Consider the following 57,671-nt stretch of genomic DNA (forward strand, 5'->3'; position numbering starts at 1 on the left):
ACCGGCACCTGCGCCACCTGCCACCAGCCCCTGCCCCACACCCGAACCAGACACCGATCAGCCAGAACCACACCGACCTAACGGAGCCCTACTAGGAGCGGACGAGGCTCTGTGGGATGACCGGTTTGTGGGCTATCTCTATGACGATCCGGGCGAACGCGGCACGGTGTGGCTGCGTTTGACGCCCGTCTCGCTCACGGCCCAGGACCTCAGCTATACCGTCGTTCCGTCCTGAGGCCGGCGCCACCGGCTGGGGTGGGAGATTTGCTCCCGCCCCGGTCCCGTTCCGGTGTCGGCTTACTCGATGGCAGGTTCAGCGGGCTTGTCCGCGAGGTTCCTGGGTCGCTTGCGGGGGCGGTGGCTGGGGCCGTTCATGATGACCTGGTGGCCGGCGTTGATCAGTCGGTCCAGGAGGGACTCGGCGACGACAGGCGATGATCCTGCCGCCGCCGTGCATGTAGTAAAAGACGGGCACCCCTGCCGGCAAGCCCACCGGTCTGAGGACGAGCAGCGAGATCTCGGGAGCGCCTGCCGGACCGGGTACGGACAGGTTCTGCAGTCGGACGGTCCCGTTGCGCGTCAGGTCCTCGTCGGGGACCGCGAACATGGGGTTGGCCCGCAGTTCCGCAATGTCCTCGGCGGTGATGGTCGGTGACAGGTGTTCGTGTACGACCGTCAGCACTGCGGCGAGTTCCGGGTCGAGCGGTGGGTGTTTCCTGGCCATCGGCGATTCCTCGGTTCAGGGGCGGTGATCTCGTCGGCGAGGGGGACGATGACGGTGTCGGCAACCCAGCGTGCGACGCCGGTCGGGTAGGGCGCGCCCAGTTCGAGCACGGTGTGGCTGAACCCGCCGTCGAGCGCCGCGCGGATGGTGTGGCGGGTGTGCTGGGGCCGGTCGTAGCAGACGACGGGCAGGACGATGGATCGAGTGATCTCAGCCGGGTTTCTGCCGGTCTCGCAGCTTGGTGAGCAGAGCGCCACGCGGTGGAGTCCCGGCGCGGGTCGAGCGCGCCATGCCGCGGAGGTCGCCGAGGGTCCGCCAGCAGCAGGCCACCCTCCATTCCGTCAGCGCTCGCCACCGTCCAGGCGGCGCCGGTCGATCGGACGCAGCGGTCGCGCCCGTGTCCCGGGGTGCGGCGCGGACAGGTGCGGCCGGCCGGCGCCGGTCAGGCGGGCCGTCAGGAGATGGTCAGGTGACAGGGTCTTGCCGTGGGAGAAGACGATGACCGGCCGGTCGCGGCCTGTCGTCGGCGCCGAGACCCGCACCCGGACGTCCTCGCCGCGCTCGGGTGCCGCATGCGTGACACTGTCGGCGACGATCCGAAGACGCCGGTCGTCTCGTTTCCCAACCCGCAGGCGCGCCGGCGTTGCTCAGCAGACACGGGTGACGGCCGGAATGCGCCATGGTCTGGCATGATGCAATCGGAGCAACACTCCACATCAATGTTCGAAGCATCGCTCCGCTTGGCGAGGCTGGAGGTTCCCGCAGTGTCATCGGCTGACTCGCCGCAGGCCGTGGCCGGCCGGCGCAAGCGCTCGGACGCGCGCCGCAACGCGCAGACCCTTCTCGACGCCGCCGCGGCCGTCTTCGTGCGCGCCGGGATCGACGCGCCGGTGCGGGACATCGCCGCGGAGGCGGGCGTCGGCATGGGGACCCTCTATCGCCACTTCCCCACCCGGTCCGACCTGGTCGTCGCGGTCTTCCGCCACCAACTCGACGCGCTCGCCGCGCCACAGCCCACCGCTCCCGGCCGGACTCCCGAAACTCCCTTCGAGGCCCTTCGGTCATGGGTGGCCCGGTTCACCGACTTCCTGGTCACCAAGCACGGCCTGGCCGAGGCCCTGCAATCCGACCAGGCAGGCTACGAAAGCCTGCACGCCGAGTTCGTCGACCGCTTGGTCCCGGTGCTCGATCAGTTGCTGCGGGCGTCCGCGGACGCCGGCCAGACGCGTACGGACGTACGCCCCCTGGACCTGATGATCGCCGTCGGCAACCTGTGCATCGGAGCGGGGACGTTCCCCGACTACCGCGCCCGCCACATGGTCGACGTCCTCCTCGCGGGCCTCGCACGACCCGCTCCGGCTCGGACGGGCAGCGAGCCCGCGTAACGCCCGCCGTCCGGCCTGCGCAGAGCCCGGTGTATGTCCTCTGGTGACCGGGGAATTCTCATCGTGCTGGACACCGGCTACGACGTCACCCGCCCCGTCTGCCTCCTGGCAGACCTGCCCGTCGAGCTGGTCGGCCGACCGCGCTCGGACCGGGGTGATGCCCCGCGATGCCGGAGAGCGCCGCTCCACCCCACGCGGTCGGCAGCCCCGCAAGCACGGCGACGTCCTCACCTTCGCCAGACCCGGGGTCCTCACCTTCGCCAGCCCCGGGACGTGGCCCATCCCCGACACCGCCGGCAGGTGCGGGACCACCCGCTGCGGCACGGCCGAAGCCCTCGCCCGGCACCTGATGCACCCGCGCCTTCAGGCCCGCGGCCCCTGGAAGGACGGCCTTCCCCCGGCGGCACGGGTGGAGATCCCGGTCTCCGACTCCTTCGACGGCGACCGTTGCACGAGCCCGTCCGCGTCAACGCGGTCTCGGTGTACTGGTACGACGACACCGGCCACGGTGCCTGTCGCGTCCCCGAGTCCTGGCGGCTGGAGTACCTCGCCACGGACGGCCAGTGGCACCCCGTGAACGGCGCCCCCGGCCACGGCATCGCCACCGACCGGTTCAACCCTCCTTCCCCCTCGTCACGACCACGGCACTGCGCATCACAGCGCGGCTCCGCTCCGGGTTCTCCGGCGGCATGCCGGCCTGGCGCACCCAGCCGGGCGGCCCGCGCACCTGACAGCCGGCAGACCTGCACGCACACACCGCCGGCCCCGACCCGCCCGGTTCCCCGCCAGGCCACCGGCACGACCGGCCCGGCCGCCGTGGCCGGGGCTACGGACGGGCCGGGATCGGCACGGTCCGGTCCTGGTTCCGGCTCGGGGCGGACGGGCCTCCGTCGTCGGGTTCGCCTTCGCCCACATGCTGGGACCTGATCCGCCAGCAGTACGACCAGATCGTGAAGTACACCACCGCCCTACGTGACAGAAGCGGCTCACCGACGCCGAACGGCGGGCGTTGTCCCTGCTGTTCCGGACACACATGAATGCCAACGGCCGGTTCGAGCTGGACATGAACTCCCACCTCGACCTCGTCGCCTCGGGCGCGGTGCCCGGCCCTCGCACCGCGCCGCCGTCAGTCTCGGCGCACCTCCCGCACCGCCGTGGTGACCTCGGCCAGCACCGACGGGATCGGCGCGACACCGAGGCCGGGGCCGGCCGGGACCGTCAGGTGTCCCTCGCGCAGGACGAAGGGCTCGGTGATGTCGGTCGTGTAGTACCGGTCGGAGGCGGAGATGTCCCCGGGCAGCGTGAAGTTGGGAAGCGCCGCCAGCGCGGTGTTGCCGGCGCGGCCGAGGCCCGTCTCAAGCATTCCGCCGCACCACACCGGTACGCCGGCCGCGGCGCAGACGTCGTGGATGCGGCGGGCCTCAAGGTAGCCGCCGACGCGGCCGGGTTTGATGTTGACGATGCCGCACGCGCCGAGTGCGATGGCGTCGGCGGCGGACCGGGCCGAGACGACCGACTCGTCGAGACAGACGGGGGTGCGCAGGTTCCGGGCCAGGGCGGCGTGCCCGAGGAGGTCCTCCTCGTCGAGTGGTTGCTCGATCAGCAGCAGGTCGAAGGCGTCGAGGCCGGCGAGGTGCCGGGTGTCGGCCCGCGTGTAGGCGGCGTTGGCGTCGACCTGGAGAAGTGTGGAGTCGCCGAAGCGCTCCCGGACGGCGCGTACCGGTGCGATGTCCCAGCCCGGTTCGATCTTGAGCTTGATCCGCACGTAGCCCTGGTCCAGGTAGCCGGCGACGGCGTCGAGCAGTTCCGGCACCGAGTCCATGATGCCGACCGACACGCCGCTCGGCACACGGTCGGTGACGGCGCCCAGGCCGGCCGCGAACGACATCCCGTGGGAGCGCAGTTCGGCGTCCAGGACCGCCGTCTCCAGGGCGGCCTTCGCCATCCGGTGGCCCTTGACCCCGGCGAGCAGCGGTCCGACGGCGGCAGCGGTGACGTCCTCGGCGGACATCAGCGGCGGCACCAGATGGCGCAGGAGGACGTCTTCGGCGCCCTCCACGTACTCCGGGGAGTAGCTGGCGTCGGCGCCCGCGACGCACTCCCCCCAGCCCTCGGCGTCCGACGCCGTCACCCGCACCAGCAGTGCCGAGCGCTCGTACTCGGTGCCCAGGGACGTGCGGAACGGGGCGACCAGCGGCAGGGAGACGCGGTGCAGCGATACGCGCTCGATCCTCATCGTCCCTCACCCCGGGCGAGGACGTAGCCGCAGGCCGCTCGGTCGAAGTCGACGAGTCGGGCGCCACCGGCCAGCAGGGTGCCGAGGGCGTCGCGGACAGCCAGGCGCCAGTCCCGTGCGAGGGAGGGGTTCCGCGTGCGGAGGAGAGCGATGTCGGGCGGTACGGCGACCAGGACCCGTCCTTCCCCTGCGCGCCGGGCGACCGGGCGGTCGCCGTCAATGGCCAGCAGGGCCTTCGCGGGCGGCGCGGCGGGCCCTGGAGCGGCGTTCTCCTCGCACGCGGCCCGGACGCGCTCGGCGGTCAGGTCCCAGCGCAGCATGAGCCGGTCCGAGGCGTCGGCGCGGTTCAGGCCGTCGGACAGCGGACCGTAGTAGTCGGTGAGGTACTCGCTCGCGGTGCCGCCGAGTTTGCGTATGTTGAAGTGGGCGTTGCGGGCGACGAGCGGGTCGAAGGTCCAGGTGATCCGTTCGACGCCCTTCTCCAGGGCGTGTGCCCGCTGGTCGAGTTTGAGCGCGAAGCCGACGTCACGTCCGCGGGCGGCGGCGTGGACGCCCGCGATGTGGCTGTGCATCGCGGGGTGTCCGGGCGGCCCCCACAGGCCTACGCAGGCGCCGAGAAGGTCGCCGTCGCCCGCGGTCGCGTCGAACGCGCCCATCACGTGGCTTCCCGCGTCGGCCATCGCCTTCACGACGTCGGCGGCGAGCGGCGGGTGGTCAGGACCGGTCTGCCACACCTCGCTGAGCAGCCGCTCGCAGGCTCGGCTGCGCTCCGTCGAATCCAGCGCTCGCATCCGTACGCCCGACCTGCGGGCCGCTCGTGTCGCGCTCGCCCGTGCCCTGTCTGCCACCGCACCTGTGTCCACGACTCACCATCATCGGCCCGGCAAGGGCGCCGCGGAGGGTCCGAGATCATCATTCAGGACAACTTCAAGAAACCGTCAACCTTTGGCCAATTCTTCGCTGCCAAGCTTCACTTGATTGGGCGTCATGAACCTCAACCGAGGGGCCCGGCGACATCAGGTCGTGCTCGACCCGTCCGAGGTCCCTCTCGCGGACGCGGCGGTCCGGACACTGGCGGAAGTCGCTCGACGGCTGGACCGGGATCTCGGCCTGTCCCCGGCCGCGACGGACGCGACGACAGTCGCCGTCCACACGCGGGACGCGTCGGACGGCGCCGCCGGCCCCGTCGCCCACGTGCGGGTGGACCCTCTCGGCCGTTTGTCCGTGCACTTACAGTGCCCTCCAGGTGACCCCTGGGAACGCGCCGTGTCGGCCGTCACCGAGATGCACACCGAACTGCTCTCCTCGGTCCTGGCGAATCCGGCGCTCGACCTCCGTGAGGCAGCCGCGCTGTCCGAGGCCACGAAGTCGGCGGTGCTCGGTCCGCTCGCGGGAACCGGTGCGGACCACGGCCCCTACCGCAGTATCCCCGAACAGATCCGGTCCGTCGCCCTGGAGCGTCCCGACGCCGTCGCGGTGCACGCTGCCGACGGAACCCTGACCTACCGGCAGTTCCTCGCTCACTCCACCGCCCTGGCCGCACGGCTGCGCGCCATGGTGCCGCGTGCGGACGGCCTGCTGCCCGTCCTCGTGGCGGACGGTCTCGCGCTGCCGGTGTCCTGGGCCGCCGCCGTGTTCGCCGGGATCGGCTATGTGCCCGTCGACCCCCGCTGGCCCTCCAGTCGGATCGAGTACGTCCTCGACGCGCTCGACGGACCGGTGCTGTGCGCCGACCCCGCCGCCGTTCCCCCCGCCCATCGCTCCCGGGCGGTCCAGGTGGAGGTCACGGCGGGCTTCGGGCAGCCGACGAGCGAAGACCTGCCCGACCCGGCGGCGCACGACGTCGTCTACGGGGTGTACACCTCCGGTACGACCGGCGTCCCCTCGTGCGCGGTGAACTTGCACGGCGGCCTGGTGAACCGGCTCGCGTTCATGAACCGCTGGTTCGACTCGCCGCCGAGCGGCGAAGTGGTGCTGCAGAACACCCGGCACACGTACGACTCGGCGTTCTGGCAGATCTTCTGGCCGCTGACGACGGGTGGCGCGACGGTGGTGCCCACCGCCGGCGAGCATCTCGACCTGCAGCACACCATCGATCTCATCGAGACCCACGCCGTGACGGTGACCGACTTCGTCCCGGCCGTGCTGAGCGCCCTGCTGACCCTCCTGAGGCGCCGTCCGGCGACGATCGAGCGGCTGCGCTCGCTGCGGCACCTCGTGATAGGCGGCGAGCAGATCAACCCTCAGGACGTGCACCTTCTGCGGGAACTGCTGCCGGGGCTGCGGGTCAGCAACGCCTACGGGCCCTCCGAGGCCTCGATCGGCATGATCTTCCACGAGGTGGGCGCCGACGACGGCGACACCATTCCCCTGGGACGGCCGATCGACAACTGCTTCGCGGTCGTCGTCGACGTCGACGGCCGGCCCGTGCCGCCCGGGGCGACGGGCGAGATCCTCATCGGCGGTGCCTGCGTCGGCGCCGGCTACCACGGCCAGCCGCACCGCACCGCGGAGCGGTTCTTCAGCTCCGAGTGGTTCGGGCGGACGTATCGCACCGGCGACCTGGGGCACATCGACACCGAGGGCCGGTTCCACTTCGGCGGGCGCATCGACCACCAGATCAAGATCGGCGGAGTACGGGTCGAGCCGGGCGAGATCGAGACCGTTTCCCTGGCCTGTGAGGGGGTCCGTCAGGCGGTCGCGCTGGTCGTCGGATCCGCCGCGGGCCGGGAGCTGGTGCTCGTCGTCACCGGGTCGGCGAGCGCCGAGTGCGTGCTCGCCCATCTGCGCGAGCGGCTGCCGCGCGGCAGCACACCCCGGCGCGTGGTGGTCGTCGACGAGATGCCGCTGACCGACGGGGGAAAGATCGACCGGCGGCGCCTGGCGGCCCGCGCCGAGGGGCCCGGCCCTCAGCCCCCCACCACCGACGACGCCGATCCCCTGCTGACCGTCCTGAGGACCGCCCTGGGACGCCCGGACTTCTCCGCCGACGAGGACTTCTTCGCCGCGGGCGGCAACTCCCTCCAGGCGATCACGGCCGCCGTCGAGCTGAGCGACCGGTTCACGGTGGACCTCGGCGTCCGGGACATGGTGGACCATCCCACGGCGAACGGCCTGAGCAGGCTGATCGCTCGCCGCGGGCAGAGCTCCGTGCCGACCCCGGCCGAGCTGGTCGCCACCGACCTCGCCGCCCTCACGGCCGCACCGGAACCCCGACACAGCCACCGGGACAGCGGCCGGGCGGCGCGTGCGGTACTGCTCACCGGCGCCACCGGCTTCCTGGGCACCCGGCTCCTGTACGAACTGCTTGAGCGCACCGACCTGACGGTGTACTGCCTCGTGCGGGGCCGCGACGATTCCGACGCACGGCACCGCCTGCTGTCCGCTCTGTCGGCGCAGCGGCTGGCGCGCCCCGAGCACGAGGCGCGGACGGTCGTGGTCACCGGGGACCTGGCCCGGCCCGGGTTCGGGCTGACGTCCTTCCACTGGCGGTCCCTCGCCGAGGCCTGCGGCCTGGTCCTCCACGGCGGGGCGCTGGTCAACCTCCTGTACGACTACCGCATGCACCGCGAGCCCAATGTCCTGGGCACCGCGGAGATGATCCGCTTCGCCCGGGAGGCCGGCGGCATCCCGCTGTACCACGTGTCGACCCTCGGGGTCCTGTACGACCACGCGATGGCCGGTGGCCGCCCGGTGCCCGCTGACATCGATGTCACCGGTGTGACACCGCCGTCGAGCGGCTACAGCCTGTCGAAGTGGGTGGCCGAGCGGCTCCTGCACGCCGCCGCCGACCTGCCCGTGACCGTGCTGCGCCTGGGCGAGCTGATGCCCTCCCGCGACGTCGCCGTGCCCAACCCGAACGCCCTGACCCATCTGCTGCTCACCGCCTTCGAGCGGCTGGGGTCGGTGCCGCGGGCGGAGATCCGGTCGGACTGCAGCCCGGTCGACACCGTCGCACGGGCCATCGTCGACGCCGTACAGGATCCCACGGTGCGAGGGCGTGCCCTGCACCTGTTCACTCCCGGCAGCGTGCACTTCGGCGATCTGGCCGGCGCGCACGCGGAGCGGGTCTCCTGCCTGCGTTTCCTCTCCGAGCTGCGTGAGGCCGCGGCGGCCGGCGATGTCGAACTGGGCATGCTGCTCGCCGTCGTCGAGCACCGGGCCGGCGAACTCGCCGACACCGAGGCCGGCCTGCGTGACGTGCTCGAAAACCTCCTCCAGGACAACCCCGCGCTGTTCACCGCGTCGAACACCCGCCCCAAGGAGCCAGCCCGTGCATGACCAGGAACGAGCGACCGCGACGTCGAACCCGCCCGCGGCCCCGGCCGAAGGGCCTCGGACGCCGATGAGGCGGCGCACTCTGGGGCGGCTGGGCTGGAAGGTCGGCAAGGTCGGGTACGGCATGTGGGGGATCGGCGGTGGCCCCGGCGGATTCACCGGATGGGACTACGACATCGCGCCGGACGCCCTCGACCTCGCCGTCGGCATGGGATGCACGTTCTTCGACACGGCCTGGGTCTACGGCCGCGGCAAGTCCGAGAGCCTGCTCGGCGAGTTGCGCGGCCGTCATCCGGGCGCCGGTCTGCGGCTGGCCACCAAAGTCCCGCCGCTCAACCGGGCCTGGCCGCCGGGCCCGCAGGACACCCTGGAGGACGTCTTCCCGGCCCGGCATGTCCTCGAATACACGCGCCGCAGCCTGGACAACCTCGGCGTCGACCGGATCGACCTGCTGCAGTTCCACGTCTGGGAGGACCGGTGGGCGGCCGATCCGGCCTGGCAGCGGGTCGTGACCCGGCTGAAGGAGGAGGGCCTGATCGACGGGTTCGGGATCAGCGTGAACCGCTGGGAGCCGACGAACTGCTTCGCCGCGCTCGACACCGGTCTGGTCGACGCCGTCCAGGTCATCTACAACGTCTTCGACCAGGCGCCGGAGGACGAACTGTTTCCCCGTGCGGTCGAGGAGAACATCGCGATCATCGCCCGGGTGCCCTTCGACGAAGGGTCCCTGACCGGAACCCTGAGCGCCGACACCACGTTTCCGCCCGAGGACTGGCGGGCCGTCTACTTCGGACCGGAGAACCTGCCGCCGACCGTCGAACGCGTCGACGCGCTGCGCGGTCTCGTCCCGGACGGCGGAACGCTGCCGGAGCTGGCACTGCGGTTCGTACTGCACCACCCTGCCGTCTCCGTGGTCATCCCGGGCATGCGCCGCCCCGCCCACGTGCGCTCGAACATGAGCGTGTCCGGGTCGGAACCCCTGCCCGCGGATCTGCTCGAAGCGCTGCGCGCCCATCGCTGGGACCGGCGTCCGACGCACTGGTCGATGTGAGATCCGAGAAAGTGAGGTGATCCGGGTGATCCACACCCACGAGGCGTCCCGTCCCGCGGTGGACGGCGACGTCTGGTCGTCCCTGGCCGCCCAGGCCGCCCGGACGCCGCGAGCGGTGGCGCTGGCCGACCCAGCCGGTGAGCTGGACTACGAGACGCTCTTCGCTCTGGTGACCGAGACGTCGGACCGGCTGGCCGACGCCGGCGTGCGGCCGGGCGACCTCGTCGGGATCCGCCTGCCGCGGGGCCGGGACGCCGTCGTGGCGATGCTCGCGGTGCTGCGGGCCGGAGCCGGTTACGTACCGCTGGACCCGGCCTACCCCCCGGCGCGCCTGGCCATGATGGTCGAGGAGACGCGGCCCCGCGCCCTGGTCACGGCCGACGGTGTGCTGCCACTCGACGACAGCCGTCCGCAGCACGATCCCGCGTACGTCATCTTCACCTCGGGTTCGACGGGTCGTCCGAAGGGCGTCCTGGTCGGACGCCGGCAGTTGCACGACTTCACCCGGGTCTTCGCGGACCGGTTCGCCATCGCCGAGGGCGACCGGCTGCTGCAGTTCGCCTCGATGAGCTTCGACACCAGCGTCGAGGAGATCTTCTGTCCGCTGCTGCGGGGCGCGACGCTGGTGCTGCGCGACGACGACATGATCAGCAGGCCCGACCTGTTCTTCGCCCGCTGCGACGCGCTCGGCATCACCGTGCTGGACCTGCCGACCGCGTACTGGCACGAGCTGGTCGCGGCCCTTGACCGGGGTGAGACCGCCGTGCCCGCCGGCGTGCGGTGCGTGATCATCGGTGGCGAGACCGCGCGGCCCGACGCGGTGCGCCGCTGGCAGGCCGCGGTGGGCGGTGCCACCCGGCTGTTCAACACCTACGGCCCGACCGAGACCACGGTGGGCGCAACGGCCGCGGACGTCACCGAGTGGTCCGGGGACATCGTGCCGATCGGCTCCCCGCACGCCGGGGTGACCTGCCGCATCGACGACAACGGCGAGTTGCTGATCGGCGGCATCGGGGTGGCCGAGGGCTACCTCAACCGCCCCGACCTGACCGCGGAGAAGTTCGTCACGACGCCGGGCCGGGGGCGCGAGTACCGCACCGGGGACCGCGTGCGCCGCTCCGCCGACGGGCAGCTCGAGTACCTGGGCCGACTCGACGACCAGGTGAAGATACGGGGCCACCGGGTCGAACCGGCGGAGGTCGAGGCGACGCTGCGCGAACTGGACGACGTCACCGACGCCGTGGTGCTGGTCGACGGGCGCACGGGCCGCGCCAGGCTCGTCGGCCACCTCGTCACCGGCGCCGGGACCGACTTGTCCGCGCTGCGCAGTGCCCTCGCCGACGTCCTGCCCGCCCACCTCGTCCCGGCCGTTCTGGTCCGGCACGAGCGGTTCCCCCTCACGCCCCAGGGCAAGATCGACAAGGCGGCACTCGCCGGGGGAGCGTCCCCGGGCCACGTCACGGACGTCGCGCTCACGGCGGGCGAACGGAAGGCGGCCGACCTGTTCGAGGACGTCCTCGACGTCACCGTCACGGGCCCGGCCGACGACTTCCTCGCCCTCGGCGGCGACTCCCTGGACGCCGTACGTCTCATCGCGGCCCTGCGGCTGCGCCACGGCGCGGAGCTGACGCTCACCAGGTGGTACGCGGACCCGACCGTCGCCGCGCTCGCCGGGGTGATCGAGGCCGCGACGGGCGTGGCGGACGACGCCGCCGTCGCGACGCTGGCCGAGCAGGTCCCGCACCCGCTGAGTCCGATGCAGCGGGACTACTGGATCGCCGAGCAGTTGTGCGCCGACCTGCCGGTGTACACGCTCGGCATCCGTTATCGCTGGGCCGAGCCGGTCGACGTCGCAGCGCTGACCGCAGCGCTGGATCAACTGGCCCGGCGCCATCCGCTGTTGCGAGCGCGGTTCCCCGACGACGGCACCGAGCCGAGCATGGTCGTCGATCCCCCGGCATGCCTGCCCCTGACGCGGGGCACGGCGGACCGCGGCGGCGTCGACTTCCGGCACGGCCCGGTCGCCCACGCCTTCCTGGACGGCGACGAACTTGTCCTGGTCGTGCACCACCTCGCGTTCGACGGCTGGTCGGCAGGGGTGTTCGGGCAGGAACTCGCGGTGCTGTACCGGGCCGCGCGCGACGGAGCCGACCTCAGTGCCGTACCCGGTCTGGCGCCGGCCGCCCCCGTGCCCGATCTCGCCGCCCGCAGCGCCGGGGCGAGGACCGACGCGGCGCTCGTCTCGTACTGGCGGACACGGTTCGACGGCGCGAGCCTCGACCTGGAACTGCCCACCGACCGGCCGCGCCCGGCCGCCCCGTCCTACGCCGCCGGGCGGGTCGTCCGACCGCTCGATCCCGCCCTGCTGGACCGGCTGTCGTCCTACGCGGGCGAGCGGCGGGCGAGCCTGTTCATGGTGGTCCTCGCCGGGCTCCAGGCGGTACTGCGGCGGTACACGGGGCGTACCGACGTCACCGTCCTGGCCCCCGTGGCCGGGCGGTCCGCCGGTGAGCCGGCCGCGCTGGTGGGACCGGCGCTGAACGTCCTGCCGCTGCGCGGCGACGTGACGGGTGAGCCGTCCTTCGACGAACTCGTCGCGCGGGTGCGGGACGCCGTCCTCGGCGACCTCGACCACCAACGGCTGGCGCTGCCCGACCTCGTGGACGCGCTCGGCCGGCCCGGTGCCGCCAAGCGCCTGAGCCCGGTGATGCTGACGGTGCACAACACCCCGGGGACGGACGACCCGATCCTGCGCTACGCAGGCGAGCTGCCGCCGGCCGCCACGATGGTCGACCTGGCGCTCGGCCTCGACTTCCCCGCCGACGGCGCGGTCCTCAACGCCGACTACGCCGCCGAAGTCCTCGACCCGGCACGCGTCGAGGCGTTCCTCGACCACCTGCTGACCCTGCTCGACGCGGCGCTCGGCGACACGGACACGCCGGTCACCCGGCTGCCGATGCTCACCGACGACGAACACCGGCGCATCCTGCACGACTGGAACGACGTCGTTGCCCCGGTGCCTGATGCCACCGCCGTGCACCAGCTCTTCGAGGGCCACGCGGCCGCGACACCCGACGCACCCGCGCTCACGGTGGGCGGCGACACCCTGAGCTACGCGGAGCTGAACCGCCGGGCCAACCGGCTCGCCCGCAAGCTGCGCCTGGAGGGGGTCGGACCCGGTCGTCGGGTGGCGATCGTCCTGGACCGCGGTGTCGGCCTCTTCACCGCGATGTGGGCCGTGCTCAAGGCGGGCGGCGCCTACGTGCCGCTGGACCCGGCCTATCCGCGCGACCGCCGGGAGTACATGCTGGCCGACAGCGGGCCGACGGTGGTGGTCGACGCGGAGTACCTCGCGGGGGGCCTCCCCGACGACGACAGCGATCTGCCCCTGCTCTCCTCGGCCGACGATCCGGCGTACGTCATCTACACGTCGGGCTCGACCGGCCGGCCCAAGGGCGTCGTCGTCACGCACCGCAACCTCGTCCACGCGGCCGGCATGTGGCAGCGGGCCTACCGGCTGCGGCCCGAATGGACGTATCTGCAGGCGGCCAGTTTCTCGTTCGACATGTCCGTGGGCGAGACCATGCGGGCGCACCTCAGCGGTGGCCGTCTGGTGGTCGCCGCGCGCGAAACCCTGCTCGATCCGGCCGGCCTGCACGCGCTGATGGCGACCGAACGTGTCAACTGCACCGAACTCGTGCCCGCGGTGCTGCGCGCGCTCCTCGACCACACCGAACGCTCCGGGCAGGACCTGGGGTTCGTCGACCTGCTGATCGGCGGCGGCGAGAAGTGGGACGCCAAGGAGTACGAACGGGCGCGGCACCTGGTCGGCCCGGACGGCCGCGTGGTCAATTCGTACGGGGTCACCGAGGTCACCGTCGACAACGTCTACTTCGAGGGTCCGGTCGGGCACCTGGCCGACGACGCGCCGTTGCCGATCGGGCGTCCCTTCCCGAACAACCGGGTCTACGTGCTGGACGCGCAGCGCCGGCCGGTGCCCGCGGGGGTGGTGGGCGAGCTGTACCTGGGCGGGGCCGGCGTGGCCGCCGGTTACCACGACCGGCCCGATCTGACGGCCGAACGTTTCGTGCGCGACCCGTTCGTCGTCGAACCGGGCGCCCGGATGTACCGCACCGGTGACTCCGCACGGTTCCGCGCGGACGGGGTGGTCGAATTCCTGGGCCGGATCGACGACCAGGTCAAGATCAACGGATACCGGATCGAGCTGGGCGAGGTGGAGGCCGCGCTCGGCGCGCTGCCCGGCGTCGCGGCGTGCGCGGTGGCCCCGCACCGGCCGAGCGGCGGCATCACGCAGCTCGTCGGTTACGTGGTGACCGAGGACGGGGCCGACACCGACGAGGCCGCCTTCCGGGAGGCGCTCGCGGTGGCGATGCCGGCGCACATGGTCCCCGCCCGCGTCCTCACACTGCCCGCCCTTCCCCTGACACCGAACGGGAAGCTGGACCGGCGCGGTCTGCCCGCCCCCACCGGGGCGGCGCCGAGGTCCGCCGGGGCCGCGGCGAAAACCGACACCGAGAAGCGCATCGCGGCGATCTGGTCGGAGGTCCTCGGGACCACCGACCCCGGCATCGACGACAGCTTTTTCGCCCTCGGCGGCGACTCGTTCTCCGCCCTCAAGGCCGTGCGCCGCATCGACCCGGCCCTCGCACTGGTCGAGTTCTACCAGCACGCCACCGTCCGTCGGCTGGCCGCACACCTCGACACGCGCCCGGACACCGCGCCCGCCGGTCAGCGGCTGCTGCACCGGCTGACCGCCGCGGACGCCGACCCCGCCACCGGTGGACACACCGTGGTGGCGGTGCCCTACTCCGGCGGCAGCGCCGTCGCCTACCAGCCCCTCGCCGACGCCCTGCCCGCGAACTGGGCGCTGCGCGCCGTGGAGCTGCCGGGCCACGACCGTTCCCGGCCCGACGAGCAACTGGAGCCGATCGACGTCGTCTCCGACCGTATCGTCGCCGAACTGTCGTCGATCGAGGGCCCCGTCGTCCTGTACGGCCACTGTCTGGGCGTGGCGCTCACCGTGGAGGTGGCGCGCCGCGCCGAGGAAGCCGGTGTACCCCTGGCCGGGGTCGCGCTCGGCGCCGGGTTCCCGACGGCGCGGCTGCCCGGCCGGCTCTTCGACTGGATCTACCGGCACGTGCCCGTGGACCGTTTCACCAACGACCGCGAATACCTCGCCTATCTCCGGGCGCGCGGAGGGTTCACCGATCTGGACGACGAGGAGCAGAAGGCCTTCGTGCTCCGCAACGTCCGGCACGACGCCCGGGACGCCGAGGAGTACTTCACCGCCGCGTACCGGGAGAGGTTCCGGCGGCTGAGGGCCCCGGTTCTCGCCGTCGTCGGTGCCCGGGACCGGGTCACCGAGCACTACCAGGAACGCCACGCGGAATGGCGGCACTTCACCGACGGCGGCGTCGGCCTCGCCGTACTGCCCAAGGCGGGACACTTCTTCCTCAAGAGCCACGCGGAGCCGCTCGCGGCTGCCCTGGCCGGCTTCGTCTCCGACGAGCGGCGGCCGTCCACCGGGGCGGACAGTCCCGACACCGAGCGGGCCCCGCGCGCCGGCGCGACGCCCGATCTGCGCAAGTTCGCGCTGGTCGCGTTCGGCCAGATCCTGTCGATGATCGGCAGCGGGCTGAGCACACTCGTGCTGAGCATCTGGGTGCTCCAGCAGACCGGCTCGATCACCTCCTTCGCCGTGGTGAACGCCATCGGTCTGCTGCCCGGCATCGTCGCCGGGCCGGTCGCCGGCGCCGTCGCCGACCGGTGGGACCGGCGCAAGGTGATGCTGGCGAGCGACAGCTCGGCGGGACTCGCGATGGCGGCCCTCGCCCTGCTGATGCTCGGCGACGGACTGCATCTGTGGCACGTGTATCTCGCCGTGACAGTGACGTCGGTGGCCGGGGCGTTCCAGCGGCCGGCCTACCTGGCGGCGGTCGCACAGCTGGTGCCGAAGCGCTATCTCGGTCACGCGGGCGGAATCGGGCAACTCGGCGTGGGCGTCGGGCTGGTGTTCTCCCCGATGCTGGGAGCCGCGCTCATCGAACCGATCGGCATCGGCGGGGTGCTCCTCGTCGACATGGGCACCTTCGCCGTCGGAGCGCTCACGCTGCTCCTCGTCCGCTTCCCGAACCTCATGTTCCGCCGCCGCGAGGAGAGCTTCGGGGCGGAGATCCGCAACGGCTGGCGCTACATCGCCCGCCGGCCCGGCCTGCGCGCCGCGCTCCGGTTCTTCGTCATCGACCACGCCTTCTACACGCTGGGCTTCGCCGTGATCACCCCGATGCTCCTCGTGGAACAGCCCGCCTCGGTGCTCGGGGTGGCGCTGGGGGCCGGCGGCGTCGGCGGACTCACCGGCAGTGTCGTGATGGGGCTGTGGGGCGGGACGGCCCGGCGCAGCCACGGGATGCTCGTCTCGATGGGGATCGGCAGTCTCGCGATGGTCCTGGTCGGCATCTCCACCGCGCCGGCCCTGATCGTCACCGGGATGTTCCTGGTCGGCTTCGGCGAGTCCCTCGCGGAGGGCCACTGGATCGCCATCGTGCAGGGCAAGGTCGGGCTCGAACTGCAGGGCCGGGTCCTGTCCCTGTTCATCACCCTGATGATGCTGACGATGCCGCTGGGCTACCTGGTCGTCGGCCCGCTGGCCGAGCGGTACGTCCAGCCGCTGCTCGCGTCCGAGGGCCCGGGACGCGGCCTCGCGGCACTGATCGTCCTCAGCGGGCTGCTGCAACTCGCGTGGGCCGTCCGCGGCTGGTTCAACGACCGGCTCCGGCTGATCGAGGACGAACTGCCCGACGCCGTACCCCCCGCCGAGATCGGTACCCGCGACGACCTCCAGCGGCAGGCCGACGAACTGCTCGGTGCCCACACCCGGTGAAAGGAACCCATTCCGTGCTCCCCCCGACCACTGCCACGCCCGTCGATCCGTCTCCGAGCCCCTTGATCAGCGCGGACGGCCTTCTGCCGGGATCGCGGGTGCTGCTCAAGGACGAGACACACCACGCCTCAGGCAGCCACAAGGAACCCGCGGCCCGCGCGGTCGTCGCCCGCGCCCTCGCGGAGGGCCACGACCGGATCGTCGTGGGATCATGCGGAAGCTACGGGCGGGCCATGGCGACAGCGTGCGCGGCGGCGGGCACCCGCTGCACGGTCGTACTGCCCGCGGACTGGGGCGACGGCGGGGCCTTCGCAGCGGCGGCGGGGGCGGACATACGTTTCGTCGCCGGGGACTACGAGGACGCGGTCGAGGAGTCCCACCGCCTGGCCGCCGCGGAGGGCGCCGCGGACGGCAACGTCGACGGGCCCTACCAGGACGCGATCGCCGAGGGACACGGTACGGTCGTGGACGCCCTGTACGAGCAACTGGGCGGGGCACCGGTCTCCCTGTGGATTCCGCTCGGCAACGGCACGACCGTCGCCGCCGCCCACCGCCGGCTGCTCGCGCTGGACTGGCCGGTCGCGCTGCACGGCGTCGGCTCCCGCGGCAACAACCCCGTCGTGGTGAGCTGGCCGGGACCGTACCGCGTGCTCTCGGCCGCCGAAATCGTGACAACGGACCACAACGAGCCCCTGGTCAACCGGCACGCCCTGCACGGGCCCGACGCGATGACGGCGATCGCCGCCTCAGGCGGCACGGTGCACGCCGTGGACGACGACGAACTGCTCGCGGCGCAAGCCCTGCTGGGCCGCTACGGCCTCCGGCCCTCCCCGGCCGGCTCGGCCGCGCTCGCCGGACTGCTGGCCCACGCCCGGACCGTCCCCGCCGGTGGTGACCACGTCGTCCTGTTGTCGGGCCGCCACTGACACTTCCCTGATCAGAGCCTGCCTGGGACGGACGCTGTATCGGCCCAGGCCGCGTATGGCCCGCCTGCTCGGCCAACTGCCGGCAGTTCTGACCGGTCACCATCGTCGCGCTTCTGGCGCCCCCGGAAGCCGCCCGCCCCTCTGTCCCCACGGCCGTCCCCGACATCGTTGCGCTGCGAAGGACTCCGTGACGTCCACGGACCGTCACTGATCACCGGGCCCGCCGATCTGACGGTCGGCGGGCCCACACCGTCAGTCCATCGAACGCAACCGGTCCGGTTCGCTGCCGATCGCATCCCGCAGCACATCGTGCTGCGGACCGAGTCTGAACCGCTCGTCACTCCACCGCTCACGCGGATACAGCCACACCGGCTTGCCCACCAGTTCGGCTGGCTCCCCTTCGAAGCGCGGCCGGACATGGGCAGGCAAGAAGGGATCAGTGTTCCTCAGGATCTCCGGGTTGACCCGGCGGAAATCAGGGTCCAGCTGTCGACAGGCCCGCTCAACCGCTTCCCCGAGTCGGTCCATGTCGGACAGAAACAGAGCTTCTCAAGGTCCGCGACAGAGCCAAGTCAGGGCGCGTCTGCCGTGGGCATGCCGGGGAGATCGGCGGCGCCGTCCGGGAGGCCGAGCCACGCCGCCAGGGCGACAGGGTCCGGTGGCGTGCCTGTGACCGCGGCGACGCGGGCGTGGACGGCTCGGACGACCTCCGGACGGTGGGTCAGTGACTGCGCCGCCAGAGCGGTGCTGGGGTCCCCGGAGGACCCCACGGCACCGGTCCTGCGCAAGGCGAGTCCAAGCCGAATCCAGGGCACGTGCCGCTGTGGCCACCGTGTCACCTGGTCGACGGACAGACGGCGTGCCGAGTCGACCTCACCCAGGAGGCGAGCCGCGTCGGCGGGGTCGACAACCTCTTGGGACGGCCCCGGGACACCGGGGGCAGTGGCCGACCGAGTCAGACCGGACAGGTCGGTCGCTGCTCGGCACAGCAGCGCCGTGTAGTCGTGGAGAACGGGCACGGCATGGTCGGGGCGCAGTGCGCTGACGACAGGCCGGTCGGGCCGTTGAGGCGCGCCGGCGGACCATGCCTCGGCGAGTTCCGCCACAGCGGCTGATTGAGGACGCAGGTGATGCAGCCGCCATCGCGAGCGGTGGGCCACCACGGCTTCTGTGGCGAGCGTCGTCACGTCGTCGGGCGGGACAGGATGGTCAGTCCAGGTCGTGGCGCTCTCGCCCATCATGGCCGTGAAATCCCGTCCTGCGCTGGGCAGATGGGGAGAGGAGCGTAATACGGTGTACGCGTCCCAAGTCTGTATGCGCCAGTGGACCAACTGGAACTGGGCGCGCCGCAGCGCGTCGCCCGTCGCCTCGCAGGTGAGTCGCCTCCAGAAATCGACCACGCCGAAGAAAGCGAAGACTCCGTGGAAGAAGCCGGACAGGGGGCGCGGGTCGTCACGCCACGGCGCGTAGTAAGACGCAGTCTCCGATTCTTCGTCCTCGTCGCCATACAGGTCCATGACGTCCAGTACTGCGTTCAACTTCATGTGTCGGAATTCGTGGACCAGGGTGACGGCGAGTTCCACGGCATCCGAGGGGGTGGTGAGGACAACTCCGCCGAACGCATCGGTGGACGATGTGGAGTTCACCGCTCCGCCGGACGTCGCCGGCCGTGGCGTGAGGGTGGTGAGAGCCGCCGCCATTGCTTCGGCCTGCCGAGGGTCCGTACGTTCCAGCAGGTTCCCCGCGTCTCGGGTCAGCTGCTGCCAATGGGCGACCTCTGCAAGGTTCAGCCGGGACGGCGCCACAGGGCCGTCCGTCTCCCGGTAGGGATCCTGGTCGTCCAGGATGAGGTTGAAGTGGCCGGGCCCCATGGGCTTTGTCGGCATGCGGTGCGTGGGGAGCCAGCCATGGGGAGTGCGCTCGGCAGGGCTCGGCAGCCGCACCTCGGTGCGCGCGCTCAAGACCACGGCTGAGCCGTTCGTCGCCACGACGTGCGCCGTGGCGGTCCCGGCGGTTCGCAGGTCCGCGGTGCCGAGGGTGGGCAGGAAGGCAACGCCGCCGCGCAGTCGGACGGGGAGAGTGAACACAAGTCCGGCCCTGATGGCCGCCGCCGCTGCGACAGCGTGCAGGTGCGCAAGGTCGGCGGACGGCGGGTCGGATCGTGCGGAAGGCCCGTCTTGGAGGGAATCGAAGGCTCGTAGCGCCCGGCTCATCCACCTGCCTACGGCCGGGTGGAGCAGAACCGTGGTGACTGCCTCGGGATCAGCGAGATCGGCCCGCAGGAAGAGGTCCCGTACCTGCGAAACCATCGGGGCCATGTCCGTATGGTCGGTTGTGGTCGCTGCTGTCCGGCGCAGGAGTTCACCCAGAGCCAGCGCACGGACGCCGCGGTGGTGAGCCCGCAGTCGTGCGATCAGGGCGGGGTCCTCTTCACCGGTTGCGAGGGCTCTTATGGCGTCGGGGCTGGGGAAGGAGGGCTCGGACCCAGGTGTCAGGTCTTTCTGCTCGAAGGGGGGAACGGGTGAGGGGCGGTAGGTTCGCGTGGACGGCCTGGCACGGTTCGGCTGTAAAGGGTGCCTGTTCGGCACGCTGGTTCCTGAGGAATAGTCCCCGCCTGGCTCGTCGCCCGAGGAATTGGTCCGGTGGGGCCGGATGAACCGGTCCAGGAGTCTTGCCGTGGCAGGGGAAGCACCGTCGTGGTGGCGGTGGGGTGACAGGGCCTCTTTGAGTGATGACTCCGTCAGATCATGGGGGGCGAGCGCCGGCTGACTCCGGACCTGCCACGGGTTCCTCGCGGGGGTGGCTCCTCGACCTGGGTTTGTATCGTCAAGGTTGTCGCGAGTGGCGCCCGGATCGGGCAGGGAAGCGGCTCGCTGGCCGAGTTCAGTGAGCACCATGGCGAGGTTTTGCGCGCAGATGGCGACATGGGGATGGTGGTCGCCCAGGCGACGCTTACCGGCCTCCAATGCGGCCCGGAAAGAGTCGGCGGCCAGGTCGGGGCGGCCGAGCAGATGCCAGACGGTCGCTAGTTCGTGCCGGGCGGCGATGGTGTCCGGATGATCCGGCCCGAACTGGCGCTCGTTGATTCGCCAGATTTCGGTGAACTCGTCCCTCGCCCGCTCAAGAGATTCGGGTTCCGACTCGTGGTCCCGGATCATGCGGGCGCGCTCGTGGCGGGCGGCGAGCACGTAAGGATGATCAGGTGGCAGCACCTTGAGATGTGCGCACACGACATCCTCGGCGACGCTTTCGGCTTCCTCGGTATGTCCCGCGTCGCGCAGGGCTCGCGCGAGGCTCACTCCCACGGCCAACGTGTCCAGGTCGGTTTCCCCGGCCAGGTCCAGGGTCAGCCTTCGGACGTCGCGCAACTCGCTGACTGCTTTTCTGAGGTGCCCACGTTTGTGTGCGAGCCTTGCCAGGTCGCGCTGGATACGCAGGATGCCCCGCTCACCGGCCGCCGGGTTGCGTCGACGCATCGTGAGCGCCGCCTGCAACTCTGCCTCGGCGGCCTCGTAACGCCCGAGTTCCTGCAGCGTGCGTGCCCGGCCTGTCCGGGCCGACTGGAGGTACGGATGCGCATCCGGCAGACTGCGTTGGCCCATGTCCGTGAGGTCTCGGTACAGTTCGTCCGCTTCCGCGAGGTCCCCCTTTTCGCGCAGTGCCCGGGCCAACTGCAACCGGGCGGCAATCGTGGCGGCATGCTCGTCACCGAGCAGACGCGCCGTGATCTCGCAGGCGGATTCGAGTTCGGTGACGGCCTCGCCGTACATGCCCACATAAATGTGGTACTCGGCAGTGCCCACGGCAGGTTCGGTGGCCGCGATGACCAGGGCCGCATCCGTTTCGTCGTCGAGGCTGCGCTCGTACGCGGACAGCAGAAGGAGAGCAGCGGCACCGTGGGGTGCGATCGCCCGCCACGCCTGCCAGTGCGTCGGGTCGCCGGCCTCCAAGGGGTTGGTGACCCGATGCAGAAAAGCTGTGACATGACGGAGTATGGACAGGGCCTGCGCGGCGAAGTCGGCGTGTGCGCGGCTTGCGGCCCGGACCATCGGGTGGATGGTGATCCATCTCAGTGGGTCCCCGTCGGATACGCCCGAGGCGTCATGCGTCACTTCGATGGTGATCAGCTTCAGCCCGGCCAGACCGTTCAGAGCCTGCCGGAGTTGCGGCTGCGTCGGGGCGCCGAAGAACTCGCTCTCGGCGAGCAGGTCCGGATCGAGCAGTTCCTGGTACGGAATGGGGGCCGGGCCGAGGGCGGACAGCAATCGCAGAAGGGGCCGGGCCAGGCCGGTGCCCTGGCGATGCAGCAGATCGAGGGAGAGCTCCCAGGTGCTCGTGATCGCCCGGCGGCTGCGCTCGGCCAGCCCCAGGTCCGTGTCCGGATCGGTCGCCATGTCGGCCAGGCGTACGTCGAGGCTGCGGCGATAGGCGGCGAAGGTCACAGGCGTCGAGGGCGATGGCAGGGGGTCGTCGAGCGCCCGCGCAAGGTAGGAGCCTGCGAGGTCGAGCGCCAGTGGCAGGCCCCCGAGGTGCTCGGCGAGTTCCCGGGCCTGGGATACGGTTCCCGCCTGTGACGCCCAGTCACACAGCATCTGCGCGCCGTCCTCGCAGGAGAGCAGGCCGACGTCGGCCATGTGTACCCAGTGCCCCCAGCGTTCCGCGCGCGACTCGCGACTGGTGATCAGCACCGTCCCCCAGGGGCGCGCGGGCCTGCGAAGCCATCCGACGCCCTCGGCGGTACGGCTGCCAGCGCCGCGGGGTCGTCGACGTTGTCGAGGACCAGAAGCCATGGTGAGGTGAGGGCATTGAGCTGCTTCCACAGCACGTCCGCAGGGTGGGCCCCGGCGAAGTCGGCCGCTGTGGCACCCGCGGCGAACGCCACCGCGCGCAGCGCCCCGGACAGGCCCTCGCCGTCCGCTCCCGACACCCACCACACCTGAATCGAGGAGCCGGCAAGCCTATGAACCGTCTCCAGCGCGACCGTCGTCTTGCCGCACCCGCCCATTCCCGACAGCAACCACACGTCCGACATTCCCGGGTCGCCTTCGGCACGCCGCCTCAGCGCGCCGGTCAGTTCGGCCACCAGTTCCTCGCGCCCCCGCAGTCGCTCCGGCGCGACCCTGCGTTGCGGCACGGCCAAGGGCATGCTCATCGCAGAGAGCGATGTCGCCGACTGCGAGGGCCAGTGCGGCGTGTCTGCTTGGCCCGGAGAGGGCGCCCACCGCCATTGCTCGACGTTGTTGTAGGTGACCTGAGCGCCTGCGGCCATGGTGCCGATGGAGAAGCTGCCTCGGTCTGCCCGCACTGTGCCGTTCGTCAGTTCGTCCGCAGGGAGAAGCGGCCTGGTGGGTGGTGGGCTTTCAACTGCCGGTCCGTTCAGCCCTGGGACGGATCCGGCTGCGAAGGGGGGCCGATCCGGGCACCTCCGTTGATCACAGCCGCAGCGATCGAGTTTCTGTCGGCTTGCACCCTGGCGTCGCCGCCGACGACCAGGTTGCCGGGTCCGGAAGTCACGCCGCCCGGGGACGCATGGCTCGCGAGCACCTCACGCAACCGTATGGCAGCCTGCTCGCGCTCCGCGCCGTCCAGAGCTTCGAACGCCATCTCGAAGCGGGCCTGCCACTCCTGACGAAGGCGAGCCCGTTCCAGCTCAGCGGGCTCAGCAGACTGCAAGGCAGTCACAGTCCGGTCCAGCCGCCCCAATGCGGCCCGCTCGCGCTCCGCGTCGTCCCGGCCGAACCAGCGTGCCACCGCCTGACGCAGTCCGCCCCAAGTGTCCGTACCGGCCGCCGTGACCACGGCTGTACCGCCGGTCGCGGCAAGTGCCAGTAACACCTCATCGACCATCTTGTCCTCCCCCGAATAACGGATGCCCACCACGACGGTAGCGCCGAACCCTGACTGGCCACAGAGCCTTGCTGTGGAAGCTGTTGTCCTTCCGGACGTGATCGACGCGTTTCCGCTGGTCGGGGACAAGAGCGGTGATTTCGTGGAAGTGGTGGCGTGTCGGGTCGTCGCTCCCCGGGAGGTCGCGGCTGCTGTCCGTTGTCGGACTACTGGAACAGCATGGGCTCGCCGCTCGGGGTCGAGTCGACGGGCTGCGGAAGGAGGCCGACCGCATCCAGGCCGAGTTGGCTGAGGCCGAGGCGGAGTGGCCGGAACGGCCGATCGCCCGCAGGCGGGTCGATACGGTGCCGGCTCCGGACGGCGGCATCGCCGTCGACACGGCGGTCACCCCGGGATACGCGGGATACGCGGGATACGCGGGATACGCGGGATACGCGGGATACGAAGCCGCAGTCGGCGCCCCGGGACGCGGCGAAGCCGAAGTCGCAGGTGCCGGTGTGGCGTGAGGGACCGGCTTGGTCGGTGCTGTCGTGGACTACCAGCGCATCCCGCAGGCGCTCGCGGAGTGTGTCCGGCTCGGTCGACGGCCGCCGGCCTGCCAGGAGATGAGCTCAGTTCGGTATGGACGTGGTGCCGGCGCGGGTGCAGGCACTGAGGTCGAACGCGAAGCGACTGGTGGCACACGGCTGGCCGTCCGAGCCGGCGTCCAGGCCGGTTCACACTCGCCCGCGGCGTGAGCGGGCCGGGCGGCGGGTCATGCGCAGGGCCATCGATCCGCGCCACCATCGTCTCGGCGCTGGTGGTGCGGCGTTCGAAGTCGCGGACCAGGCCGCGGCTCCGCATCAGGTGGGCGAAGAGGCGCTCAACGACCCACCGCTTGGGCAGCACCACGAACCCCTTCGGACCGGCGCTGCGTCTGTTGGTGTCCTCGCCGTGCGCGGTCAGGGTGACTCCGGAGCGTGCGCCGCACACACGGCAGGTCATCGCGATCCGGAAGGAATGCGCGTTGCTGGAGTCGATGTGGACGGCGGTGCCGTCGTTGTCGAGACAGCGTGACGGCGGTGGTGCCGGCCGGGCCGGCACCAGTCGCGGTCACCTCATCACCCCACCGCTCGCTCCCGGGACCTCGGATCGAGGACCGGCCTTCGGAGACGGGTCGTGGTCTCGGACATAGACGGTGACTCGTGCCCCGTTGACATGGGTTGTTCCGTACTCGCGGAAGTGGCGCCGCAGGGTGCTTGTTTTCGCTTCCTCCTGCGGGTTGGTCAGCGAGTGCACACCCACCGCGCGGACCGCGACGATCCGGTCGAATTCCAGCATGCGTGCCGCAATATCCTGGGCGGGAAGCTCGACACCTGCAAGTGTGTTCGACGAAACGGGGTCCTGTGCCAGGGCGAGATCCGTCAGGAAACGGGTGTTCTCGGGGTTGGCCGCGGTCAGGATCCGTTGCCGGCCGGAGAGATAGAGCAGCCCGTCGCCCGGACGGCCTTCCTTGCGTACGGCGGCGCCGATGGCGGTGACGTCATTGCTCCGGCTCTGGGGCGTCCTCAGCGAAAGGCTCGGCTGGACGAGCGCGGCCAGTACGGCAACCGCCGCGAGCCACGTGTTGCGGGAAGACTTCTGCCGCCGGTGGAAGTAATCCACCCAGGCGCCCAGCAGCAACGCGATTCCGATATTGCTGTAGAGCACATACCGGTCGACGAAAAGGGGCTTGACCAGTGAGGTGATCAGCAGCAGAAGGCCCGGGAGCACAAGAATCGGCACAGCCAGCACGGAAAGCCGTACGGGCCCCCTCACCCCCAGGGGCGCTCGGGCACACGCCACGCCCACGACCGCCACCACCAGGAAATAACTTAGCCGCACCGGTCCGTCGATCCAGGACACCTGCTCCGACTGCCCCGCACTGCGGATCGCCAGTGGCAACAGCCCGGCCACCACACCCGCGGCAGCCGCACTCCACGCCCTCAGCACCGGTCGTGGAACACGGGAGACGACCAGGGTGACGCCGTGTGCAACCAGGGCGAGGACCGCGAACTCATGGAGCAGACAGGCCAGCAGCATGGTGGAGCCATAGACCGCCCACCGCCACCGGCCGCGATGCGGGACGCCGGCCACGAGCACATAGGTGGCCCAGGTGACCAGGGCACAGACCATGGCGTACGAGCGGCCTTCCTGTGCGTACTTCTGTACCTGGGGAAGGAGCGGGAACACCAGCCCGGCCAGCAGCCCGGCACGGGGTCCCGCCAGGCGTAGCGCCAGAAGCCCGACTCCGCTCGCCGCCACGGCCATTGCCAGCACGGACGGCAGCCGCAACGTCAGCAGCCCCCCGCCGAAGAAACCGAACACCTCATGCATCACGGCGTAGTAAAGGGCATGGACCAGATCAACATGCTGGGCGGTGTGCCATATCTGTGAAAGATCGCGGTGCGCGAGCTGATAGGTGACGGACTCGTCCCCCCACATAGTGTTCTGCCTGCGGATACCCCAGAGCCCCAGAACGATGGCCAGCGACAGGGGCGCGATGACGACAACGGCTTCGGCCGGGCCCGGTGATTGCCGACGGGCGGGTACGGGCGGGGAAACCGTCCTGGCCGCGGCGGGGGCACGTTCATCAAGGGACATCGGCGACAGGGCCTTTCAGCAGCGGCGAAAACACTCCGCCAGCGTGCCGGGACCTCATTGATCGGATGCTGACCCGACCTGACCGGCCGATCAGGAAGGCGGGCCGGCGCTGTGCGAGGCTGCACCACATGCGCATCCTGGTGATCGAAGACGAGGTGGACCTTGCCCACACCCTGCACACCGGTCTGACCGCCGAGGGCTACAGCGTCGACCTCGTCCATGACGGCCGGCAGGGACTGTGGATGGCCCGGACCGGCGAATACGCCCTCCAGCTGCCCGCCCCGGCCCTCCAGCCAGGCCGGCACCGGCATCGCGTCCCGCACCACGGCCCACTCCGCGTCCGTCATGTCCGACGGATACACCGGCACCCTCTCCGGGCGGTCGGCCGCGTTCCCGAACCTGTGCGCGAGACAATCGCATGACGACACGCGGGAGTTGGACGAGACGGGGACCGTCACGCAAGACTGGAACAACAGGGCCTCCTGGCACTCGAGTGGTCGCAAACCCGAGCTACCAAGGGGCCCTGTACTCATGCATCCACCCGGCCGAGATCACCCGGCCAGGGACCGTGTTCGATCAGAACCGTCCTCATGATCGATAGAGATACGGCTACTCATGCCCGCGGTCAGCTGCGATCACCCGATCGAGACTCCCGTTCGACGCGCACCCCTCAAGACCGGAACGACAACAGCTTCTGAGGATTACCAACGCTCGCTTTGGTCTCAGTGAGGTTTTCTCGGCGAAATGATCTCCGCGAAGCAGGCTGATCGGCGCATGTCCGGATAGATCGGTCCGGGCGGCCCCAGCTCTGGACAGATGTAAAGCCCCTGGTAGGACAGGTCTCACCACAAGAGCATGTCCGTAACCACCAGAGGCTTCACGTTGGTCACCTATGCTGCCACGCTCGACGTCCCGCGCCATGTCGTGGAGTACCTGTCCCGCCTGCTCGCAGCGCACCGACGGCACATCGGCACCCCACGCGGCAGCCGGGCACTGGGCCCGTTCCGGCAGGCCGTGCTGATCCTGCGCTGGTTCCGCGAGCGCGGCTGCGTGGACTGCCTGGCCCGCGGCGCCGGCGTCTCCCAGGCCACTGGCTACCGCTACCTGCACGAAGGCATCGACGTTCTCGCCCAGAAGGCCCCGGACCTGCACCAGGTCCTGGGCCGCTGCCAACGCGAAGGCATGACGCACGTAATCCTGGACGGGACTCTCATCGAGTGCGACCGCGTGGCCGGGATCCGAGAGAACGGCAACGACCTGTGGTTCAGCCAGAAACACAAGGCATTCGGCGGCAACATCCAGTTCTTGTCCGCGCCGGACGGCACCCCGCTGTGGGTCTCCGACGTCGAGCCCGGTTCCACCCCCGACATAACCGCTGCCCGCATTCACGCCCTGCCCGCGCTGTACAAGGCGGCGACCGACGGCCTGCCGACCCTGGCGGACAAGGGCTACATCGGCGCGGGTATCGGCATCCTGATCCCGGTCCGCCGCCCAAAGGGCAAGTCGGAACGGGCACTTCACGCCGACACCCGCACGTTCAACGCTCTGGTGCGGCACGTGCGAGCCCTGGGCGAGCGCACCGCCGCCGAGCTCAAGCAGCGATGGCGCACCCTGCAATACGTCACGCTCAGCCCCAGTCGGATCGGCGACATCGCCCGGGCCGCCCTCGTCCTCAACGGAATCTGGAAGTGATCACCGTTGAGAAAACCTCATTGTGTCAGCCGCTGTTACGGAGCTTTACCACTGGTTCCTCTCGTATGCCCTCTGATCTCGCTCGCCGGACCCGGCCCGTCTGGCAGTTCCGAGCCGTCCCGGCTTTGTCAGCGCTGCTTCCCGCCCTCCCCGGCGTCTCCCGGGTCGGACTGCGCTCAGCTCCCACCAGGCTACTGCGACAGCCTGGCGAGGAGGTCTTGCACCTCCTTCGATTCACCGCGCCTCACGGCGCACAGGCGCCTCGTGGCGCACCAGAGCGTACTTGAAATCGATACGGCAGCGGACTGCTTCCGCTGCCTGCCGGTCCGACAGACCCAGCAGGAACTGCAGCACGCAGACAGTCGCCAGCTGGGCGGGCGACAGACCCGGACGGCCGTCACGCGGGTACCAGGCGGCGAAGTCCTCGTCGCACCACAGCCCGTCGAGGCGGTCTCTCACCCATATCACCGTCGTACCGCCCGGGTTGCTCGCCCGCGCGATCTGCGCAGTCAGAGAGAGGACTTGCTCACCGGAACGGGGACGGAGCGACAACGCACACTCCAACAGCTGCATCGGCCTGCGGAACAGCCCCGAGCATGCCCGTTGATCATGCTGCCGCACCGGGAAACTCCAAGATCCCCGACAGAGTCAAGCTGAGCAACCTGATCCGGTGTCGGGTCCTGCTGGCCGTGCGGCACGGCGGCCCCAGCTTCCCGACCAGTGGACCAGCCGGGTACGGACCTGGTCCGGGACCCCCTCCATAGCCGACGGGTGCACAGCCCAGTACAGCCTGAGCACCTGCCAGGGAGAGTTCTGTCCATGAAGCCGAGATATCGCAGACGAGAAGATCGTTCTCGTACACCAGGCCTGGCCAGCCGGAGCGTTCGAATTCGTTCACGCGCATGATTTAGAACAGGGCAGTTCCGTCCTGCCACTGTTCTCCCATCACTTTGAACAGACCGGAGACGACGTAGAGGAGGCAGATCTGCGTGGCGATCGCCAGAACGCCGAGATTGTGCAGCGGAGTCGTGACGGCCTCCCGCCACTTGGGCAGCCGGCCTGTCAGCCACGCCGCCGCGCCGGTCGGGAACGCGAAGCGGTCGTAGCAGCGGGTCAGCAGCAGGAAAGGGGCACGGGTCTGTGCTCGCCTCCACCCGCAGGTGGAGGCGGCGGCCGACGCCGACACCAAACTGCCCGATGCTGTCGACCAGTTGACGGCTCGCATTGAGGAAGCGCCGCTCTCGTTCCGCCTGGTGCTGGACCTGCTGGACACTTCCTCGGGGGTGAACAGGATGGTCGCGGAGGTGACCATGGCCGTGGCCGACATGGCCCAATTCGCCCCGGGCAAGCACCTGGCCTCCGCGCCGGAGCCAAGCCGAGGCAGGAGTCGGCAAACCGTCACTTAGCGCACCGTTGATCCATAGGCTGTGTCCAGGGTCGGGGCGGAACTCCGGCCACGACTCACGAGGAGTGATCGCATGACTGAGGAACTGACGCAGAGGATGGGGCGCCCGAGAGCCTCGAGGCACGGCGGACGAGCGCGATGGGGGCTGAGATTAACGGCCTTAGCGGCGGGAGTGTCCGTTACTTCCAGTGGTCAGACTGGTTGGGCGGCGGCTGATCCGCTCCAGGACGAGCTGTACGTCACCGCGAGCAGTGTCGAAGCGCTGGGGAGCGACTTCAGCAGTGTCGGGCCGTTCTCCCGCACGGGCCAGCCGTATGGCCGTCTCCCATGGCAGAGCGACGACGGACGGGAAGGATGCCAGGGGATGAATGAGGCCGATGGCCCACTCGGCTACTTCGGGCCGATCGGTTCCTGGGGGCCGCTGAGCGAACTGGGGCCCCTCGGGCACAACCTCGACCCGGTCTTTCCCTGGCCGCAGCTGCCGAGCCTGAGTGATCCCCTCGGTCCGAACGGGGCGCTGGGGCCCCTAGGTCCATTGGCCGCCTACAACAGGAGTGTGCACAACCCTCCGGCCCTGGTCGGAGGGCCGCACGACTACTACCCGTGCGGTGTCCAGCTGAAGGCCGGCGGCGTTTTCGCGCCCAACGAGCCGCTGGGTCCCCTCGGCGCCGTGGGGCCGCTGGGGCCGCTGGGTCCCCTCGGCGCCGTGAACTTCAACTGCCCGCCCGACAACGACGGCAACTACCTGTGCGACGGGAAAGTGACCCGCGTGAAGGAGGGAGCCGCGCGCAAGGGCGGAACTCGTCCCTACGGGCTGTTCGAGAAGTACACCAAGCGGCAGGCCCAGCTGCTGAACGGCGAGACCGGGGAGAAGGCCAACGACACGTCGTTCATGGTCGTCGACACACCGCAGGACGGCAGCCGGGCCGGCGTGCCCGACGACTACACGTTCACCTCCCCGACGAAGCTGGAGGGCATCCAGCAGGACAGCCAGTGGCTGACGGCCGTGGTGACACCGACCAGCATGAAGCCGGATCAGTGGGATAAGAAGATCCAGCCGAACGACTACACGCTGACCTTGCGGGATGTGAACAGCGGCCGGGAGTGGACCTCGGACTCCAGCGATCGCATCAACTGGATCCACCTCCGCGTTCCCGCCAACGCCCGACTGACAGCCTCGGTTACCCTGCGCACGGACCGCGGCCACCCTCACGGCTACAACCTGACCGTCACCGGGTCCACCGACCAGTTCCAGCATCTCGGCTGCAACCCCGATGCGACAGACACGTCCGAATCCGAGCGCTACATTCACGGCAGCCACCTTGCGGCCACCCAGGTTCAGGGATCCTCCACTGTCGGTGCAGCTCCCGAGTGCAGCACGCGGGACGGAGAGTTCGACAATCCGATCGGCTGAGGACCTGTAAATCGTTCGGCCCTGTCTCACTTTCGGTGGTGACGGAGCGTGCTGTTAACCGAGGGGGATGCGGTGGCGTAGGAGGGTGAAGCCTGCTCGTCCGTGCATCTGGCGCGCGGTCCGCTTGGTCTTGGTGTTGGCGCCCTCGGTGGGGCCGTTGCTGTACGGGTGTGTGAGCGCGGCGATCACTGCCTCGTGGTCTCGCTCCAGGCCCCGGGTGAAGGCGTGCGGATGGGGCAGGTCGGCTGTGCGTACCTGGGTGATCCAGTGCATGAGTGCGTCGGCGTTCCTGCGTGCGGTGTCAGGAGCTGAGAGAAGTTGCCGATGCAGGCGCCCGGTTGGGTCGTCTCGGGGCAGGCGGGGGTGAGCCGGGCCGGGAGGCCGTGATGTTCGGCTTTGAGGTTGTCGGGCTTGGTGAGCAGCATCCGGGCGAGCCTGCGTGCGGAGATGTGGCTGCGGTCGGCTTCTGCGCGGCCCTGGTTGATGTACTTGTGCAGGAGGTTGAGGCAGCCCGTGAACCCGACTGCCTTGATCTCTGCGAAGAGGTGCAGGACAGAGACGGCGGGATCCTCGGCCCGGCGTTTGCGCAGGTGCTCGCGGTAGGGATCGACGTGTGCACTCGCTCCGACGATGCCCCGCACACCTGGCAGACCGCGGTGTCCTGCGGAGTTCGCGCCCGCACCACGATCCGCTCACCCTCGTCGGCCAGCATCCTCGATGACCAGCGGGAATAGCCCTGAAATCACCGTCCGCACAAGGTCGTTGACATCCTTCACCCAGCTGTCAACGACATGTTACGACTCTCCGTCACCACCGAAAGTGAGACCAGGCCGTTGATTAGACACTCCCCCGTAGGGCGAGGCGATGCAGCAGGGCCCCAGGCGGAGAAAGGCCTGGGGCCCTGCTGCATGTGCCGGGGCGGTCAGCCCGGGAGTGTCTATCAGACGATTGCGTCGGGCACGTCCTGCTTCAGGTGCTTGATACCCGCTCGGTGTCGTTCCAGAGCGCAGTGTTCAGGGCGTGCAGTCTGCTTCGGCGAGCACCCTGTAGATGGTGGCGACTGTGGGTGCCCGCGTCTTGGCCGGAGGGTCGATTACACAACTGACGCTGCGTGGCGAGCCGTTACCTGGGAACGGTCGGGAGGGTGATGGGAAGGTCCGCGAGGACTGTGCGCAGGCCGGCGCAGCTCTCGTCGAGCATGCGCGGCTCGGTGTCGAGGAGAGATTGGGGATGATGGTTTCGTTCGAGGGTTTCTGCATTGGTGCAGTACCGCGGGTCGTCGGAAGGCAGCGGCTGCGGAACGAAGGCGCCGTCGGGGTACTCGGTGCCGTCATCGAAGCCGTTGATCGGCGCGATGTAAGCCCAGGTGTTCTCAAAACAGATTCGAGTGACGCCTGCATCAATGAGTAGTTTGGTTATCTCTCGGACCGGCAGTTGTCCTTGGCCTATCGGGACGCCGAGGGTGTGTCGAGCGGTCGTTCCGTTTGAGGTGTAGACGATCTGGTCTTTGAGGTGGGCGGAGGTGACCCACGGAAGAACTGCGCCGAGGGTGTGGAGGGGATGGCTGTTGAGCATCATGTCGTTGCCGTAATCGAACAGAGATCGCACCCAGGGCGAGTTGACAGCTTCCAGGACAGTCGCGACCTCGGTGCAGTCAAGCTCTTCGTGGTTCTCCAGGAGAAGGTGGATTCCGTGTTCGGCTGCGATCGGCGCGGCCGCGGAAAGATTGGTGACGGCTTCCTCAACCCGGGCCCGGCGGTCGAGCGGACCTGTGGTGTACGTGCGGAGGTTTTCCGCGCCGAGCTGCTCACCGATGCGGAGCAGGTCCTGCAGGTGCTTGGGCTCTGTACCGTTGGTCTCGATGTCGATCCCCAGGCCGGCTTCGCTCAGGGCCGCATGGATGTTGGCGAAGTGCCTGGGGGTGTGTCCCGAGAGCTCGGTGTACGAGGGACCGTAGACGGAGACGTTGATGCCGTCGAATCCGCGCCGGTGTGCATCTGCGATGACGTCGAAGAAGGTGAAGTCGGGATCGTGGCGCAGGCGGAAGCGGTAGGCGTAGGTATGCACGTACATCTGGGTGTGCTGCTGTTCGGTCACGGTCACGGCGGAATTCCTGTTTCTTTTCGAGATATCGAGGTGCGGGATGAGACGGTGGGTGGGTGTCAGGTGCGGGAGGCCGCAACGAGTTGCCGGGTGTATTCGTGCGAGGGGTCGTCGAGCAGGTGTGCTGCCGATCCGCGTTCGACGATCCGGCCTTGGCGCAAAACGATGACTTCGTCAGCGAGAGAGCGGGTGAGGGCGAGGTCGTGGGTGATGAAGAGCATGGCCATGTGGCGCTCGCGTTGCAGGTTCCGAAGGAGGTCGACGACGGTTGCGGCGACTGTTGTGTCCAGGGCGGACACGACCTCGTCACAGACCAGCAGGGCGGGCTGGGCGCTGAGCGCGGTGGCGATGCTGACGCGTTGACGCTGTCCGCCGGAGAGTTGCGCTGGGTAGCGTCGTGCGAATTCGGGAGTGATGCCCACCTCGTTGAGCAGCTTGGTCACGTAGGCGGGGATTTCGCTGTTGTCGACGATGTGGTGGAGCCGGGTGGCACGCGCCACGATGTCGAAGACGGTGCGCCGTGGATTGAGCGCCGTTTCGGGATGTTGCATGACCAGCTGGATCGCGCGTCGCTGCTGTGGCGTCCGGCTGCGGGCCCGATCGGCCAGGACCTGGCCGTCCAGCTGGATATGCCCGGTGGAGTTGGGGTGCACGCCGGCGATGGCTCGAGCGATGGTGCTTTTTCCGCTGCCTGACTCGCCGACGAGTGCGAGGGTGCGGCCTGGTTCGATGGCGAGGTCGACGGCTGTCACGGCGTTGGGAGGGGCTGGTCGTCGCGACCAGCGACGTTGTGGACCGTAGCGGACATTGAGGTCTGACACGGTCAGGATGTTCCCGGTGTACGCGCCGTTTGCCGATGGAAGCCGGCGAGGTTGAGTGCTTTGCGGAACGTGCCGGAGGGTCGGTGCGGGCGGCGTCGCGCTGAGGCGTTGCCGCCAGGCGGCCTTGTAGGCGTTGGCTGCCACGAGCTTTTGAGTGAAGGGATGGTGTGGCGCGGTGAGGAGGTGCCGCGTGTCGCCTGTTTCGACAAGGCTGCCTGCCCGCATGACAGCGACTCGGTCGGTGATGGCGGCCAGCAGGGAGAGATCGTGGCTGATGCAGATGAGCGTCATGGCCCGGTCTTCGGTCAGTTGGTTGATCAACTGGACGATGCCGGCCTGGGTGACGGAGTCCAGACCGGTGGTCGGCTCGTCCAGGATGAGCAGGTCGGGGCGTTGCGCGAGGGCGAGGGCGAGCGCGACACGTTGCCGTTGTCCGCCGGAGAGCTGGTGGGGGTAGCGGCGCTCGATCTGTGCGGGGTTGTCGAGCATGACGGCGGACAGCCAGTGATGGCGCCAGTCGGCGTCCGGGTCGACTTGCTGGAGGCGGGCTACCTCGGTGAGCTGGCTGGAGATCCGCATCGCCTCGGTGAGGTTTCCGGCTGAGCCTTGCGGAACGTAGCCAATGTGTTTTCGCCACAACGCCCGGCGCTGGGAGGCGCTGATCGTGAAGACATCCTCACCGACCACACGGACGGTGCCTTCGCTCTTACGGCCGCCGGGTCGGGCGTGGCCGATCAGTCCCAGGGCGAGGGTGCTCTTCCCCGAGCCGGATTCCCCGGCGATGCCGAGCCGTTCGCCCCGTTCGATGCGGACAGAGACGTTGTGCACGGCGGGAGCGGCGGAGTTGCTGTACTGGATGCTCAGCGCCTCGGCGTGGACGAGAACACGGCTGTCGATCACGGTTCCTCCGGGGTCCGGCGACGGGCCACCGCGCCTGCGAGAACGTTCAGGGCTATGACGAGTACGGCCAGGGCGGTGATCGGCGCGAGCAGGGCCCACGGGGCGACGGTCATGAAGCTGCGGCTGTCGGCGATCATCGCGCCCCAGTCCGCGGTGGGTGGCGCGATCCCCACGCCGAGGAACGACAAGCTGCTGGCGAGAGTGATGCAGAACGAGGCACGGACGGGAAGTTCCACGGCTACCACGGTGGCGAGGTTGGGGCGGATCTCGTGCCAGAGGAGTCCCCAGTGACCCTCCCCGCGGGCCCTGGCCGCGATGATGAAGTCTTGGCGGAGGATGGTGTGCGTTGCTGACCGGAAGACTCTGACGGTCGGGATCGCCTGCACCAGGGCAAGCCCGATGATCAAGGCTGCTGTGCTGGTTCCGAAGGTCGTGATGATGACGAGAATCAACAGCATGGTGGGGATGGGCAGCAGCCCATCGACAAAGCGCGTGACGATCTCGTCCACCCATCGGTTCAGATAGGCGCTGACGACTCCCAAAAGGGTGCCGAGCAGCACTCCCAGGACCGCCGCCGTGGGGCCGATGATGAGCGCGGGACGGATGGCGTAGATCAGACGGGAGAGCAGATCACGGCCGAGCGTGTCGGTGCCCAGCAGATGGCTGGCGCTGGGCGGGATGAGCGGGCCTGCGACCAGTTTGTTCGGCGTGTACGGGGCGAGCAGGGGCGCTGCCACGGCCGCGACTACGAGGAGTGCCAGGACGCCGGCCGCAATCCATCCGGCGAGACTGAGACGTCGTCGGCGACGTAGTGGCGGCTGCGGTTTCGGCACGGTCGTCGTGGGCTGTGGCTCGACGCCGGGGTCGAGAGGGGAGTGTGTTGTCATCGGATACCGTCCCGGAGCCGCGGGTTGACGACGAGGCTCAGCGCGTCTGCCGCCAGGTTGGTGATGATCCAGGCGACTGTGCCCAAAAGGGCGGTCGCCTGGACGACGGGCAGGTCGTGTGCTCCGACGGCCGTGACGAGGTAGCTGCCGATGCCCGGGTAGTTGAAGAGTGTCTCGACGACCACCATCTCGCCCACGAACGCACCGACCACCAGGGCATCGGCGGTGAGGATCGCGGGTGCTGCCTGTGGGAGGACGTGCCGCAAGGTCAGCGGTAGTGGGGACAGACCACGCAGGCGCGCCGTTTCCACCGAGCCGGACGTGAGCTTGTCGAGGACAGCGGCCCGTGCGGTCCGTGTCGGGTAGCTTGCGGACGTGATCGCGATCGTCACCGCAGGTAGCCACACCGAGCCCAGCAGGGCCAGGACGGGTGCGTCGGGAGACACCGTCACGGTCGCGGGAAACAGTGGGATGGCCAAGGCGAAGCAGAGGATGAGGAGGCCGCCCACCACGAAGGCGGGAATGGCCAAGGTGACCAGAGTGAATCCGCCGACGGCCCGGTCGACAAGCCGACCGCGAGCGGTGGCCGCCACGCACCCCAGGACGTTCCAGAGCAGGAGACCGAAAGCGCCGGCGACGGCGGCAAGGATCATCGAGTTGCGAAGCTTGGGCTCGAGTTCGGCCCAGACGGGCTGCCCCGAGATGAGAGAGCGACCGAAGTCGCCCGTGACGGCATGTCCGGTCCACGAGAGGTACCGTGCCCACGCGGGGTCGTTCTCGTGCAGGCTTACCCGTGCCGCGGCGAGCTGTTCGGGGCTCGCTCCCTTGCCGAGGAGGTAGGAAGCGGCATCTCCGGGGACGAGTTGGCCCGCGAGAAAGATCACGATGGAAGCGATGAACAGACTGAGCACCGACGTGGCGACCCGCTGAGCCAGCAGCCGTGCGACGGAGCCTTGGCGGAACATTTAGGCCAGTCCCAACGTGTGGTAGTCGGGGCGAGCGTCCGGCTGGTTCTTTCCCGGGAAGTTCGCGACGTTCTTGCGCGCGGCCCGGCTGATGTCCTCGAAGACGGGTATGATCGCGCCGCCGTCGTCGGCGAGCGTTCGCTGCGCCTGGGCGTAGAGCGTCTTCTGCCGGGCGATGTCGGTCGTAGCGCGGGCTTGGCTCAGCGCATCATCGAACGTGCTGTTGGACCAGTGGGTTTCGTTGTTTGCCGAGCCCGTGAGGAACACCTCGTTCAACGCCTGAGCCGCTGGCCGGGGCCCCCAGTAGTCAACGTAGAAGTCCGCCTTTCCGAAGGTTTCCGCCACATAGTTGTCCGCGGAGTGCTGCTGGAGCTTGACCCGGATTCCCGCCTCGGCCGCTTGCTGCTGGTATGCCTGTGCCAGCGGCAGAAACGTCTCTGTGTACGGGGCGACATGGAGGGTGACGTCGATGCCGTTCGGGTAGCCGGCCTCTGCGAGCAGTCGCTTGGCCTTGGGGATGTCGCGGATGCTCGGTGTCGAGGCGCGCAGCGGATCACCGAGGGCTACGGGGTTGTTGTCCGCGACACCCCCCTTCCCGGACAGGACCACATCGAGGATCTGTTTCTGGTCTACGACGGCCTTGAACGCCTGGCGTACTCGGACATCGGAGAATGGCTTGGCGGCGCAGTTCATCACGATGACGTCCCAGGTGCCGGACGGGGCACGGACCACGCGGCATTCTGGATCAGCAGCGACGCGGGCGAGGTCGGCAGGGGCGAGAGAGTCGGAGTAGAGCAGCTCGACTTGACCTGCGAGCAGAGCATTGACCCGGGCCCCTGCATCGGCGATGGGCGTGAAGTGCAGCTCGTCGAGGCGTGCGGGGCCTTTCCGATACGAGTCCGAACGGGACAGGACAACGGTGCCGCCCGGAGGGAATTCCTTGAGTCTGAACGGGCCGGTACCGATTCCGGTCTTCGCGATGTCTGTTCCGGTGCCCTCGCGGATGATTCCGAACTGATAGCTCGCCAGCGTGGCCGCCAGGTTGCTGTTCGGCGCCTTCAAGTCGAGTCGCAGAGTGCGAGTGTCCGGTGTGGAGATGCCCGACGGGGTCAATGACGGCGCCAGAAGGGACGCGCCGGCGCTGCCGGTCTCAGGGTCGAGGACACGCTTCAGGGTGTAGGCGATGTCCGAGGACGTGAGCGGGTGTCCATCATGGAATTCGACGTTGCTTCGTACCTTGAAACTCCATTGTGTAGCGTCTTTGGACACCGACCAGTCAGTGACGAGATCGGGGTGCGGTTGGTGCTTCTCGTCGAGTACTACGACGTACCCGTACAACGCCGACAGGGCCTCGTAGAGCCTGTTCGGCCCTGCCGGATCAAGGTTGAACGCGCCCCCGCGGGTGCCGCCGAACGCAACTCGCAGCGTGCCGCCGCCCTGCTTCGAGGTACCTGCCGAGCAGGCGGAGACACCGGAGGCGGTCACGCCCACCATGACGGCGAGTTGAAGGAACTGGCGTCGCGATGTTCTCGCTCTGGAATTCTGATACATGGGGTGATTCCTTTCCCGGATACCGCGGAGATTTACTTCTCCAGGTATCGGCGGCGAAGCATGATGACGTAGACAGCATCGATCAGCGCGTGCATAGACACGTGTGAAGCGGGCGGGTGACTCCATCCCGGGTCTCCGGCCCCTGAGGCAACAAGAGTGAGGTCCGTGAGTTCGGCGAGCTGCGAACCGGGTGAGCTTGAGAGTCCGATGGTGTGCGCACCCGCTCCGGAGGCGGTCTGGAGCGCCTCCAGAACACGCGGGGTGACGCCAGACTTGGAGATACCGATGGCCACATCGTCTGTGCCCAGCAGCCCTGCCGCCATTGATTCCTGTTGCTGTCCGCCCGCGATGACGGCACACGGCACACCGGCGACCAGCAATCGGTGCTGGAAGACATAGGCCATAGCGATACTCAGACCGCCCACGGCGTAGATTTCGGTCCGGCGCGCAGCTAGGAGGAGTTCTGCACACCGGACCACATCTGTGACGGCCGTCCATGTGGAGGTGTCTCGAAGGCTCTGTTCCGCCACGCTGAAGACTTGCCGGATGACCGCGCTGTCCTCATCGTTGTCGGCGACATTGACGCCGTCCCGGTCGGGAGTGTTGTAGACCTCGACGGCGAGGGCGACCTTGAGCTTCGGAAAGCCGGCGTAGCCGAGCTTGGTGCAGAGCCGGCCGACCGTGGCAGGTCCGGTGCCGCTGGCACGCGCCACCTCCTGGATCGACGACACCGCCACATACCCGGGCTCGCTCAAGATGTAGTCGGCGACGCGGCGCTCCGCGTCGGTCAGCTCCTCGTACATGGCTCGAATCGTGGTGAAACAAGGCCTGGGTCGTGCCGTAACGTCGGTCATTTCCACTACCTCCGGCTCGGTCACAGCAGATGCGCTCGTTCGGCAGAGTCACGATCGGGACCATGCCTGCTCAGAGCGCGTTATCGGTGTCTGGAACTTCATACCGGAGGACTGGGACTTTGAGCCAGGCCGGTTTCCGGCTCGTCACCAGAAGTTCAGCTGCCGACCCTCGGCGTTTACCGTCGTGGCAGTTCCCCAGTGTCGAGGGACGCTCGTAGCGACGGCTTCGCCTCGTCCTTGCGGTCGCGGAACGGGGACGCCATAGCATCCACCGAAGATCGGGCGGACCCCGGCTGATCTGCTGCGTCAGGGCCTATGTGTCGACGATGGCGGCTTGGCCGATGGTGTGGGCGCGGTCGGCTTCCGAGGGCTGGGTGTACGAGTGCGCGTGGTGTCCAACGTGATGTGCGCCCTCAGGTCCGCCCCCACCACGATGACCACGCCGCTGCCACCGCAATAGGAGCCGGTCGCATGCTGGCGCAGGCATTGGAGCACAACTCGCCACTGCTGTTCCGGCTGGTGTGCGCACACCTGATCTCGGCGCGAGTGATCCGGCAGGGGCTACTGACGGTGGGCGAGCGGGTCGCACACACGCGGCAGGAAACCCGGCAGGAGACGTAGGTGAGGGCGACTGCGAGGCCAAGGAAGGCGAGGAAGTGAGAGCCCTTTCGCTCGTACCGGACGGTGAGCCGGCGGTAGCCGAACAGCCAGGCGATCGACCGCTCGATCTTCCAGCGGTGTCGGCCGAGCCGCTCACTCGATTCGATCCCGGGACGCGCGATACGGGGAGACTTCCCGCCGTGGGACCGGGTGTATGCGTTCTTCCGCCGCTGGCGCGACAACGCCCTGGTCAAGGAGTTCCACGACCGGCTGCGCACCAGGGTCCGCGAAACGCTGGGCCTCGACGCGGCACCGACGACCGGTGTGATCGACTCGCAGTCGGTCAAGGCAGATGCCGTCGTCGGGGCCGACAGCCATGGCTTCGACGGTGGCAAACTGGTCAACGGGCGCAAGCGGCACGTCGTGGTCGACACGCTCGGCCTGCTGCTGGGCGTGATGGTCACCGCCGCGGACACCGCCGACCGCACCGCCGCCCACGTGCTGCTCGGACAGGTCGCCGACGTGCGCCACCGGCTGGAACTGGTCTGGGCCGACGGCGGAACGCAGCGACGACATGCGTGGTTTCGTGGTGCTGCCCAAGCGGTGGATCGTTGAGCGGTTCTTCGCCCACCTGATGCGCACGCGCCGTCTGGTGCGCGACTTCGAACGCCGCACGTGCCAGCGCCGAGGCGATGGTCTACTGGTCGATGACCCTGCTCATGACGCGCCGCCCTGCCCGGCCGGCCCCGGGGCAAGAGTGAATTGGCCCGGCTGCCGCTCGGCCGGCCAGCCCCGCGCCACCAGCCGTTTCGCCTTCGACCGCAGTGCCTCCACCTTGGCCGGCACCGCGTCCAGGCCGAACATCAGGGTCAACTCCTGGCATGTCAGCGGCCCTTGATGGAGCCGGTGCCGGTCCGCCAGCGTGGTGAGGATACGCTGATAGTCCACCGACAGCGCCGAACAGGCCAGCCCCTCACGCCACACCGGCACCTGCGACTTCGGTTTCGCCGCCTGCCCAGGCACCAAGTGCGTGTCCGCGTCCCGTGGGCCGGGAGCGGCCTCCGGATCAGCGACGTCGCCGCCGTCCGGGGCCAGGACAGTGCTCACCCGCCTGCGGGCGATCGCCCACTCCTGCCATTCCTGCTCGGCCGCGGCCAGTTCGGCCTGGATACGATCGGCTTCCTGACGCAATCCGTCGACTCGACGGCGAGCAGCGAGCTCGTGTTGTTCCAGCAGTCCGACGACCGACGGCATCCGCAACCTCCCGGGGAGCGACGACACGACACGCCACCACTCCCACTGAGTCACCCACGCTATGCCTGACCAGCGAAAACGCCGCCCTCAGATCCGGAACGACAACAGCCACTCAGTCCTCAGCCCGTGATCACGACTCCGCACAGGCCCTCGTGGGATCGCCTACGGGATGCGAGTCCTATGGCGACGGAGGCCCCGTAGTAGTCGCTGGCTTCACGGCCGGCCAGGGACGACGGGCAAGCCGTCCGCATCGGGCGAAGGGGGCCAGGTGATTCGGACACCACAAAGTCGGGGCGCCGGAGAGAAGCGCTTCGAATCGTGGTCATGATCCTGCTTCGTCTTCCGGTTTGTCGGCGGCGCGGCGCCACCGTTCGAGCCACGCGACCAGACGCGCTTGGTAGTCGAGCCGGTGCGACGGCCTTCCGCCGTTGATGAGAGAGTGGTCCGCGCCCGGGTACGCAACCAGTTCCGCGGGAACTCCCCGCCCCAGGAGCAGGGCGAGCCAGTGCTCCGCCTGACTGATCCGGCAGCGGCGGTCGTCTTCGCCGTGCAGAAGGAGGGTGGGCGTCGAAACGTGCGACGCTCGCGCGGTGGGTGATCGATCTGCGAGGGCCGCGCGCCCGGAGTAGGGATTCGACCGCAGTTCCAGTTGCACGGTGTTCCAGCCCTCGTCGCAGCTGCCGACCGTTCCGGGAAGATCGCATATGGACCCGCCGGCCACCGCTGCGATGAAACCGTGGGCCCGCGTCGTCAGATGGCACGTCATGTATCCGCCGTAGCTGTAGCCGACCAGGGCCAGGCGGTCCGGATCGGCCACCCCTTCGGCGATCAGATCCCTGACTGGCTCGAGGACGTCCGCCTCGTCGGCGAAGCCCCAGTTGCCGGCGAGCGCCGAGTAGAAGTCCTGTCCGTATCCGTCCGATCCCCGACTGTTCACGGTGAGAACCGCCCAGCCCCGGTCTGCGAGCTCGTGTTGGTAGAAACGGGCTGGATCCAGCGTCCCCGACCAGGCGTTGTGAGGCCCGCCGTGGATGTCGACCACGAGCGGGTACGGGCCCTTGGAGCTCGCGGGGAGAAGGAGCCATCCCTGCACGCGCGTCCCGTCGCTGATCTCGAAGTCGCGTGTGTCGGGCGTCCCCAGCTGTCGAGAGCCGAGCGTGCGTGCCGTGAAGTCGGTCAGTACGCGCAGTTCCCCCGAGGCTCGGTTCACTACGCCGATCTCGCCGAACGACGAGGCGTCGCTGAAGGCCACGACTGCCTCGCCGCGGTTGCCGTCGGCGACAGCTGAGACGACCGTGCCCTCGCGGGCGAGAATCGGCGACACCCGACCGTCACCAACTGAGACCTGGTACAGGTGCGTACACCCGCGGTCACGCACGCAGGCGAGTATCGACTCGCCGTCAGACGTGAGGACGGGATGGCAGCCGGGATACCCCAGACCGGGCAGCATCACGTTGCGGTCGAGCTCCCCGAGGAGGTCCTCGTCCGGCGCTCCGTCCTGGTGCAGCCTCAGCAGGCGCGAGTGGCCGTGCGCAATTGGTGGTTCGGAGACGGCAAAGAGCGACTGGCCGTCCGGCCACCAGCCGGGCGGGCTGGCAACGCAGGTGTCCTGCCCAAAGCGTACGGGGGCCGTGGAGCCGTCCACGGCGATCACATACGCCTGGCTGACGATCAAGCTGTCGCCCGGCTCGGACGTGCGGGACTCCACGTAGGCGATGCGGTCGCCTTGCGGCGACCATGTCGGCATCGCCGCAGATCCCGCGCTATGCGTGAGTTGCCTGCACTCACCGGTCCGGACGTCGCCGACGTAGATCTGGGTCTCGGCGACGGCTCCGCCTTCGCGGATACTCGTCATCGAGTTCAGCACGCGTGGAACGAAGTTGTCCTGCTCGCGACTTGTCGGCACACTGGCCGCCGCCGCGAAGGCGAACCGGGTGCCGTCCGGTGACAAAGTGAATGGCCCGGCGCCGTGCGGCAGCGTCTTCACCGATGTGATCCGGGTTCGATTCGTGGCTCCGTCGTCCTGGACGAAGACATGCGGAACGCCGCCCTCGAGCGCCCGGAAGAAAATTGCGCTCCCGTCAGCGGCGAAGGTCGGCGCTCCCGGGAGCACGTCTGTCGCAACTACAGACGGCGTGCTGCCTGCCTCTGCGGCGCAGATCCACAGATCGGCCACGTCTCGATCCTGGTCTCGTTCGACGCGTGTTGTGCAGAAGGCGACCCTGTCTCCGGCTGGGCTCATGGCAACCGAGACCGGATAGATGAACCTTTGTACATCGGTGGTGGCAAGCACCGTTTCCCCTAGATTCTCGGAGCTTCCCAGCTCGCCGGCACACGTGGAATGGAGTCGATCAGATTGCGCGTGTAGTCCGTCGTCGGGTGGGAGAACACCGTCTTCGAATCTCCCTGCTCGACGATCTGACCGTCCCGAAGCACGATCACTTGCTCGCACAAGAAGCCGATCACGGCGAGATCGTGCGAGATGAACAGGTACGTCAGGCCGTACTCCGCTCGCACGTCCGCAAGCGTGTTGAGAACTTGAGCTTGGACTGACACATCGAGCGCCGAGACGGCTTCGTCGAGCACGATCATGCTTGGTTCAGCCGCGAGCGCCCGAGCGATCGCCACGCGTTGTCGCTGTCCGCCGGACAGCTCTCTTGGCTGAGCCTTCGACTCGCGACTGGCCAGGCCGCAGGAATCGAGCAGTTCGGTCGTACGCCGTTCGCGCTCCGCGCGTGTGCGCGTGAAGTGGACACGTTGGACCTCGTCGAGCATCTCCGCAACCTGCTGCCGCGGGTTGAGTGACGTCGCCGGGTCCTGGAAAACCATCTGCAGCCGTCGAGCCTGTCGGCGAAGAAGGCGGGCCGTCAGGTGACTGGGCCTCTCCTCACCCTCGATGGAGATCGTGCCGGCGGTCGGGCGCTCGAGCCCCATGACCATACGAGCGATCGTCGACTTGCCCGAACCCGACTCGCCAACGAGACCGACGGACGCGCCAGTCGCCACCTGCAGGGATACATCCCGCACCGCGTCGACCCTCGCTGCGCGCATCGAGGTCTGTCGGCGGACGCGGAACGACTTCGTCAAGTGTTCTGCAGCGACGAGTGGTACATCGGTGGGCCGTGTCACGCTTCCTCCTGGCCGCGGATCGCGTCTCGGACCTGCGGGTCATCGGCACGCCAGCAGGCGATCAGAGAATCCCCACGTTGCGCGCGGCTCAACGGGGGTGTCTGGTCTCGACAGGTATCGAGCGCGAACGGGCAGCGGGGGTGAAAGGCGCACCCGGCGACGACTTCACCGGACGACGGAGGACGGCCGGGGATGTTTGCCAGCCGTTCAGCATCCGTGTTCGGACGAGCCTGCAGCAGTGCCGCGGTGTAGGGATGCCGCGGTGAGCGGAAGAGTTGCTCGGCCGCGGCCACCTCCACGAGCCGTCCTGCGTACATCACGCCGATCTGACTGCACATCCCCGCGACCAACTCCAGGTCGTGGCTGATGAACAGCAGCGCCACGTCGCGCTCCGCCGTGAGGCGCTTGAAGAGCCGGATGATTCCGGCCTGCACGGTCACGTCCAAGGCGGTGGTCGGCTCGTCGGCCACGATCAGTTCGGGGTCGCAAGCGAGGCCCATCGCGATGACTACCCGCTGCAAGAGGCCACCGGACAATTCGTGGGGATAGGCGCGCGCGACGCGATCGGGATCACGAATTCCGACCTCCGCGAGCAGGCCCGGGACGCGGAGGCGCGCGTCCTTCTCGGAGAGGCCGAGATTCACATGAAGGATCTCCGCGACTGCGTGTCCACACCGGTGGAGAGGATCGATCGCCGTCCGGGGATCCTGGGGTATCCACGCCATGCGTTTGGCCCGGAGGGCTCTCAGCGCCTTCGGCCTGAGTTTCGAGACGTCGTCTTCGCCGAAGGTCACGGTCCCCGTGACCGTACTGCCGGCGGGCAGCAGGCCGAGGATGCTACGGGCGGTCATCGACTTGCCGGAACCGGACTCACCGACGAGTCCGAACGCCTCGCCGCGTTTGATGCTGAGGCTGACGCCGCGAAGAATCTCGTTGGTTTGACGCCGTCCGCGTACCGACAGCCGCACGTCGGCAAGCTCGACGAGGTTCGACGAGCCAAGGTCTTTGGGTACTCGACGCTCGTTCATGAGTGAGTTCACCTGGCTTCCGTCCGCAGAGGAGGTCCGGCTTTCAGTCATGATCGACTTCTCCCGTGACGGGCGAGCGCGTCGCCGAGGACGTTGAACGAGACGACGGTTACGACAATTACCACCGACGCGGCGATCGCCTCGGCGTAAGAGCCGTAGGGCAGAGCCCCCCTACCGGACAGCAGCATCTGGCCCCAATCGGCGGTCGGTGGTTGTACTCCGAGGCCCAGGTAGGTCAGTCCTGCGAGTTCGAGAAGGCAGTACCCGAAGTTGAGCGTCGCCTGCGCCGCGATCGGGGGGATGATGTTCGGCAGCAGGTGCCGGACCAGGATCCGTCGCGTCGGGAAGCCCTGGAGACGCGCGGCCTCTACATACGGCTTCCCCCTTTCACCGAGGACTGCTGACCTGACGACGCGCGCCAGGATCGGCGAGTACAGGAACGCAAGCGCGCCAACCGCGCCCCAGTAACCGGGCCCGATCGCGGCGACCAGCAGGATGGCCAGGATCAGTGACGGGAAGCTCAAGATGAGGTCCCAAGTGCGCGTCAGGACCGTGTCCAGCACGCCGCCGACGTAGCCGGCCATCAGCCCCATGGCGCCACCGAGGAGTGTCGAGGCGACCACGATGATCATCGGGCCGACGAGCGACGTGCGCGCCCCGTAGAGCAATCTGGAGAACACGTCGCGACCGGAACTGTCGGTTCCGAAGATGTGGTCCCAGGACGGCGCGGCGAGAGTCTCGGCGAGGTCACCCGTCGAGGGGTCGTAGGGTGCGATCAGCGGTGCGAGCGCGGCGGCCGCGACGATCACCAGCACGACCGCGCCGGCCACAGAGGCGGGACCGTCTATTCGCAGACGACCGGTGACTGAGAGACGACGACGTACCGCGATCTCGGTCATGAGGAATTCCGATCGTGAGACACGCGCGGGTCAACGACTGTGTACAGCAAGTCGACCAGCGCACTCGAAACGATGAAAACGGTCACGAACAACAGGACCACGCCTTGAACCACAGGGTAGTCGCGGGTCTGGACAGCGTTCACGAGCAACGACCCCAGGCCGGCGAGACCGAAGGTGTACTCGACGAAGATCGTTCCGACGATCAGGAAACTGACCGCGAGACCTCCGATCGTCAGAACCGGCATGAAGGCGTTGCGCAAAGCGTGCCGGAGCACGATCCGTCGCCGCGAGAAGCCGCGACTCTCGAGCACCTCCACGAACTCCGCCTCCATCGTCCGAGCCAGCGAGGCCCGAGTCGTGCGCGCAACAAGCGCGATCGACGGCAGAGCCAAGGCGATCGACGGCAGGGCCAGGTGATTCCAGCGATCCCACCCCGGCTCGCCGGAACCGAGCAAGGGGAACCACTGGAGCGAGACCGCGAAGACGGAGAGCAGAACAATCGCCGAGATGTAGGGAGAAATAGCGGCCAGTGTCAAGGTCACGACGCTGAGCGCCGCGTCAACGGCGCGGCCCTGGTTCAAAGCGCCCGCCATGCCGATGATCAGTCCGCCGACCACGACGATCGTGGCTGCCATGGCGGCGAGCTGCAGCGAAACGGCCAGACGAGGGAGGACAAGCTCCGTGACGGGCAAACCCGACGAGTACGACCGTCCCAGGTCCCCCCGAATCACGCTCCCGAACCACGAGCCGAACTGGGAGAGCAGGGAACCGTCCAATCCGTAGCTCGCGGCCAGCCTCTCTCGCGCGGCGTCGCTCAGCCGCGCCGCTCCGGAGATCCGGTCAGGCCTCGTCACCCTGCGCCGGCACAGCGGCTACTCGGTTCGCCGCTTGGGTGTCGCCGACGTCGAGGAGATTTTCAAGGTCCGGCGCGTAGTGGAGCCGTCCGCGATCGCGATGAGCGCACGGGTGCCGGAAGCGGCCCTGGCGGCGGTCGGGGATCAGGTGGTGCAGGCGGAAGACCTGGCGCGCCAGCGCCGGTGGCGCGACGTCGAGACAGCCAGCCTCTACTTCCACCAGGCGATCGTCGACCTCAGCGGATCGGAGTCGTTGAGCAACTTTTTCGGGATCCAACTGGCCCAGCTCCGCCTGGCGTTCGCCGCCGTCCCGGGCGAAAGCGGGCGCCAGGTCCACTGGGTGCCGCGTGACCGTCGGATCTTCGACTTACTCCGCACCGGCGACCGCGCCGCTGCGGTCGATGCGCTCAACGCCTATCTCGACCAGTCGGAGATCGAGTTGTTCGACGCCTTGCGCCGGCAATCCTGACACGTCGGCCTGAATGAACTCCCCACAAACGAAAGGGAAGGCGATGTCCACTCATGCTGCCTGCCGGGCGACCAGGCCCGGCCCCCTGCTCGTCGACCGAGCGACGTACTCCTCGTTCGCCGACGAGTCAGCCCGCCGGTCCACCGCCCGGTTCCGCATCCCGATCCAGTCCGGCAAGGCCTGGGGCGTCGCTGCGGGACACGTGGCGCGCCTCTCGACGCCCGAGGGACCGCAGGTGGCCGACGCGAACCTCGGGATCTGCCGCCCGATCGACGTAGAGGTTTCCGAGCTTGAGGCCGACCTCCTCCAGAACTGGCAGCCGCCCGTCCCGAGCGCGTACGCCGGCCGACACGGTCTGGTCTATGACCGTGCCTGATGCCATGCGCCGGCATGCGCAAAGCGCCGGCGCGACGGTGACGGCACAAGCGGAACGCCTCGCGACCGACCTCGCTGATCTCGTGAGGATCGAGTCCGTCTCGAGCGACGTCCGCTGCTACGACGCCGTCGACGAGTCTGCGGCCGCAATCGCTCGCCTGGTCCGGGACCTGAACCTCTTCGACCAGGTCGACGTGGTGAGATCGGTCTCGGACGGCGTCGCGGGCCGTCCCGCGGTCGTGGCTTCCCGACCGTCTCGCCGCGGTCGGCCCACCGTCCTGCTCTATGCCCACCACGACGTCCAGCCGGTCGGCGATCTGGAACTCTGGGACCGTCCCCCTTTCGATCCCGAGATCGAGGACGGCCGCATGTACGGTCGCGGCGCTGCTGACGACAAGGCCGGCGTGATGACACACGTTGCCGCGCTCCGGGCCCTGGCCCAGGTGTTGCCTGACCCGGACCTGGGCCTGGTGATGTTCGTCGAGGGCGAAGAGGAGTGCGGCTCCGCGACTGTCGCGGCGACACTTCTCGAGCGACGCGACCAACTCAGGTGTGACGTGGCGGTCGTCTGCGACTCCGACAACTGGACCCCCGAGACTCCAGCGCTGACTACGAGCCTGCGTGGCGCCATCCTGTTCGACTTCGAGGTTCGAACGCTCAATGCCCCCCTTCACTCCGGCATGTTCGGCGGAGCCGCCCCGGATGCGTTCATGTGCGCCGCGGTATTGGTGGCCTCTCTCTACAAGGAGGACGGCAGCGTCGCCGTGAAGGGACTGCGTCGCGGACCCGAGCCCGACATCGATTTCGATAAGGCGAGCTACATGGCCGACGCCGGTCTGATCGGCGCGCAACTCGTCGGGGGCGGCTCGATCGCTGGCCGGGTCTGGCAGAACCCGTCGATAACCGTCATCGGGGTCGACGCGCCGACGTGTGCGGAGGCGTCCACTTCGCTGATGTCGACCGTGCGCCTGCGGGTCAATGTCCGTGTCACGCCTGAGCAGTCTCCCGACGAGGCTTTCAGCCTGATCGCCGATCATCTCCGACGGCACGCGCCCTTCGGCGCCACGATCAGTTTCGAGGACGTCCGGACGGTCCCCGGGCTCGACACCACCGACTCCGGCCTCGGCAGCAGGACGATGCGCGAGGCGCTGGCCTACATCTGGCCGAACCCCGCAGTGAGCATGGGCATCGGCGGTTCGATCGGCTTCGTCGCGGCTTACCGGCAAGTCTTCCCGGACTCCGAGATCCTCGTCATCGGAACCGGTGACCCCGCCTCCAACATCCACGGCTACAACGAGTCCGTCGAGATGCGCACGCTCCTTCGCATGGCATCTGCGGAGGCCGCCTTCCTCCTCGCCTTGGACTCGGGATCGGCTGAAGCGACGTGATGACGGCGACCGTCGACATCAACGCGGATCTCGCCGAGGGATACGGGCGGTGGACGCTCGGTGACGACACGGGCTTGCTCGACAGCGCGGACGAGCGCGAACACCGCGTGCGGGTTCCACTCCGGGCCCCCTTGACTGTGTGGCGGACATTGCCTGCGACTGGGGCCCGTTACGTGGCGGTGGGCGCTCACGTGTCCTATCGCGACCTTGCGGGGTTCGGGCGAAGGTACCTGGCCGCTTCGCGCCCCGAGCTCACCGCCGCCATCGCAGTCCGCGCCGACTTCCGTAGGCGGTCGCATGCGAATACCAGGAGGTACCCGTGACCGACCACCCCCCGATGTACGCGCTTGCCGAGGAGCACCGCGCGGTCCGAGAAGCCGTCCGCGCGATCTGCGACACGCAGGTGGCGCCGTACGCAGCCGAAGTCGACGAGCAGGGGGGCTTCCCAAAAGAGGCGGCCGACGCGCTGCTGGCGGTGGACTTCCACGCCCCGCACGTGCCGGAAGCATGCGGCGGCGCTGGGCCGATGCGATCGCCACGGTCATCGTGATCGAGGAGGTCCCCGCGCCGACGTGTCCGCTCCCCCGGTTCTGGCCGTGAACAAGCTCGGCTCGCTGCCTGTGGAGCTGTCGCGCTCCGAGGAGCTGGAGAAGCACTGCCTCGGCGTGCTGGGCCGCGGTGTCGGCGGCTTCTCGTACCGCTTGCCGGAACCCGGAGCCGGATCCGACGCCACGTCGATGCGCACCCGTGCCGTCCGTGACGGACATGACAGCGCGAGTTGGAGGTGACGGTGCTCTTCATCAGCCACGACCTCGCCGTCGTGCGGCAGTTGTGCGACGACGTGGCCGTCATGAAGGACGGGCAGCTCGTCGAGGCCGGCCCGGCCACCCGTGTGATCAACCACCCGGGCGATCCCTACACCCAGGAGCTGGTCCGTGCCGTTTTGGCATTCGGGACCGCCCTGCTCGAGCAAGGAGTCGTGCGCTGATGTCCCGTCCCCTCTCCCTCGATGACGTCCGCCGGATCGTCACCGTCCCCGAGACCGCGATCGCCGCGGACGGCGAGACGGTTGTCTTCACCAGACGGCAGGTGGTCGACGGCCACCGCACCGAGACCTCCCTGTGGACGGTGGCCGGCGACGCGCGGCCACGCCCGCTGACCCATGGGCCCGCGGATCGCGCGCCGCGCTTCTCGGCTGCGGGCATCGTCTTCCTGCGCGACGTCGGCGGGATCCCGCAGCTGCACCTCCTGCCGCGTAACGGCGAGCCGGTGCCCCTGACGGCCCTTCCACAGGGCGCCGGACCAGCCGCGGTCAGCCCCGACGGTCGCCGGCTGGCGTTCTCCGCCGCGGTGGACCGGGCGCCCGCCGACGGGAAGCCGGACGCGGCGCCTGAGCCGATCGTCGTCGACACTCTGGACCAGCGGGCCGACGGGGCCGGTTGGATCGGCAGCGTCCGGCGTCAGGTCTTCGTGCTCGACCTGGAGTCCGGGCGGGTTCGTCAGGTGACGGACGGCGACGCCGACGCCGACGGTCCGTGCTGGTCACCCGACGGGAGACTGGTGGCCTTCGTCGGCGCCATCGACCATCGCGCGGACGTGTCGCTGGAGCGCCGGGTCCACACGGTGGAGGTCGACGCCTCGTTCCTGCCGGTGCGCCGGGTTGGCCGAGCGACCGCAGTCACCGGCCCGCTGCTGTGGTCCCCCGACGGTGACTCGGTGGTCGCCGTCGGCGCGCCGGTCATGGCGACCGGTCACGCCCGGCTGCTGCGCCTGCACCTCGACGACCGCCCCGACATCGACCTCACCGCGGAGCTGGACCGCAACGTCCTGCCGGGCGCGGCGGGCTCCCCGGGCGGTCATCCTGCGCTGAGCAGCAGCGGTGAGATCGTGTTCTGCCTGCGCGAGCGTGGCTGGACCCACCTGTATGCGCTCCGCGCAGACGGCGGCGGCAGCCGCCCGATCGTCGCTGAGCCGCACCAGGTCGTCTCGGGCCTCTCGGTGGCCGCCGACGCCCTGCGCGCAGCCATCGTCCTCACCACGCCGAAGTCCTTCGCCGAGGTCGCCCTGGTCGACCTCGTCACCGGTGAGGTCGAAGTGGTGACCTCACTGATGCAGGAGTGCCTGCCCGACGTCGAGCTGTTCCGGCCGGAGCCACGGGAGTTCGAGATCGCCGACGGCACCGTCGTGCACGGGTGGCTGACCGCGGCACCCGACACGACCGGTGCGGCGCCGCTGCTGCTCGACGTCCACGGCGGCCCGCACAACGCGTGGGCCGGTGTGGCCGACGAGACCCACCTCTACCAGCAGCTGCTCGCCGCGCGGGGATGGCGCGTCCTGACCGTGAACCCACGCGGTTCCGACGGGTACGGGGAGGAGTTCCTCCGGGCCGTGGACAGCGAATGGGGCCGCGCGGACCTGGCCGACCTCCTGGAGCCGATCGACCAGCTGATCGCCGAGGGCATCGCCGACCCGGACCGGCTCGCCGTCACTGGCTACAGCTACGGCGGCCTGGCGGTCTGTGCCCTGACCAGTCACACCGACCGGTTCGCCGCCGCAGTGGCAGGAGGCCTGCTCTGCGACTTCGCCTCGGCGCAGCGCCTACTGCCGGAGGGCTTCTTCTCCTCGGCGGCGGCCGGCGTCGCGCCCACCGACGTCGTCGAGCTCGTCGAGAGGTCCCCGATCGCGCGCGTCGCACAGGTGAGCACGCCGACGCTGGTGCTGCACGGCGGCAGCGACGCCACCTGCCCTGTCGGACAGGCGCAGCAGTGGTTCTCCGCCCTGCGTGTGCGGGGAGTACCGACCCGGCTGGTTGTCTACCCGGGAGGCGACCATCTGTTCATCGCGGACGGGCCGGTCGACCACCGCGCCGACTACCACGCCCGGGTCGTGGAGTGGGTCGAGCAGCACACCCGTGCGGACGCCCGTCCGGCCGCACTGTCGCCAGCTCCCCGCGGGGAGCGGTACTGGCGTCGGCGCCTGGACCTGCTGCGGGAGCGGCACGGAGTGGTGGGCGCCCAGCTCGGGATCGTGCAGCTCGACCGGCAGGGCGAGGTGTTCGATCACATCACGGTCTGCTCGGGCGTCCTGGACGTCTCGACCGGAGAGCCCGTCGTCGAGGACGCGATCTTCCAGATCGGCTCCATCACGAAGGTCTGGACGACCATGCTCGTGATGCAGCTCGTCGACGAGGGGCTGCTCGACCTCGACGCTCCGGTGCGCAGCGTCCTGCCCGAGTTCCGGTTGGCCGACGATGACGCACCGTCGGTGACGGTCCGTGCCCTGCTCCACCACACCAGCGGTATCGAGGGCGATGTCTTCACAGACACCGGCCGGGGGGACGACTGCATTGCGCGGTACGTGGAGCACCTCGCCCATGTCTCGCACGTGCACCGGCCCGGTGAGCGCTTCTCCTACTGCAACGCCGCTTTCGTGGTCGCGGGCCGCATCGTCGAGGTGCTCCGTGCGATGACGTGGGACGAGGCCGTGCGGAGGTACCTGGTGGAGCCGTTGGGCCTCCATCACACGGTCACCCTGACCGAGGACGTCCCCCGGTTCGCCGCGGCGACCGGCCACGTCGGGTTCGGGGCGGCGTCGGTTCCGGTGTCCCAGTGGTCGATCACCCGCTCGATGGGCCCGGCCGGGCTGATCGTCGCGAGCGTCGGCGACCTGCTCTCGTTCGCGGAGATGGCGCTGCGCGGCGGGACGTCCCGCGACGGAGTGCGGGTGCTGTCGGCCGCCGGTGCCCGCCTGATGACCATCGCGCACGTCGACCTGCGCGAGAGCGTGCCGACGGTGGAGGGCTGGGGGCTGGGCTGGTTCCTCGAGGACTGGCACGGAACCTTCGTCCACGGGCACGACGGCGGCACGATCGGGCAGCGTGCATACCTGAGGTTGATCCCCGGGACCAGGTACACCGTCGCCCTCCTGACCACTGGCGGCCGGGCGGACGGCCTCTTCTATGAGCTGTTCGCGGACGTCACGGCCTCCATCGACGGCAGCAGGCCCCCCGCTCGGCTGGAGGCTGACCTGACGCGGCTGCCCGACCCGCTGGTCGGCACCTGGGAGTGTGCCGAGTGCCGCGCCGAGGTGACGCCGGTCGACGACGGGCTCAGGCTCACGCTGTGGGAGCGGGAGGGACACCTTCACGATGAGATGTCCGGCGAGCCGCGGATCGTCTCGCTCCACCCCTCGAACATCCCCGGCGTGTACGCCTACACCACCCCGGAGATCGCGGGCTGGGAACAGTTCCGCCCCGTGGCCGGTGGCGCCTACAACGGAATTCGGTTCCTTCGTGAGGTGAAGTCGTGACGTCCTCGGCGCAGCACCGAAGGCTCCGCCGGCACGATTGGGTCCCTGTCCGGAAACTTCGGGGCACCCCATGCATCCGACGCAACCATGTCTGCGCCTTCGGCGTGAAGACGGCTTCGAGCAGGGGATAACCGTCGGCGGCGATCTGCCGGGCGAGTCCGCGTCGTTCCTGCTCGTCCGCCGGCAACCGGTAGGCGTCGGCTCTGGCCCCGTACCACCCACGGTATGTCGTTCGTGTATCCGCACCACACCTCGGTCGTGATTGGTGCAGCCGCACGATGCACGTCGTGGCGCAGCACGCTGCTGCCCATCGATACCCACCCCGAATGCAGGGAGCGTTCATATGTTCGCGACACCATCCACCAACGGTGCATCCGGCGACGCGCGGAGCGCTGCCTCCGCGTCGTCCATGTCGTCGTGGGCGGCGAACCTCGCCAAGCTCGGGGGCGAACTGCCGTCGACGGCCACGCCGATCGGTGTCTGTGTTCCGGCGGTGCGGACCGGTGATCTGGTCTACACCTCTGGCCAGTTGCCGTTGGTACGGGGACTGATCGAACGACCTGGAAAGGTCGGCCGCGAGGTTTCGGTGACGGACGCGTCAAGGGCAGCGGAAATCTGCACTCTGAATGCACTTGCTGCCATCGATGCCCTTGTCGGTCTCGACTCGGTCGTACGGGTGGTGAAGGTGACTGGGTTCGTCGCTTCCGCCGAAGGCTTCGCCGGCCAGCCCGACGTCGTCAACGGCGCTTCGAATCTGCTCGCGAGCGTTTTCGGCGATGCCGGTACACACGCACGTTCGGCTGTCGGCGTCACCGGACTGCCACTGAACGCTCCCGTCGAAGTCGAACTCATCGTCGAGTGCGCCTGACCCCGACACCCAGCCGGCCCCGGCCGAGCGACACCCGGCATGGTCTGCCACGGCTGTCCTCGCCGATTCCAGCGCATCGCCTTGAACACGCTGCCCGTCTGGGCAGCGGCTCTCATCGGTGGCTACCGGATGCCGCCGCGAAACGCCGCCCGCAAGGAGCACGTTCTCGGCCCGGGCCCAGCGCGCTGTGAGCCCTGATCCCATCCACTGGCGCTGACGCCCTGCCCGAGCAGCCACCCGAAGGAACAGTCGTGATTCCCGCCGTATACCCCCAACTGCGTCTCGACGCCGCAGCCCTCGATCACAACATCCGCGTCATGGCCGACTGGTGCAAGACCCATGACGTGGCGCTTTCTCCCCACGTCAAGACGACGATGTCCGCTCCCGTCATCGAACGGCAGATCGCGGCCGGCGCCGTCGGCGTCACCGTCGCCACCGTCGACCAGGTCGCGACCGTGCTCGGCTGGGGACACAACACCGTCCTCATCGCCAACCAGATCGTCGATCCCTTCGGACTGGCGCGGCTTCGGGCCTGGCTCATCGCCGAGCCGGAACGGAATATCCGGTGCTTCGTCGACTCCGCGGCCGGCGTCATCGCAGCGAATCAGGTGTTCGGCGCGCACGGCCCCGCTCTTGAGGTGCTTCTGGACATCGGCACCCCGGGTGGCCGCACCGGTATCCGTGACCCGGCGCAGGCCCGCCGCACAGCGGAGCTTGTCCGAGCGACTCCCGGACTCCGGCTCGTGGGAGTCGCCGGGTACGAAGGCGTCGCCCCGAACAAGAGGATCGACGAAGTGATTGCAGCTGTGGACGAACACTGCCGCCGGGTCCGCGACGTCTACCTCGACGTCGCCGGACTCTTCGAGACCGACCGCCCCGTGTACTCGATGGGCGGATCAGCCTTTCCCGACCGGGTCGTCGACCTCCTCCCGACGGACGACGACGTTCCGGGTACGGTCCGGTTGCTCAGGTCCGGTTGCTACGTCACGCACGATCACGGCGTCTACGCCCGCGTGAGCCCGATTCCCGGCCTCGTCCCAGCCCTGTCCGTGCGCGCGTTCGTCGTGTCAGCCGCCGAGGACGGCACCGCCGTGGTCGGAGCCGGGAAGCGCGACCTTCCCTACGACACCGAGACGCCGATCCTCCTGTCCGCCAGCACGGCGGCCGGACAGGACAAGCCCAATGCACGCGGACGTGTGCGCGCGTTGTACGACCACCACACCGTGCTCTCCGACGCGTGGAATCTTGAGGTGACGGATGTCGTCGAGTTCGGGATCTCGCACCCGTGCTCGGCATTTGACCGGTGGCCCGAGTATCTCGTCACCAACGGCCACGGCGATGTGATCGACGTCTGGCGCACCGACTTCCGCCGGTCGTCGATCGAGATAGCGCTCACCATCGGCAACAACGGCAAGGCGTAGTTCCGGCCGACGGATTAGGTGTTGCAGGCCGTGGCAGCGCGGGAAGTGGCGACGAGACGGTCGAGAGTACTGCGTACGGTATTGATGTCGCGCGTGGTGTCGTCATGGCCGAGGGCCTGGGCGGGATCGCGTGCAGAGATGGCGGCCATGGTCGGGCCTGGGGTGCGGTCGTGGGCTTGGCCCTTGTGGTCTTCTGTGTCGCGCCGGCCTGTCCGCCGCCTTGGTGCCCGTCTTCCTGCGCGGGGCAGCGGAGGATGTTCCGCCCGATCCCGCCCGCGTACGGGATGCGGATCACCATCGGCAGGGCGAGCCGCCCCCGGGTCCGGTTACGGAGCTTGGCGACGTGCGAGGCGATCTGCTCGAACGCCGGGTAGGCGAAGGCGTCGAACTGCATCTCCACCACGGGCCGGAAGCCGCCCATCGCCATGCCGACCGCCAGGCCGACGATGCCGGCCTCGGCCAGCGGAGTGTCGAAGCAGCGCTGCTCGCCGAAGTCTCGGGTCAGCCCGTCGGTGATCCGGAAGACGCCGCCGAGCGGACCGACGTCTTCGCCGAAGACGAGTACACGCTCGTCCTCGCACAGTGTGTCGCGCAGTGCGGTGTTCAGCGCCTGCGCCATCGTGACCTTGGCCATGGCTGTCAGTTCTCCTGGGTGTGAAGTGCGGGGGAAGCCGGGTCTTCGGCCAGCTCGGCTGCCAACAGAGCGCGCTGCTCGCGCAGTTGAGGAGTCGGCTCGGCATAGACGTGGTCGAAGAGTTCCAGCGGGTCAAAGACGGACTCCTGGGCCATGCCCGCGCGTAGCTCGGCCGCCAGGACCTCCGCCTCCTCCCGCACCACCGCGATGTCCTCGTCGGTGAGTGCGCCGCGGGCCCGCAGGTACGTCTCCAGTCGGCTGAGCGGGTCGGCGGCGCTCCATCGCTCGACTTCCTCGTCGTCCCGGTAGCGGGTCGCGTCGTCGGCGTTGGTGTGCGCGTCCATGCGGTAGGTGTGTGCCTCCACCAGGAAGGGGCCGTGCCCGGCGCGCGCGTGCGCGACGGCCGCGGTCAGCACGGCCAGTACGGCGACCGGGTCGTTGCCGTCGACCTGCTCGGAGCGCACCCCGTGGCCGATGCCCTTGTAGGCGAGGGCGGGCGCCGCGCTCTGCCGGGCCAGCGGCACGGAGATCGCGTACTTGTTGTTCTGGACGAAGAAGACGACCGGCGCGCGGAAGACGGCCGCGAAGTTCAGCGCCTCGTGGAAGTCGCCCTCGCTGGTGGCGCCGTCGCCGACGAGGGCCATGGCCACGCCGTCCTCGCCCTTACGGCGCAGGGACTCTGCCATGCCAGTGGCGTGCAGTACCTGGGTGGCCAGCGGGGTGCACTGCGGTGCGGTGCGGGTGGCGTCCGGGTCGTATCCACAGTGCCAGTCGCCGCGCAGCAGCGTCAGCACCTCAAGGGGGTCGATGCCACGGGTGACCAGGGCGACGGAGTCCCGGTAGGTCGGGAAGAGCCAGTCGTCCGGGCGCAGCGCCAGCACCGCACCGATCTGGCAGGCCTCTTGGCCCCGGCTGGACGGATAGACGGCGAGCCGCCCCTGCTTCGTCAGCGCGGTCGCCTGCGTGTCGAACCGGCGCCCCAGCACCATGTGCCGGTACGCCGCGCGCAGCATGTCGGCGGGGGGCTCGGTGTATCCGGTCGGCGGCTTGGCCGGAGTGCCGTTCGGAACCGTATGGGCGCCCCAGGAGGGATTTGTCCTGCCAAGGGCAGGTCGGCTTGATGTACCACGCCGATTACGGGGTAGCCGCCGGTGACCGGGTGATCGGTGAGGAAGAGAACCGGCTGGCCGTTGGGCGGGACTTGGAGCGCGCCGTGGACCGTGCCCTCGGTGGGTAGTTCGTCGGTGCGCGAGCGGCGCAGGGGAGGGCCCGCCAGGCGGATGCCGATCCGGTTGCTGTCGCTGGTGGCTTCCCAGCGGGCGGTGAAAAGTTCGGACAGCGACGCCTGCTCGAACCAGTCGTCGCGTGGCCCTGGCAAGACGCGGAGGGTGAAGGTGGCGGGCGGGGCGTTGCGTGGAGCCAGGTCGACGCCCGGCATCGGCCCCGCTGGTTCGCCCACGGGGAGCGTGTCGCAGGGTTTCAGTGGTGGGGGGCCGATGCCGGAAAGCAGGTCGGTGGAGCGGGAGCCGAGTGCGGCGGGTGGGGTGAGTCCGCCGCGTACGGCGAGGTAGGTGCGCAGGCCGCAGGCAGGCAGGCCGACTGCCAGCACGTCGCCGTCCTGTACGGGTATGGGGGTGTTGAGCGCGACCGGCCGACCATTCACGGTTGCCGGACAGGGGGCGCCGGTCAGCGCGAGATATCGGATGGTGGGAGAGCCGTTGGGGCGGCGGCAGCGCATCCGGGCCTGCAAGCCGCCGAAGGTGATCTCGAGGCCGGCTGCGTTATCGGGGTTGCCGACCAGGCGGTTGGCGAGCGTGAGGGAGGCGGTGTCGGCGGCGCCGGAGACGGACACGCCGAGATGCGCCCAGCCAGGACGGCCAAG

41 protein-coding genes and 9 pseudogenes (1 of these 50 running past the window's edge) are annotated in these 57,671 nt (G+C 69.2%); 21 read left to right on the plus strand and 29 right to left on the minus strand.

What is annotated here, in order from left to right:
• Positions 1 to 235, plus strand: a pseudogene (locus tag ABT245_RS33650) (hypothetical protein); the annotation flags it as partial.
• Between the two features lie 440 nt (positions 236 to 675).
• Here the strand turns inward: ABT245_RS33650 and ABT245_RS33655 are convergent.
• Together ABT245_RS33655 and ABT245_RS46280 are read right to left on the minus strand one after the other, a co-directional pair.
• Positions 676 to 981 (minus strand): hypothetical protein, encoded by a 306-nt coding sequence (locus ABT245_RS33655; RefSeq protein ID WP_351741155.1) that lies wholly within the window; start codon positions 979 to 981, stop codon positions 676 to 678.
• A gap of 84 nt (positions 982 to 1,065) precedes the next feature.
• Positions 1,066 to 1,266: a hypothetical protein gene (locus ABT245_RS46280; protein WP_502982245.1), complete on the minus strand. Its 201-nt coding sequence runs from the start codon at positions 1,264 to 1,266 to the stop codon at positions 1,066 to 1,068.
• A gap of 222 nt (positions 1,267 to 1,488) precedes the next feature.
• On the opposite strand from ABT245_RS46280, the gene ABT245_RS33665 reads away from it, so the two are divergent.
• Positions 1,489 to 2,109 (plus strand): TetR/AcrR family transcriptional regulator, encoded by a 621-nt coding sequence (locus ABT245_RS33665; protein ID WP_351741157.1) that lies wholly within the window; start codon positions 1,489 to 1,491, stop codon positions 2,107 to 2,109.
• Positions 2,110 to 3,235: 1,126 nt separating this feature from the next.
• On the opposite strand, the gene menC is transcribed toward ABT245_RS33665, so the two are convergent.
• On the minus strand, positions 3,236 to 4,345 hold the full coding sequence (gene menC, locus ABT245_RS33670) for an o-succinylbenzoate synthase (protein ID WP_351741160.1): 1,110 nt from the start codon (positions 4,343 to 4,345) through the stop codon (positions 3,236 to 3,238).
• Complete coding sequence (locus tag ABT245_RS33675; RefSeq protein ID WP_351741163.1) at positions 4,342 to 5,136, minus strand: hypothetical protein; 795 nt, start codon at positions 5,134 to 5,136, stop codon at positions 4,342 to 4,344. The genes menC and ABT245_RS33675 overlap by 4 nt, the downstream gene beginning before the upstream one ends.
• A gap of 196 nt (positions 5,137 to 5,332) precedes the next feature.
• On the opposite strand from ABT245_RS33675, the gene ABT245_RS33680 reads away from it, so the two are divergent.
• The 4 genes from ABT245_RS33680 (at position 5,333) to ABT245_RS33695 (ending at position 17,501) form a co-directional block, all read left to right on the plus strand.
• Positions 5,333 to 8,626, plus strand: coding sequence for a non-ribosomal peptide synthetase (locus tag ABT245_RS33680; protein WP_351741166.1), 3,294 nt, complete (start codon positions 5,333 to 5,335; stop codon positions 8,624 to 8,626).
• A gap of 64 nt (positions 8,627 to 8,690) precedes the next feature.
• Positions 8,691 to 9,674 (plus strand): aldo/keto reductase, encoded by a 984-nt coding sequence (locus tag ABT245_RS33685; protein WP_351741168.1) that lies wholly within the window; start codon positions 8,691 to 8,693, stop codon positions 9,672 to 9,674.
• A gap of 25 nt (positions 9,675 to 9,699) precedes the next feature.
• A complete protein-coding gene (locus ABT245_RS33690) occupies positions 9,700 to 16,575 on the plus strand; it encodes a non-ribosomal peptide synthetase/MFS transporter (RefSeq protein ID WP_351741171.1) in 6,876 nt (2,291 codons plus the stop codon).
• A 14-nt stretch (positions 16,576 to 16,589) separates the two neighbouring features.
• A complete protein-coding gene (locus ABT245_RS33695; protein WP_351741173.1) occupies positions 16,590 to 17,501 on the plus strand; it encodes a pyridoxal-phosphate dependent enzyme in 912 nt (303 codons plus the stop codon).
• Positions 17,502 to 17,753: 252 nt separating this feature from the next.
• Here ABT245_RS33695 and ABT245_RS33700 read toward each other — a convergent pair.
• The 4 genes and pseudogenes from ABT245_RS33700 to ABT245_RS33715 form a co-directional block, all read right to left on the minus strand.
• Positions 17,754 to 18,041, minus strand: a pseudogene (locus ABT245_RS33700) (diadenosine tetraphosphate hydrolase); the annotation flags it as partial.
• A 32-nt stretch (positions 18,042 to 18,073) separates the two neighbouring features.
• The gene (locus ABT245_RS33705; protein WP_351741176.1) at positions 18,074 to 22,189 is read right to left on the minus strand and encodes an aKG-HExxH-type peptide beta-hydroxylase; all 4,116 of its coding nucleotides are present in this window, start codon (positions 22,187 to 22,189) and stop codon (positions 18,074 to 18,076) included.
• Positions 22,183 to 22,653: an AAA family ATPase gene (locus ABT245_RS33710; protein ID WP_351741178.1), complete on the minus strand. Its 471-nt coding sequence runs from the start codon at positions 22,651 to 22,653 to the stop codon at positions 22,183 to 22,185. The genes ABT245_RS33705 and ABT245_RS33710 overlap by 7 nt, the downstream gene beginning before the upstream one ends.
• A gap of 224 nt (positions 22,654 to 22,877) precedes the next feature.
• Positions 22,878 to 23,381 (minus strand): hypothetical protein, encoded by a 504-nt coding sequence (locus ABT245_RS33715; RefSeq protein WP_351741180.1) that lies wholly within the window; start codon positions 23,379 to 23,381, stop codon positions 22,878 to 22,880.
• Positions 23,382 to 23,536: 155 nt separating this feature from the next.
• Here ABT245_RS33715 and ABT245_RS46285 point away from each other — a divergent pair.
• Positions 23,537 to 24,105 (plus strand): annotated as a pseudogene (locus tag ABT245_RS46285) (hypothetical protein); the annotation flags it as partial.
• A gap of 50 nt (positions 24,106 to 24,155) precedes the next feature.
• Here the strand turns inward: ABT245_RS46285 and ABT245_RS33725 are convergent.
• Together ABT245_RS33725 and ABT245_RS33730 are read right to left on the minus strand one after the other, a co-directional pair.
• Positions 24,156 to 24,248 (minus strand): annotated as a pseudogene (locus tag ABT245_RS33725) (IS5 family transposase); the annotation flags it as partial.
• A 192-nt stretch (positions 24,249 to 24,440) separates the two neighbouring features.
• The gene (locus tag ABT245_RS33730) at positions 24,441 to 25,970 is read right to left on the minus strand and encodes a glycosyltransferase family 39 protein (protein ID WP_351741183.1); all 1,530 of its coding nucleotides are present in this window, start codon (positions 25,968 to 25,970) and stop codon (positions 24,441 to 24,443) included.
• Between the two features lie 128 nt (positions 25,971 to 26,098).
• Here ABT245_RS33730 and ABT245_RS33735 point away from each other — a divergent pair.
• Positions 26,099 to 26,287: pseudogene (locus ABT245_RS33735) on the plus strand (response regulator); the annotation flags it as partial.
• A gap of 565 nt (positions 26,288 to 26,852) precedes the next feature.
• Complete coding sequence (locus ABT245_RS33740) at positions 26,853 to 27,662, plus strand: transposase family protein (protein ID WP_351741260.1); 810 nt, start codon at positions 26,853 to 26,855, stop codon at positions 27,660 to 27,662.
• Between the two features lie 234 nt (positions 27,663 to 27,896).
• Here ABT245_RS33740 and ABT245_RS33745 read toward each other — a convergent pair whose 3' ends face one another.
• Both ABT245_RS33745 and ABT245_RS33750 read right to left on the minus strand, forming a co-directional pair.
• Positions 27,897 to 28,121, minus strand: a complete 225-nt coding sequence (locus ABT245_RS33745; RefSeq protein WP_351741185.1) for a transposase — start codon at positions 28,119 to 28,121, stop codon at positions 27,897 to 27,899.
• Positions 28,122 to 28,569: 448 nt separating this feature from the next.
• Positions 28,570 to 28,989, minus strand: coding sequence for a hypothetical protein (locus ABT245_RS33750; RefSeq protein ID WP_351741187.1), 420 nt, complete (start codon positions 28,987 to 28,989; stop codon positions 28,570 to 28,572).
• Between the two features lie 442 nt (positions 28,990 to 29,431).
• Between ABT245_RS33750 and ABT245_RS33755 the strand changes: the two genes are divergently transcribed.
• Complete coding sequence (locus ABT245_RS33755; protein ID WP_351741190.1) at positions 29,432 to 30,481, plus strand: hypothetical protein; 1,050 nt, start codon at positions 29,432 to 29,434, stop codon at positions 30,479 to 30,481.
• A gap of 54 nt (positions 30,482 to 30,535) precedes the next feature.
• Here ABT245_RS33755 and ABT245_RS33760 read toward each other — a convergent pair.
• The 7 genes and pseudogenes from ABT245_RS33760 to ABT245_RS33790 form a co-directional block, all read right to left on the minus strand.
• Positions 30,536 to 31,092, minus strand: a pseudogene (locus ABT245_RS33760) (transposase); the annotation flags it as partial.
• Positions 31,093 to 31,603: 511 nt separating this feature from the next.
• A complete protein-coding gene (locus ABT245_RS33765) occupies positions 31,604 to 32,584 on the minus strand; it encodes a sugar phosphate isomerase/epimerase family protein (RefSeq protein WP_351741193.1) in 981 nt (326 codons plus the stop codon).
• 59 nt (positions 32,585 to 32,643) lie between these two features.
• A complete protein-coding gene (locus ABT245_RS33770; RefSeq protein WP_351741196.1) occupies positions 32,644 to 34,305 on the minus strand; it encodes an ABC transporter ATP-binding protein in 1,662 nt (553 codons plus the stop codon).
• Positions 34,302 to 35,042, minus strand: coding sequence for an ABC transporter permease (locus ABT245_RS33775; protein ID WP_351741199.1), 741 nt, complete (start codon positions 35,040 to 35,042; stop codon positions 34,302 to 34,304). The genes ABT245_RS33770 and ABT245_RS33775 overlap by 4 nt, the downstream gene beginning before the upstream one ends.
• 146 nt (positions 35,043 to 35,188) lie before the next feature.
• Positions 35,189 to 36,157 (minus strand): ABC transporter permease, encoded by a 969-nt coding sequence (locus ABT245_RS33780; protein WP_351741201.1) that lies wholly within the window; start codon positions 36,155 to 36,157, stop codon positions 35,189 to 35,191.
• Positions 36,158 to 37,708 (minus strand): ABC transporter substrate-binding protein, encoded by a 1,551-nt coding sequence (locus tag ABT245_RS33785; protein ID WP_351741204.1) that lies wholly within the window; start codon positions 37,706 to 37,708, stop codon positions 36,158 to 36,160.
• 32 nt (positions 37,709 to 37,740) lie between these two features.
• Complete coding sequence (locus tag ABT245_RS33790; RefSeq protein WP_351741262.1) at positions 37,741 to 38,562, minus strand: MurR/RpiR family transcriptional regulator; 822 nt, start codon at positions 38,560 to 38,562, stop codon at positions 37,741 to 37,743.
• Positions 38,563 to 39,033: 471 nt separating this feature from the next.
• On the opposite strand from ABT245_RS33790, the gene ABT245_RS33795 reads away from it, so the two are divergent.
• Positions 39,034 to 39,183 (plus strand): hypothetical protein, encoded by a 150-nt coding sequence (locus ABT245_RS33795; protein WP_351741271.1) that lies wholly within the window; start codon positions 39,034 to 39,036, stop codon positions 39,181 to 39,183.
• 2 nt (positions 39,184 to 39,185) lie between these two features.
• On the opposite strand, the pseudogene ABT245_RS33800 reads toward ABT245_RS33795, so the two are convergent.
• Positions 39,186 to 39,350: pseudogene (locus ABT245_RS33800) on the minus strand (transposase); the annotation flags it as partial.
• A gap of 22 nt (positions 39,351 to 39,372) precedes the next feature.
• Between ABT245_RS33800 and ABT245_RS33805 the strand changes: the two are divergent.
• Positions 39,373 to 39,777 (plus strand): transposase, encoded by a 405-nt coding sequence (locus ABT245_RS33805; protein ID WP_351741207.1) that lies wholly within the window; start codon positions 39,373 to 39,375, stop codon positions 39,775 to 39,777.
• A gap of 102 nt (positions 39,778 to 39,879) precedes the next feature.
• Here ABT245_RS33805 and ABT245_RS33810 read toward each other — a convergent pair whose 3' ends face one another.
• The 6 genes from ABT245_RS33810 to ABT245_RS33835 form a co-directional block, all read right to left on the minus strand.
• Positions 39,880 to 40,416 (minus strand): hypothetical protein, encoded by a 537-nt coding sequence (locus tag ABT245_RS33810; RefSeq protein WP_351741210.1) that lies wholly within the window; start codon positions 40,414 to 40,416, stop codon positions 39,880 to 39,882.
• 322 nt (positions 40,417 to 40,738) lie between these two features.
• Positions 40,739 to 42,592 (minus strand): S9 family peptidase, encoded by a 1,854-nt coding sequence (locus ABT245_RS33815; protein ID WP_351741212.1) that lies wholly within the window; start codon positions 42,590 to 42,592, stop codon positions 40,739 to 40,741.
• Between the two features lie 125 nt (positions 42,593 to 42,717).
• The gene (locus tag ABT245_RS33820; RefSeq protein WP_351741215.1) at positions 42,718 to 43,545 is read right to left on the minus strand and encodes an ABC transporter ATP-binding protein; all 828 of its coding nucleotides are present in this window, start codon (positions 43,543 to 43,545) and stop codon (positions 42,718 to 42,720) included.
• Positions 43,542 to 44,573, minus strand: a complete 1,032-nt coding sequence (locus tag ABT245_RS33825; RefSeq protein WP_351741219.1) for an ABC transporter ATP-binding protein — start codon at positions 44,571 to 44,573, stop codon at positions 43,542 to 43,544. Before ABT245_RS33825 ends, ABT245_RS33820 begins: the two co-directional genes overlap by 4 nt.
• A 47-nt stretch (positions 44,574 to 44,620) precedes the next feature.
• Complete coding sequence (locus ABT245_RS33830; protein WP_351741222.1) at positions 44,621 to 45,472, minus strand: ABC transporter permease; 852 nt, start codon at positions 45,470 to 45,472, stop codon at positions 44,621 to 44,623.
• Positions 45,469 to 46,107, minus strand: a complete 639-nt coding sequence (locus ABT245_RS33835; protein WP_351741225.1) for an ABC transporter permease — start codon at positions 46,105 to 46,107, stop codon at positions 45,469 to 45,471. The genes ABT245_RS33830 and ABT245_RS33835 overlap by 4 nt, the downstream gene beginning before the upstream one ends.
• A 253-nt stretch (positions 46,108 to 46,360) precedes the next feature.
• On the opposite strand from ABT245_RS33835, the gene ABT245_RS33840 reads away from it, so the two are divergent.
• The 9 genes and pseudogenes from ABT245_RS33840 (at position 46,361) to ABT245_RS33880 (ending at position 55,155) form a co-directional block, all read left to right on the plus strand.
• Positions 46,361 to 46,795: an FCD domain-containing protein gene (locus ABT245_RS33840; protein WP_351741228.1), complete on the plus strand. Its 435-nt coding sequence runs from the start codon at positions 46,361 to 46,363 to the stop codon at positions 46,793 to 46,795.
• A gap of 43 nt (positions 46,796 to 46,838) precedes the next feature.
• Entirely contained in the window at positions 46,839 to 47,171 is a 333-nt protein-coding gene (locus tag ABT245_RS33845) for a hypothetical protein (RefSeq protein ID WP_351741230.1), read from the plus strand.
• Complete coding sequence (locus ABT245_RS33850) at positions 47,158 to 48,558, plus strand: M20/M25/M40 family metallo-hydrolase (protein WP_351741233.1); 1,401 nt, start codon at positions 47,158 to 47,160, stop codon at positions 48,556 to 48,558. Before ABT245_RS33845 ends, ABT245_RS33850 begins: the two co-directional genes overlap by 14 nt.
• Positions 48,558 to 48,881: a LamB/YcsF family protein gene (locus ABT245_RS33855; RefSeq protein ID WP_351741235.1), complete on the plus strand. Its 324-nt coding sequence runs from the start codon at positions 48,558 to 48,560 to the stop codon at positions 48,879 to 48,881. Before ABT245_RS33850 ends, ABT245_RS33855 begins: the two co-directional genes overlap by 1 nt.
• 14 nt (positions 48,882 to 48,895) lie before the next feature.
• Positions 48,896 to 49,322: pseudogene (locus ABT245_RS33860) on the plus strand (acyl-CoA dehydrogenase family protein); the annotation flags it as partial.
• 26 nt (positions 49,323 to 49,348) lie between these two features.
• Positions 49,349 to 49,546: a hypothetical protein gene (locus ABT245_RS33865; RefSeq protein WP_351741237.1), complete on the plus strand. Its 198-nt coding sequence runs from the start codon at positions 49,349 to 49,351 to the stop codon at positions 49,544 to 49,546.
• The gene (locus ABT245_RS33870) at positions 49,546 to 52,866 is read left to right on the plus strand and encodes a serine hydrolase (protein WP_351741239.1); all 3,321 of its coding nucleotides are present in this window, start codon (positions 49,546 to 49,548) and stop codon (positions 52,864 to 52,866) included. Before ABT245_RS33865 ends, ABT245_RS33870 begins: the two co-directional genes overlap by 1 nt.
• Positions 52,867 to 53,275: 409 nt before the next feature.
• Positions 53,276 to 53,734: a RidA family protein gene (locus ABT245_RS33875; RefSeq protein ID WP_351741265.1), complete on the plus strand. Its 459-nt coding sequence runs from the start codon at positions 53,276 to 53,278 to the stop codon at positions 53,732 to 53,734.
• Positions 53,735 to 53,985: 251 nt separating this feature from the next.
• Positions 53,986 to 55,155, plus strand: a complete 1,170-nt coding sequence (locus tag ABT245_RS33880) for an alanine racemase (protein WP_351741241.1) — start codon at positions 53,986 to 53,988, stop codon at positions 55,153 to 55,155.
• Positions 55,156 to 55,417: 262 nt separating this feature from the next.
• Here the strand turns inward: ABT245_RS33880 and ABT245_RS33885 are convergent.
• From ABT245_RS33885 to ABT245_RS33895, 3 genes and pseudogenes are all read right to left on the minus strand, one after another.
• A pseudogene (locus tag ABT245_RS33885) lies at positions 55,418 to 55,789 on the minus strand (alpha-ketoacid dehydrogenase subunit beta); the annotation flags it as partial.
• A gap of 5 nt (positions 55,790 to 55,794) precedes the next feature.
• Positions 55,795 to 56,802 (minus strand): pyruvate dehydrogenase (acetyl-transferring) E1 component subunit alpha, encoded by a 1,008-nt coding sequence (gene pdhA, locus ABT245_RS33890; protein WP_502982247.1) that lies wholly within the window; start codon positions 56,800 to 56,802, stop codon positions 55,795 to 55,797.
• On the minus strand, positions 56,736 to 57,671 hold the 3' portion of the coding sequence (locus ABT245_RS33895; protein WP_351741267.1) for a 5-oxoprolinase subunit C family protein. 57 nt of this gene lie beyond the right edge of the window; 936 of the gene's 993 nt are visible here — the last part of the coding sequence; its start codon lies off the right edge, out of view; the stop codon is at positions 56,736 to 56,738. The genes pdhA and ABT245_RS33895 overlap by 67 nt, the downstream gene beginning before the upstream one ends.

This window comes from Streptomyces sp. NPDC001508, assembly GCF_040298665.1.
Classification (GTDB): Bacteria; Actinomycetota; Actinomycetes; order Streptomycetales; family Streptomycetaceae; genus Streptomyces.

Excerpts from the sequence above, each read along its gene's own strand:
- ABT245_RS33845 (WP_351741230.1), top strand. The coding sequence starts at position 46,839 with ATGTCCACTCATGCTGCCTGCCGGGCGACCAGGCCCGGCCCCCTGCTC.
- ABT245_RS33870 (WP_351741239.1), top strand. The coding sequence starts at position 49,546 with ATGTCCCGTCCCCTCTCCCTCGATGACGTCCGCCGGATCGTCACCGTC.
- ABT245_RS33795 (WP_351741271.1), top strand. The coding sequence starts at position 39,034 with ATGCTGGCGCAGGCATTGGAGCACAACTCGCCACTGCTGTTCCGGCTG.
- ABT245_RS33780 (WP_351741201.1), bottom strand. The coding sequence starts at position 36,157 with ATGTTCCGCCAAGGCTCCGTCGCACGGCTGCTGGCTCAGCGGGTCGCC.
- ABT245_RS33685 (WP_351741168.1), top strand. The coding sequence starts at position 8,691 with ATGAGGCGGCGCACTCTGGGGCGGCTGGGCTGGAAGGTCGGCAAGGTC.
- ABT245_RS33855 (WP_351741235.1), top strand. The coding sequence starts at position 48,558 with ATGACGGCGACCGTCGACATCAACGCGGATCTCGCCGAGGGATACGGG.
- ABT245_RS33750 (WP_351741187.1), bottom strand. The coding sequence starts at position 28,989 with ATGTCGGCCACGGCCATGGTCACCTCCGCGACCATCCTGTTCACCCCC.
- ABT245_RS33710 (WP_351741178.1), bottom strand. The coding sequence starts at position 22,653 with ATGAGCATGCCCTTGGCCGTGCCGCAACGCAGGGTCGCGCCGGAGCGA.
- ABT245_RS33830 (WP_351741222.1), bottom strand. The coding sequence starts at position 45,472 with ATGACCGAGATCGCGGTACGTCGTCGTCTCTCAGTCACCGGTCGTCTG.
- ABT245_RS33875 (WP_351741265.1), top strand. The coding sequence starts at position 53,276 with ATGTCGTCGTGGGCGGCGAACCTCGCCAAGCTCGGGGGCGAACTGCCG.
- pdhA (WP_502982247.1), bottom strand. The coding sequence starts at position 56,802 with ATGCTGCGCGCGGCGTACCGGCACATGGTGCTGGGGCGCCGGTTCGAC.
- ABT245_RS33810 (WP_351741210.1), bottom strand. The coding sequence starts at position 40,416 with ATGCCGTCGGTCGTCGGACTGCTGGAACAACACGAGCTCGCTGCTCGC.
- ABT245_RS33835 (WP_351741225.1), bottom strand. The coding sequence starts at position 46,107 with ATGGCAGCCACGATCGTCGTGGTCGGCGGACTGATCATCGGCATGGCG.
- ABT245_RS33730 (WP_351741183.1), bottom strand. The coding sequence starts at position 25,970 with ATGTCCCTTGATGAACGTGCCCCCGCCGCGGCCAGGACGGTTTCCCCG.
- ABT245_RS33785 (WP_351741204.1), bottom strand. The coding sequence starts at position 37,708 with ATGTATCAGAATTCCAGAGCGAGAACATCGCGACGCCAGTTCCTTCAA.
- ABT245_RS33675 (WP_351741163.1), bottom strand. The coding sequence starts at position 5,136 with ATGCGAGCGCTGGATTCGACGGAGCGCAGCCGAGCCTGCGAGCGGCTG.
- ABT245_RS33755 (WP_351741190.1), top strand. The coding sequence starts at position 29,432 with ATGAATGAGGCCGATGGCCCACTCGGCTACTTCGGGCCGATCGGTTCC.
- ABT245_RS33680 (WP_351741166.1), top strand. The coding sequence starts at position 5,333 with ATGAACCTCAACCGAGGGGCCCGGCGACATCAGGTCGTGCTCGACCCG.
- ABT245_RS33825 (WP_351741219.1), bottom strand. The coding sequence starts at position 44,573 with ATGAACGAGCGTCGAGTACCCAAAGACCTTGGCTCGTCGAACCTCGTC.
- ABT245_RS33850 (WP_351741233.1), top strand. The coding sequence starts at position 47,158 with ATGACCGTGCCTGATGCCATGCGCCGGCATGCGCAAAGCGCCGGCGCG.
- menC (WP_351741160.1), bottom strand. The coding sequence starts at position 4,345 with ATGAGGATCGAGCGCGTATCGCTGCACCGCGTCTCCCTGCCGCTGGTC.
- ABT245_RS33790 (WP_351741262.1), bottom strand. The coding sequence starts at position 38,562 with ATGACCGACGTTACGGCACGACCCAGGCCTTGTTTCACCACGATTCGA.